The sequence below is a fragment of the Gordonia gummivorans genome (genome assembly GCF_022513585.1).
Lineage (GTDB): Bacteria > Actinomycetota > Actinomycetes > Mycobacteriales > Mycobacteriaceae > Gordonia.
On sequence record NZ_JAKWBF010000008.1, the window covers coordinates 1 to 55,357 of the forward strand.

General features: G+C 64.7%; 60 protein-coding genes and 3 pseudogenes (1 of these 63 cut by a window edge). 38 read left to right on the forward strand and 25 right to left on the reverse strand.

Going from position 1 to position 55,357, the window contains the following annotated elements; all coding sequences use genetic code 11:
• The 3 genes from MKW15_RS07865 to MKW15_RS07875 form a co-directional block, all read left to right on the forward strand.
• On the forward strand, nt 1-213 hold a 213-nt coding region (locus tag MKW15_RS07865), incomplete at its 5' end, for a hypothetical protein (RefSeq protein WP_240857046.1).
• A 102-nt stretch (nt 214-315) separates the two neighbouring features.
• Entirely contained in the window at nt 316-1,467 is a 1,152-nt protein-coding gene (locus MKW15_RS07870; protein WP_308221026.1) for an MFS transporter, read from the forward strand.
• Nucleotides 1,468-1,611: 144 nt separating this feature from the next.
• On the forward strand, nt 1,612-2,691 hold the full coding sequence (locus MKW15_RS07875) for an amidohydrolase family protein (protein WP_240857048.1): 1,080 nt from the start codon (nt 1,612-1,614) through the stop codon (nt 2,689-2,691).
• A 303-nt stretch (nt 2,692-2,994) separates the two neighbouring features.
• Here MKW15_RS07875 and MKW15_RS07880 read toward each other — a convergent pair whose 3' ends face one another.
• The gene (locus MKW15_RS07880) at nt 2,995-3,438 is read right to left on the reverse strand and encodes a MarR family winged helix-turn-helix transcriptional regulator (RefSeq protein ID WP_240857049.1); all 444 of its coding nucleotides are present in this window, start codon (nt 3,436-3,438) and stop codon (nt 2,995-2,997) included.
• 44 nt (nt 3,439-3,482) lie between these two features.
• On the opposite strand from MKW15_RS07880, the gene MKW15_RS07885 reads away from it, so the two are divergent.
• The 4 genes from MKW15_RS07885 to MKW15_RS07900 all read left to right on the forward strand — a co-directional run bounded on the left by MKW15_RS07885 (nt 3,483) and on the right by MKW15_RS07900 (nt 5,940).
• Entirely contained in the window at nt 3,483-4,589 is a 1,107-nt protein-coding gene (locus MKW15_RS07885; RefSeq protein ID WP_240857050.1) for a phosphotransferase, read from the forward strand.
• Nucleotides 4,590-4,612: 23 nt separating this feature from the next.
• Nucleotides 4,613-5,158 carry a YceI family protein gene (locus MKW15_RS07890; protein WP_240857051.1) on the forward strand — a complete coding sequence of 182 codons (546 nt, stop codon included), beginning with the start codon at nt 4,613-4,615 and terminating at the stop codon, nt 5,156-5,158.
• A 165-nt stretch (nt 5,159-5,323) separates the two neighbouring features.
• The gene (locus MKW15_RS07895) at nt 5,324-5,536 is read left to right on the forward strand and encodes a ribbon-helix-helix domain-containing protein (RefSeq protein ID WP_240857052.1); all 213 of its coding nucleotides are present in this window, start codon (nt 5,324-5,326) and stop codon (nt 5,534-5,536) included.
• On the forward strand, nt 5,533-5,940 hold the full coding sequence (locus MKW15_RS07900) for a PIN domain-containing protein (RefSeq protein ID WP_240857053.1): 408 nt from the start codon (nt 5,533-5,535) through the stop codon (nt 5,938-5,940). The genes MKW15_RS07895 and MKW15_RS07900 overlap by 4 nt, the downstream gene beginning before the upstream one ends.
• Nucleotides 5,941-6,103: 163 nt before the next feature.
• Here MKW15_RS07900 and MKW15_RS07905 read toward each other — a convergent pair whose 3' ends face one another.
• Nucleotides 6,104-7,099: an LLM class flavin-dependent oxidoreductase gene (locus MKW15_RS07905; RefSeq protein ID WP_240857054.1), complete on the reverse strand. Its 996-nt coding sequence runs from the start codon at nt 7,097-7,099 to the stop codon at nt 6,104-6,106.
• 29 nt (nt 7,100-7,128) lie between these two features.
• Nucleotides 7,129-7,574, reverse strand: a pseudogene (locus tag MKW15_RS07910) (AMP-binding enzyme); the annotation flags it as partial.
• Nucleotides 7,575-7,697: 123 nt separating this feature from the next.
• Here MKW15_RS07910 and MKW15_RS07915 point away from each other — a divergent pair.
• Nucleotides 7,698-8,747: a serine hydrolase domain-containing protein gene (locus MKW15_RS07915; RefSeq protein WP_240857055.1), complete on the forward strand. Its 1,050-nt coding sequence runs from the start codon at nt 7,698-7,700 to the stop codon at nt 8,745-8,747.
• A 22-nt stretch (nt 8,748-8,769) separates the two neighbouring features.
• Here MKW15_RS07915 and MKW15_RS07920 read toward each other — a convergent pair whose 3' ends face one another.
• A complete protein-coding gene (locus MKW15_RS07920; protein ID WP_240857056.1) occupies nt 8,770-8,931 on the reverse strand; it encodes a hypothetical protein in 162 nt (53 codons plus the stop codon).
• 59 nt (nt 8,932-8,990) lie between these two features.
• Between MKW15_RS07920 and ilvD the strand changes: the two genes are divergently transcribed.
• Together ilvD and MKW15_RS07930 are read left to right on the forward strand one after the other, a co-directional pair.
• The gene (gene ilvD, locus MKW15_RS07925) at nt 8,991-10,733 is read left to right on the forward strand and encodes a dihydroxy-acid dehydratase (RefSeq protein WP_240857057.1); all 1,743 of its coding nucleotides are present in this window, start codon (nt 8,991-8,993) and stop codon (nt 10,731-10,733) included.
• Between the two features lie 42 nt (nt 10,734-10,775).
• Complete coding sequence (locus tag MKW15_RS07930; protein ID WP_240857058.1) at nt 10,776-12,284, forward strand: protein adenylyltransferase SelO; 1,509 nt, start codon at nt 10,776-10,778, stop codon at nt 12,282-12,284.
• 33 nt (nt 12,285-12,317) lie between these two features.
• Here the strand turns inward: MKW15_RS07930 and MKW15_RS07935 are convergent, their stop codons facing one another.
• Complete coding sequence (locus MKW15_RS07935; RefSeq protein WP_240857059.1) at nt 12,318-13,076, reverse strand: SDR family oxidoreductase; 759 nt, start codon at nt 13,074-13,076, stop codon at nt 12,318-12,320.
• A gap of 246 nt (nt 13,077-13,322) precedes the next feature.
• Between MKW15_RS07935 and MKW15_RS07940 the strand changes: the two genes are divergently transcribed.
• Nucleotides 13,323-14,186: an alpha/beta fold hydrolase gene (locus tag MKW15_RS07940; RefSeq protein WP_240857193.1), complete on the forward strand. Its 864-nt coding sequence runs from the start codon at nt 13,323-13,325 to the stop codon at nt 14,184-14,186.
• A 68-nt stretch (nt 14,187-14,254) separates the two neighbouring features.
• On the opposite strand, the gene MKW15_RS07945 is transcribed toward MKW15_RS07940, so the two are convergent.
• Entirely contained in the window at nt 14,255-14,608 is a 354-nt protein-coding gene (locus MKW15_RS07945) for a type II toxin-antitoxin system PemK/MazF family toxin (protein WP_240857060.1), read from the reverse strand.
• Nucleotides 14,598-14,828 (reverse strand): toxin-antitoxin system protein, encoded by a 231-nt coding sequence (locus tag MKW15_RS07950; RefSeq protein ID WP_240857061.1) that lies wholly within the window; start codon nt 14,826-14,828, stop codon nt 14,598-14,600. Before MKW15_RS07950 ends, MKW15_RS07945 begins: the two co-directional genes overlap by 11 nt.
• Nucleotides 14,829-14,985: 157 nt before the next feature.
• Here MKW15_RS07950 and MKW15_RS07955 point away from each other — a divergent pair, with 157 nt between their 5' ends.
• Nucleotides 14,986-15,609, forward strand: coding sequence for a hypothetical protein (locus MKW15_RS07955; protein WP_240857062.1), 624 nt, complete (start codon nt 14,986-14,988; stop codon nt 15,607-15,609).
• A gap of 41 nt (nt 15,610-15,650) precedes the next feature.
• On the opposite strand, the gene MKW15_RS07960 is transcribed toward MKW15_RS07955, so the two are convergent.
• Entirely contained in the window at nt 15,651-16,634 is a 984-nt protein-coding gene (locus MKW15_RS07960) for an NAD(P)H-dependent flavin oxidoreductase (protein ID WP_276614744.1), read from the reverse strand.
• Nucleotides 16,635-16,979: 345 nt separating this feature from the next.
• Between MKW15_RS07960 and MKW15_RS07965 the strand changes: the two genes are divergently transcribed.
• Nucleotides 16,980-17,453: an SRPBCC family protein gene (locus tag MKW15_RS07965; protein WP_240857063.1), complete on the forward strand. Its 474-nt coding sequence runs from the start codon at nt 16,980-16,982 to the stop codon at nt 17,451-17,453.
• A 10-nt stretch (nt 17,454-17,463) separates the two neighbouring features.
• Here the strand turns inward: MKW15_RS07965 and MKW15_RS07970 are convergent, their stop codons facing one another.
• Nucleotides 17,464-18,390, reverse strand: a complete 927-nt coding sequence (locus MKW15_RS07970) for an MBL fold metallo-hydrolase (protein ID WP_240857195.1) — start codon at nt 18,388-18,390, stop codon at nt 17,464-17,466.
• 81 nt (nt 18,391-18,471) lie between these two features.
• On the opposite strand from MKW15_RS07970, the gene MKW15_RS07975 reads away from it, so the two are divergent.
• A complete protein-coding gene (locus MKW15_RS07975; RefSeq protein ID WP_240857064.1) occupies nt 18,472-19,332 on the forward strand; it encodes an alpha/beta fold hydrolase in 861 nt (286 codons plus the stop codon).
• A 31-nt stretch (nt 19,333-19,363) separates the two neighbouring features.
• Here the strand turns inward: MKW15_RS07975 and MKW15_RS07980 are convergent, their stop codons facing one another.
• From MKW15_RS07980 to MKW15_RS07990, 3 genes are all read right to left on the reverse strand, one after another.
• Entirely contained in the window at nt 19,364-19,945 is a 582-nt protein-coding gene (locus tag MKW15_RS07980) for a dihydrofolate reductase family protein (RefSeq protein ID WP_240857065.1), read from the reverse strand.
• 103 nt (nt 19,946-20,048) lie between these two features.
• Nucleotides 20,049-20,711, reverse strand: coding sequence for a response regulator (locus tag MKW15_RS07985; protein WP_240857066.1), 663 nt, complete (start codon nt 20,709-20,711; stop codon nt 20,049-20,051).
• Nucleotides 20,708-21,808, reverse strand: coding sequence for a sensor histidine kinase (locus MKW15_RS07990; RefSeq protein ID WP_240857067.1), 1,101 nt, complete (start codon nt 21,806-21,808; stop codon nt 20,708-20,710). Before MKW15_RS07990 ends, MKW15_RS07985 begins: the two co-directional genes overlap by 4 nt.
• On the opposite strand from MKW15_RS07990, the pseudogene MKW15_RS24650 reads away from it, so the two are divergent.
• Nucleotides 21,786-21,962: pseudogene (locus MKW15_RS24650) on the forward strand (sterol desaturase family protein); the annotation flags it as partial. The gene MKW15_RS07990 and the pseudogene MKW15_RS24650 overlap by 23 nt on opposite strands.
• A gap of 343 nt (nt 21,963-22,305) precedes the next feature.
• Here MKW15_RS24650 and MKW15_RS07995 read toward each other — a convergent pair.
• Nucleotides 22,306-22,962: a hypothetical protein gene (locus MKW15_RS07995; protein WP_240857068.1), complete on the reverse strand. Its 657-nt coding sequence runs from the start codon at nt 22,960-22,962 to the stop codon at nt 22,306-22,308.
• A gap of 204 nt (nt 22,963-23,166) precedes the next feature.
• On the opposite strand from MKW15_RS07995, the gene MKW15_RS08000 reads away from it, so the two are divergent.
• Nucleotides 23,167-24,066, forward strand: a complete 900-nt coding sequence (locus MKW15_RS08000) for an SMP-30/gluconolactonase/LRE family protein (RefSeq protein ID WP_240857069.1) — start codon at nt 23,167-23,169, stop codon at nt 24,064-24,066.
• A gap of 841 nt (nt 24,067-24,907) precedes the next feature.
• Here the strand turns inward: MKW15_RS08000 and MKW15_RS08005 are convergent.
• Nucleotides 24,908-25,930 carry a zinc-dependent alcohol dehydrogenase gene (locus tag MKW15_RS08005; protein ID WP_240857070.1) on the reverse strand — a complete coding sequence of 341 codons (1,023 nt, stop codon included), beginning with the start codon at nt 25,928-25,930 and terminating at the stop codon, nt 24,908-24,910.
• Between the two features lie 92 nt (nt 25,931-26,022).
• On the opposite strand from MKW15_RS08005, the gene MKW15_RS08010 reads away from it, so the two are divergent.
• The 3 genes from MKW15_RS08010 to MKW15_RS08020 all read left to right on the forward strand — a co-directional run bounded on the left by MKW15_RS08010 (nt 26,023) and on the right by MKW15_RS08020 (nt 27,516).
• Nucleotides 26,023-26,595: a TetR/AcrR family transcriptional regulator gene (locus MKW15_RS08010; RefSeq protein WP_240857071.1), complete on the forward strand. Its 573-nt coding sequence runs from the start codon at nt 26,023-26,025 to the stop codon at nt 26,593-26,595.
• Between the two features lie 119 nt (nt 26,596-26,714).
• The gene (locus MKW15_RS08015; RefSeq protein ID WP_240857072.1) at nt 26,715-27,011 is read left to right on the forward strand and encodes a hypothetical protein; all 297 of its coding nucleotides are present in this window, start codon (nt 26,715-26,717) and stop codon (nt 27,009-27,011) included.
• A gap of 67 nt (nt 27,012-27,078) precedes the next feature.
• Complete coding sequence (locus MKW15_RS08020) at nt 27,079-27,516, forward strand: DJ-1/PfpI family protein (protein WP_240857073.1); 438 nt, start codon at nt 27,079-27,081, stop codon at nt 27,514-27,516.
• 237 nt (nt 27,517-27,753) lie between these two features.
• On the opposite strand, the gene MKW15_RS08025 is transcribed toward MKW15_RS08020, so the two are convergent.
• Nucleotides 27,754-29,454, reverse strand: a complete 1,701-nt coding sequence (locus MKW15_RS08025; RefSeq protein ID WP_240857074.1) for an FUSC family protein — start codon at nt 29,452-29,454, stop codon at nt 27,754-27,756.
• Nucleotides 29,455-29,574: 120 nt separating this feature from the next.
• Between MKW15_RS08025 and MKW15_RS24655 the strand changes: the two are divergent.
• Nucleotides 29,575-30,105: pseudogene (locus tag MKW15_RS24655) on the forward strand (cyclase family protein); the annotation flags it as partial.
• A 211-nt stretch (nt 30,106-30,316) separates the two neighbouring features.
• Here the strand turns inward: MKW15_RS24655 and MKW15_RS08035 are convergent.
• Together MKW15_RS08035 and MKW15_RS08040 are read right to left on the reverse strand one after the other, a co-directional pair.
• Entirely contained in the window at nt 30,317-30,739 is a 423-nt protein-coding gene (locus tag MKW15_RS08035) for a hypothetical protein (protein ID WP_240857076.1), read from the reverse strand.
• A 389-nt stretch (nt 30,740-31,128) separates the two neighbouring features.
• Nucleotides 31,129-32,304 carry an aromatic ring-hydroxylating oxygenase subunit alpha gene (locus MKW15_RS08040; protein ID WP_240857077.1) on the reverse strand — a complete coding sequence of 392 codons (1,176 nt, stop codon included), beginning with the start codon at nt 32,302-32,304 and terminating at the stop codon, nt 31,129-31,131.
• An 86-nt stretch (nt 32,305-32,390) separates the two neighbouring features.
• On the opposite strand from MKW15_RS08040, the gene MKW15_RS08045 reads away from it, so the two are divergent.
• Together MKW15_RS08045 and MKW15_RS08050 are read left to right on the forward strand one after the other, a co-directional pair.
• Complete coding sequence (locus MKW15_RS08045) at nt 32,391-32,969, forward strand: TetR/AcrR family transcriptional regulator (RefSeq protein ID WP_240857078.1); 579 nt, start codon at nt 32,391-32,393, stop codon at nt 32,967-32,969.
• Between the two features lie 46 nt (nt 32,970-33,015).
• Nucleotides 33,016-33,471, forward strand: a complete 456-nt coding sequence (locus MKW15_RS08050; protein WP_240857079.1) for a hypothetical protein — start codon at nt 33,016-33,018, stop codon at nt 33,469-33,471.
• A gap of 427 nt (nt 33,472-33,898) precedes the next feature.
• Here MKW15_RS08050 and MKW15_RS08055 read toward each other — a convergent pair whose 3' ends face one another.
• From MKW15_RS08055 to MKW15_RS08065, 3 genes are all read right to left on the reverse strand, one after another.
• A complete protein-coding gene (locus MKW15_RS08055) occupies nt 33,899-34,360 on the reverse strand; it encodes an SRPBCC family protein (RefSeq protein WP_240857080.1) in 462 nt (153 codons plus the stop codon).
• 123 nt (nt 34,361-34,483) lie between these two features.
• Nucleotides 34,484-34,843, reverse strand: coding sequence for a VOC family protein (locus MKW15_RS08060; RefSeq protein ID WP_240857081.1), 360 nt, complete (start codon nt 34,841-34,843; stop codon nt 34,484-34,486).
• A 40-nt stretch (nt 34,844-34,883) separates the two neighbouring features.
• On the reverse strand, nt 34,884-35,402 hold the full coding sequence (locus MKW15_RS08065; protein WP_240857082.1) for a hypothetical protein: 519 nt from the start codon (nt 35,400-35,402) through the stop codon (nt 34,884-34,886).
• 108 nt (nt 35,403-35,510) lie between these two features.
• Here MKW15_RS08065 and MKW15_RS08070 point away from each other — a divergent pair, with 108 nt between their 5' ends.
• The 7 genes from MKW15_RS08070 (at nt 35,511) to MKW15_RS08100 (ending at nt 40,925) form a co-directional block, all read left to right on the forward strand.
• On the forward strand, nt 35,511-35,858 hold the full coding sequence (locus MKW15_RS08070) for an ArsR/SmtB family transcription factor (RefSeq protein WP_240857083.1): 348 nt from the start codon (nt 35,511-35,513) through the stop codon (nt 35,856-35,858).
• Nucleotides 35,855-36,502 carry a dihydrofolate reductase family protein gene (locus MKW15_RS08075; protein ID WP_240857084.1) on the forward strand — a complete coding sequence of 216 codons (648 nt, stop codon included), beginning with the start codon at nt 35,855-35,857 and terminating at the stop codon, nt 36,500-36,502. Before MKW15_RS08070 ends, MKW15_RS08075 begins: the two co-directional genes overlap by 4 nt.
• 9 nt (nt 36,503-36,511) lie before the next feature.
• Entirely contained in the window at nt 36,512-36,979 is a 468-nt protein-coding gene (locus MKW15_RS08080; protein WP_240857085.1) for an SRPBCC domain-containing protein, read from the forward strand.
• 92 nt (nt 36,980-37,071) lie between these two features.
• A complete protein-coding gene (locus MKW15_RS08085) occupies nt 37,072-38,310 on the forward strand; it encodes a M23 family metallopeptidase (RefSeq protein ID WP_240857086.1) in 1,239 nt (412 codons plus the stop codon).
• A 55-nt stretch (nt 38,311-38,365) separates the two neighbouring features.
• Entirely contained in the window at nt 38,366-40,003 is a 1,638-nt protein-coding gene (locus MKW15_RS08090) for a hypothetical protein (protein ID WP_240857087.1), read from the forward strand.
• A gap of 56 nt (nt 40,004-40,059) precedes the next feature.
• On the forward strand, nt 40,060-40,416 hold the full coding sequence (locus tag MKW15_RS08095; RefSeq protein ID WP_240857088.1) for an SGNH/GDSL hydrolase family protein: 357 nt from the start codon (nt 40,060-40,062) through the stop codon (nt 40,414-40,416).
• Nucleotides 40,392-40,925: a GDSL-type esterase/lipase family protein gene (locus MKW15_RS08100; RefSeq protein WP_240857196.1), complete on the forward strand. Its 534-nt coding sequence runs from the start codon at nt 40,392-40,394 to the stop codon at nt 40,923-40,925. Before MKW15_RS08095 ends, MKW15_RS08100 begins: the two co-directional genes overlap by 25 nt.
• On the opposite strand, the gene MKW15_RS08105 is transcribed toward MKW15_RS08100, so the two are convergent.
• Nucleotides 40,900-42,231 carry a glycosyltransferase 87 family protein gene (locus MKW15_RS08105; protein ID WP_240857089.1) on the reverse strand — a complete coding sequence of 444 codons (1,332 nt, stop codon included), beginning with the start codon at nt 42,229-42,231 and terminating at the stop codon, nt 40,900-40,902. The genes MKW15_RS08100 and MKW15_RS08105 overlap by 26 nt on opposite strands.
• 49 nt (nt 42,232-42,280) lie before the next feature.
• On the reverse strand, nt 42,281-43,165 hold the full coding sequence (locus MKW15_RS24525; protein WP_240857090.1) for a DUF3616 domain-containing protein: 885 nt from the start codon (nt 43,163-43,165) through the stop codon (nt 42,281-42,283).
• Nucleotides 43,166-43,201: 36 nt separating this feature from the next.
• On the opposite strand from MKW15_RS24525, the gene MKW15_RS08115 reads away from it, so the two are divergent.
• Both MKW15_RS08115 and MKW15_RS08120 read left to right on the forward strand, forming a co-directional pair.
• Complete coding sequence (locus tag MKW15_RS08115; protein ID WP_240857091.1) at nt 43,202-44,080, forward strand: DAPG hydrolase family protein; 879 nt, start codon at nt 43,202-43,204, stop codon at nt 44,078-44,080.
• A gap of 64 nt (nt 44,081-44,144) precedes the next feature.
• A complete protein-coding gene (locus tag MKW15_RS08120) occupies nt 44,145-44,726 on the forward strand; it encodes a dihydrofolate reductase family protein (RefSeq protein ID WP_240857092.1) in 582 nt (193 codons plus the stop codon).
• On the opposite strand, the gene MKW15_RS08125 is transcribed toward MKW15_RS08120, so the two are convergent.
• Nucleotides 44,715-45,185 carry a VOC family protein gene (locus tag MKW15_RS08125; RefSeq protein WP_240857093.1) on the reverse strand — a complete coding sequence of 157 codons (471 nt, stop codon included), beginning with the start codon at nt 45,183-45,185 and terminating at the stop codon, nt 44,715-44,717. The genes MKW15_RS08120 and MKW15_RS08125 overlap by 12 nt on opposite strands.
• A 228-nt stretch (nt 45,186-45,413) precedes the next feature.
• On the opposite strand from MKW15_RS08125, the gene MKW15_RS08130 reads away from it, so the two are divergent.
• The 7 genes from MKW15_RS08130 to MKW15_RS08160 all read left to right on the forward strand — a co-directional run bounded on the left by MKW15_RS08130 (nt 45,414) and on the right by MKW15_RS08160 (nt 53,374).
• Nucleotides 45,414-46,655 carry an NAD(P)/FAD-dependent oxidoreductase gene (locus MKW15_RS08130; RefSeq protein ID WP_240857094.1) on the forward strand — a complete coding sequence of 414 codons (1,242 nt, stop codon included), beginning with the start codon at nt 45,414-45,416 and terminating at the stop codon, nt 46,653-46,655.
• 31 nt (nt 46,656-46,686) lie between these two features.
• A complete protein-coding gene (locus tag MKW15_RS08135) occupies nt 46,687-48,045 on the forward strand; it encodes a flavin monoamine oxidase family protein (protein ID WP_308221024.1) in 1,359 nt (452 codons plus the stop codon).
• Nucleotides 48,046-48,111: 66 nt separating this feature from the next.
• On the forward strand, nt 48,112-49,239 hold the full coding sequence (locus tag MKW15_RS08140; protein WP_240857095.1) for a polyprenyl synthetase family protein: 1,128 nt from the start codon (nt 48,112-48,114) through the stop codon (nt 49,237-49,239).
• Complete coding sequence (locus MKW15_RS08145) at nt 49,236-49,934, forward strand: monooxygenase (protein WP_374246707.1); 699 nt, start codon at nt 49,236-49,238, stop codon at nt 49,932-49,934. Before MKW15_RS08140 ends, MKW15_RS08145 begins: the two co-directional genes overlap by 4 nt.
• Nucleotides 49,935-49,954: 20 nt before the next feature.
• On the forward strand, nt 49,955-50,752 hold the full coding sequence (locus tag MKW15_RS08150) for a carotenoid biosynthesis protein (RefSeq protein ID WP_240857096.1): 798 nt from the start codon (nt 49,955-49,957) through the stop codon (nt 50,750-50,752).
• A complete protein-coding gene (locus MKW15_RS08155) occupies nt 50,739-51,890 on the forward strand; it encodes a glycosyltransferase family 2 protein (RefSeq protein ID WP_240857097.1) in 1,152 nt (383 codons plus the stop codon). The genes MKW15_RS08150 and MKW15_RS08155 overlap by 14 nt, the downstream gene beginning before the upstream one ends.
• Complete coding sequence (locus MKW15_RS08160) at nt 51,887-53,374, forward strand: phytoene desaturase family protein (RefSeq protein ID WP_240857098.1); 1,488 nt, start codon at nt 51,887-51,889, stop codon at nt 53,372-53,374. Before MKW15_RS08155 ends, MKW15_RS08160 begins: the two co-directional genes overlap by 4 nt.
• Nucleotides 53,375-53,514: 140 nt before the next feature.
• Here MKW15_RS08160 and crtI read toward each other — a convergent pair whose 3' ends face one another.
• Together crtI and MKW15_RS08170 are read right to left on the reverse strand one after the other, a co-directional pair.
• Nucleotides 53,515-55,140 carry a phytoene desaturase family protein gene (gene crtI, locus MKW15_RS08165; RefSeq protein WP_240857099.1) on the reverse strand — a complete coding sequence of 542 codons (1,626 nt, stop codon included), beginning with the start codon at nt 55,138-55,140 and terminating at the stop codon, nt 53,515-53,517.
• Nucleotides 55,137-55,357, reverse strand: the 3' portion of a protein-coding gene (locus tag MKW15_RS08170; protein ID WP_240857100.1) for a phytoene/squalene synthase family protein. Its footprint extends 703 nt past the window's final position; the window shows 221 of its 924 coding nt (coding positions 704-924); its start codon lies beyond the right edge, outside the window; the stop codon is at nt 55,137-55,139. Before MKW15_RS08170 ends, crtI begins: the two co-directional genes overlap by 4 nt.

The window sequence follows — 55,357 nt, forward strand, 5'->3', positions numbered from 1 at the left end:
CACGCGCGAAAACTGTTCCTGAACCTGTCCCGGTGGCGCTCGTTTGCGATGCCGAATGTCGCGGCAACCACGATGGGCATCGGCGTCGGCGGCCTGATCATCTCCGGTTGGCTTTGCGCCCCGAGCCGTCGGGTCGACGGCCAGGGGCTCGGTGGCGTCATCGTCCAGTGCGGAAGAGAAGCCTCGCTGCACCACGTCCACGTGACCGGGTAGTCGGTGCCGAACGTCTCGCCAGCGCCGACCGCGCTGACATCATCGCTAGTGTCGCGCCGACAATCCAGCACCACCTGACCGGGCAACTGCCCTCTGTCGACGATCACCTCCACCTTCCCACCCGAAGAGCGCAGCAAGGGTGTGGCGATCTGGTCGGGATTCGCCGCAGCAGGAGCGATCATCGGCATGCTCGTCGCCGGAACGCTGCTTGAACGCTGGGGATGGCAATCGATCTTCGTCACGAGCGCCGCCGTCGGCGTGGTGGCCGCAGTCGCCGCCGCAGCCCTGGCGCCGAACACCCGTGATCACGACCCCCACAAGTTCGATGTAATCGGTGCGCTGGCAACATCTATCGCAATCGGCACCCTGGTCTTCGCGATCATCGAAGGCAACGATCGTGGCTGGACGACTCTCCCGGTCCTCATCTGCGCTGGAGTCTGCGTTCTCGGCTTCGTCGTCTACGCGGTCCAAGGGATGCGCACCCACCACCCGCTACTGGACCCGCAGCTGTTCGGGCTCCCCGGCTTCCGAGCGGGCGCCATCGTGGTGCTGACCCAGTTCATGGCCATCTTCGGGTTCTTCTTCGTAGGGTTGCAGTACCTGCAACTCATCCTCGAATACAGCCCACTACTGGCGGCGATCGCATTGATCCCCGTGGCAGCAGTGGTGATGCCCACGGCCACAGTCACTCCGCGCCTGGTGTCGTGGGCGGGTTTGAAATATGTGATGGCCGCCGGGCTGACGCTCATTGCGGTAGGCCTGCTGTGGATTTCGCGCTTGCACGTGGACTCCGGGTACGGCCCCTTTCTGGGCGGCCTGATCGTCGCCGGTCTCGGCATCGGTTTGGCCGGCTCCACTGGAACCAGCGCAATCGTCGGTTCCCTCTCGCGTAATCATCAAGGCGTCGCCTCGGCCATGAACGACACCACGCGCGAGGTTGGCTCGGCCGTCGGGATCGCGATCATGGGCTCGGTGTTCTCCAGCCAGTACAGCCAGCACCTGCCCGACCTCACCAGGCTCCCCGCCCAAGCTGCCGATGCAGTCCGCGACTCGGCCGCCGGCGGCCTGGCCGCCGCCGACCAGCTCGGCGGTCCACTTGGCGCCCAACTCGGCGCCGCGGTCCGCGGCGCCTTCATCGATGGCATGTCCGCGTCGATGATCTCGGTCGCTGTCGTTCTCCTCGTCGCTGCGATCGGATGCGCTCTCAAAGCTCCTCGACAACAACCCGACAGCGACGCCGCCGACAACCGGTGACTCACCCCGAGCCATCTGATACCCGAATCCAGGAGAGATTGTCGATCTCGACGTCGCCACACAACTCCACCCCCGAAAGGTCCAGGGTCGATGACTACAACCCCGAATCCAGCCTCGCCCAGCAACATTGAGTCTCCGTCCGCCGTGAGCCGTCGATCACTGCTCATCGGTGCCGGCGCGGTGGCTGCGGGGGCCGCAGTTGCGACGAGCGCCGCACCAGCGGGTGCTGCGCCTGCCCCTTCGGGGCGGTACCGGATCGACTTACACGCCCATTTCCTCCCACCGGAGTACCGTGCCGCACTGCTCGAACACGGCCACTTCACCATCGGTGGCTATCCCACCCCGCAGTGGTCGCCGGAATCAGCGATCGACTTCATGGACCGCTGGGGCATTCAATCCCAGGCACTCTCGGTGTCCGACCCGGGCGTGTCCTTCCTGCACGGCAAGGATGCCCGTGACCTCGCCCGCTACTGCAACACCTACGCCGCCCGACTGTTCCGAACACACCGCACCCGCTTCGGCGCGTTCGCCGTGCTCCCCATGCCCGACGTCGCAGCCTCGATCGCCGAACTCGAGTACGCACTCGACACCCTCCACCTCGACGGCGTGGTGCTGTTGTCCGCGTACGACGGCGTCTACCTCGGCGACCCACGATTCGAACCGCTCATGGCAGCGCTCAATCGCCGCAAGGCGTTCGTCTTCGTCCACCCCGCCGCCATCCCGGACAACGCCAAACCCTCACTCCCACTTCCGGACTTCCTCGAAGAATTCACCTTCGACACAACCCGTGCGGCGACCCTGATGCTCGCAGGCGGCACCCTGCGCCGCTACCCCGGCATCCGGTTCCAGCTTTCCCATGCCGGCGGCACCCTGCCATTCCTGTCGTGGCGCATCGGTCTACTTGCCGAAACGCCCGTCGGCAACCATTGGCCTGCCGGCGCTCCCCGACCCTCGGCCCTCGATGTGCAACAACTGATCCGCACGTTCTACTTCGACACCGCCCTGAGCGCGTCCGAAGCCGCCATGCGGTCGGTACTGGCCGTCGCACCGCGCTCGCACATCGTCTTCGGCTCCGACTGGCCCTTCAGCCAGACCGTATTCCTCGAAGGCGGCGGCGACCCCGCCCCCGGACTGAGTGACGTCTTCAACGCCCGCCAACGCTACGAGATCGAACACATCAACCCGTTGCAGCAACTCCCCCGCTTGCGCGCCGCCGTGAGCTGACGGGCTCGATCCGCACCCGGATCAGCCTGGACCAGCGCGGTCGTCGGCGCCCATTTACGCAGCGTCTCCGGCGTGGTGATGCCCAGCAACTCCGCGGCATGCCGGATCGCCCCTACTCCGTGGAATGCTCACCACGAACATTGGCGACCATCGTCACCGCCGGCTCCCGCACATGAGGCTCGTGTTGGCCGGGCGGCTTGCACCACCACGGAGGAAATCGTCGGCCTTCCGGTCACGATGGTGTCCCACAACCCACGACAGCCCTTTTCGTCACCGTGACGAACCCGGTAAGTGGCCGCCGAATCACAATCTTTCAGAGAACTTTCCGATCTCGATCAGTACCCGCCTGAAGGCGGCATAGTCGTCGGAACCCACGAGCCCGGTCCATTCGTCTTCGATGTCGGCAATTCTGCGGAGGCCGCGCATCAGCATGGACGAGCCTTTGCGCGTGAGCCGTAGCTTGCGGTTTCGGCGATCGCCGCTGTCCTCAGAGGCGACCAGGTAGCCGTCGTCGGTCAGCTTTGCGATGTGTTGTCCGGCACCCTGTTTCGTCATCCCCAATACACGGGCGACATCGACGCTGCGCGCAGATCCGCGGTCGATGGCCTCCAGGATCCGGAACTGCGACGGGCGCAGACCCCGCCACACCTCGTCGTCGAAGCTGTCGGCAATTCGTTCGATCGCCCGTCCCATCAGCGTCGCGATGTGTTCGTCGTCCGCTGATACTCTATTGACAAAACTGGACAAGTAACTTACCTTTCTTGGTAAAGCTGATTGTCTAAGGATAGCTCATGACGACCCCGACCTGGCCAGAAGAACTCGCGATCCAACCTCGCGAACTCGCCCAACTGCTGGGCGTCTCCGAGGTATCAGCCATCGAGGTGACCGAGCTCCCGTATGCGTTCCTTGCGCTCACCACCGGATCGCGATGGTGCGTGGACGTGACCACGCCAACGGGTCCACTCGCGCTTGTCGTCAAGGTCGCACGGGATGTCCGGCGCTCCCCCGTCTTCAGCCTGATCCCCGCCGAACTCGCCGAGGCCGCGGCGCGGGGCCTTCCCTGGGAGATCGAGCCCAATGTGTATCGATCAGAGTTGGGAAGTTCTCTGCCGCAAGGTATGTCGCTCCCCTGCTGCTATCACGTCCACCCGATCGACGACGCCTCGTCGGCAATCTGGATGGAGCGAATAGCTCACACCGAGACCTGGACACCACAGATCTACGCCGACGCCGCACTCATGCTCGGCCGCTTCGCGGCATCCTCGGAGGTCGGGCAGGTCGCCGACACGATCGGACACCCCTCGGGCCCACAGCAAGCTCGGGTCTACTACGAAGGCCGCCTGCGTCCCCAGTTCGTCGACGCGTTCACGGCAGGCGAGATCTGGGCGCATCCCGTCGTGTCACGCCACGTCGACTCGGCGCTGCGGGCGCGCCTGTTCGCACTCGTCGACCTCATGCCGACACTGATCGACGAGATCGAGGCGCTGCCGCTACTGAGCGCCCACGGCGACGCCTGTCCGAGCAATCTCCTCAGCACAGGCGAGGGAACGTTCACGGTGATCGACTGGGCATTCTTCGGTCGCGCGCGAATCGGCTTCGACCTCACCCAATTGGTCATCAGTGCCATCGACCTCGGCCAGATGTCCGCCGACCGGCTCCCCCAGTTGCAAGACGTGTGCGTGAGCCGGTATCGCAGCGGCTTGGCCGGCAACGGTTTTCACATCGATCGTGACAGTCTGGCGCGCGCCCACCGGATCCAGCTCGCCGCGTTCAGCGCGCTGTCGGCGATTCCACTGGAACAGCTTCCGCCGGGCGACTCTGCAGATCCGAGCCTTCATTCCTTGGTACACGAGCGAATGCGCGCGCTGGACCACATCCTGCGCGGCATAGGCATCTGACAAACACAAGACAGGAGACCACCATGACCTCGCCTACCCTCACCACCCGCATCGAAGCCGGCACGTGGATGATCGACCCCACCGACTGGCGCATCGGTTTCTCGGTGAGAGAACTCGGACTCGTCACCGTCAACGGAGAATTCACCAACTTTCGCGGGACTTTCACCCTCGACGACGATGGAAACCCTGCGATTCGCGTCGAGATCGACATCGACTCGATCGCCACTGGGAACGACCGACGCGATCGAGACCTGCGGTCGGGGACCTTCTTCGACACCGGCACCTACCCCACCGCCACATTTGTCAGCACTCAAGCAGCGGCGTGGGATGGGGACGACGACCTCGGGCAGACGCTCACTGGTGACCTGACGATCAAGGGCATCACTCGACCGGTGATGCTCACCGTCGCACCGATCTCCGACCTCCGACTCGGCCGCGACCTCGGCGACGTCGACCTTCGGGCGCGAACCACTTTGCGCCGCAGAGAGTTCAGGGTGGGACCTCGCAGTACCCTGATCATCGGCGACACAGTCACCGTCGCCCTTTCGGTTCGGCTGCAGCGAACCTGAGCGGAGGACCGCTCATTCGTGACCGAGCTGCACCTCTGCCGCGCTCATACAGGCGCTGGAGTGGATTCTTGCCTCGGGCGGCGGCGGTATCGTCAGAGGTCACGACCGTACGCGGGCGGCTGATGAACAAACCAGCGTGATACCACCGGTGGTACCATGTATGGCATGGCCAAGACCACGCTCTACCTCCCCGACGACTTGAAGCGGGCCATCGAACTCGAAGCGCGCCGACGCTCACTTCCCGAGGCCGAGATCGTGCGGCAAGCATTGCGAAAGGCTCTGAGCGACAACACACCTCGACCTCGCGGTGCATTGTTTTCAGGCAACGAACCCATTGCCGAGCGGGTCGACGAACTGCTCGAGGGCTTCGGCGAGTGATCGTCGACACCAGCGCACTTCTGGCCTACTTCGACGCAGCTGAGCCGCAGCATGAAGCCGTCGCGGAAGTGATCGATGCATCCAGTGAACCCTTGGTCGTATCGCCCTACATCGTCGCTGAACTCGACTACCTCGTTCTGAGTCGCCATGGCTCTCACATCGAGCGCATCGTGCTCGACGAATTGAGTTCGGGTGCATGGGAACTCGCTGCCATGTCGCGCGAGCGGCTATCAGCCGCTTCGGTGATCGTTCGACAGTATTCCGATGTGCCGGTCGGTGTCGCCGACGCGTCGAACATCGTCTTGGCCGATGCATATCGGACCAGAACGATCGCCACTCTCGATCACCGACACTTCTCTGTCCTCCGGCTCGGCGACGGTTCTGCACCGTCCATCGTCCCGTGAACCGGGCTGCCGAACGTCCACCATCGTCACGGGCAGCCTGGCCCGTCAGCTCCTCATCGACCGCCGTGCGACATCTGGCCGACGTCGTGCATTGCCTCCAAAGCACCCAGCATCCCGAATCTCATCCGAGATGGCGCGTCCGAGGTCAGCGTGCGTGGTCGCCTCAGATCGCGTCGACCTGAGGCATGATGTCGTTCTTCAGCCGCTTCATGTCGTCCATCGTCTTCGGGGTGGGCACATCCGCGAACGGTGGCCAGACCAGTAGCTTTGTCAGCCCCGCCTCGCGGTAGCGCTTGAGCATGTCCGTCACCTGACGTTCCGAGCCGACGAGCAGGTTTGAGGCCTTGCCGGCCGGCGTCTGGTCCATGGCGACGTCGGTGATCACGGTCCAGATCATGGTCGCGATGTCGAGGTCGTCGATCGTGCGAGCGGTGTCGAGCTCGGCGAGTTCGGTGGCGATCTCCGCGCGCCAGGTGGCGATCTCCTCGGGCGAATCCTGAATGCCGATCCACCCGTCAAGGCCGTACTTCGCAACGCGTTTCGCTGCTCGCTTCGCGTCTTTCAGGCCACTGAAGTAGATGGGAGGTCGCGGCTGCTGCAGGGGCTTCATCCCGAACCCGCTCGGCCCGAAATCAGCGAACTCCCCGTGGTATTCAAAAGTGTCGTTCGCCCAGATACCTTGCATGATCTCGATGGATTCGCGCAGGTGCTGGTGACGCCGAGGGAAGATCTGGCTCGCGCTCGCAGCCGCGAACTCCTCGGGCATCCATCCCGATCCGACGGCGACGTTGAGCCGACCACCGCTGAGATGGTCGATGGTGGCGAGTTCGGCGGCGAGAACCCCCGGTGAGCGGTACGGCGTGTCGATGATGCTCATCCCGATCCGTACCTTCGAGGTCTTCGCGGCCAGCCATGGGAGCAGCGGAAAGCCCTGCAGGAAATCACCTTTCGACGAAACCGGCAGCTGCTTCGGGAGCTCGTGCATCATGCCGAACGCGTATTCCATCTCGGCACGGTCAGACGCCTCGGGGACGATGATGCGGTCGAGCGTCCAGACCGATTCGTAGTCCAGCTCCTCTGCGAGCTGTGTGAGGTCCTCGAGTTCGGCGACCGTGATCTTCTCGCGGAAGTTGGGGAGATACAGGGCGAGTTCGAGCATGGGTTCCTCCTCGGTGGGTTGGCAATGATTCAGTTGTCGGTGAGCGTCGCGCGGATGTCGGTCTTCAGGATCTTTCCGACGGTCGATCGCGGGAGGTCGTCCCAGGTCTCGATCTGTTTGGGGGCCTTGACGCTTCCGATCTTCTGCTTCACGAAGCGGATGAGGTCGTCGGGGTCGACGGACGTTTCGTCATGCAGCAGGACGACGGCGGTGACACGCTCGCCCCACTTGTCGTCGGGCAATCCGACGACGCACAGTCGCGCACGGCCTCGTGCGCGATGAGCGCCTGCTCGACCTCAGCGGAGTAAACGTTGAATCCGCCGGTGATGATCATGTCCTTGGCTCGGTCGACGATGTACAGGAACCCGTCCTCGTCGAGGTAGCCGACGTCGCCGGTGTGATGCCACCCGTGTGCCGACGCCTCGGCGGTGGCTTCGGGGTTCCGGTAGTAGCCCGCCATGACGAGCGGCCCTCGGCCGTTGTATCGAGACGATGTCGGGCAATAGGTGTCGTCGTAAGTGCGGTGGCCATCGCAATCGCAGGCTGTTCGTCGTCATCGAGCTCACCTACGACCCCCTCGTCGGCGGTGTCCACCGCGATGGACGCGGCCACCACCGCAGCGCTGCAGAAGGTGCTCGACGACACCCGGGTCCGAACGGGGGCGCCCGGGGCGCTGGCCCGCATCATCTCGACGAACGGCACCTGGACCGGCGCATCGGGGACCACCGCGGCGAGCGGCACATCGAAGCCCGGTGCGACCGATCACACCCGCGTCCGGTCGCTGACCAAGACAATGACGGTGACGGTGCTGCTGCAGTTGGCGCAGGAAAGCAAGGTCTCCCTGGCCGACCCAATCGGCAAATATGTGCCGGGCGCCCCGAACCCGTCGGCGACACTGCAGCAAGTCGCCGACATGAGCAGTGGCATCCCGTCCTACACCGCATCGAACGCGTTCACCGATACCTACTTCGCGCACCCCGAGAGACCTTGGCAGCCTCAACAACTCGTCGACATCGCCAAGTCCATGCCCGCGGTGTTCGCGCCCGGGCAGGGGTGGCAGTACTCCAACACCAATTACGGGCTGTTGGGCATGGTGATCGAGAAGGTGCTCGGCCAGCCGATCGGCGAGGTCTTCGGCAAACGGCTGTTCGGTCCATTGGGCATGGACAACACCAGCTTTCCCGGTGATTCGACCGCCATCCCGGCGCCATATCTATCTGGCCTGACCAACCAGGGCCAGCCGGCGGGGAGCAACGTCGACTCCACGCATTGGAATCCGTCGATGGCGTTCACCGCGGGCGCGGTGATCTCCACCCTCGACGACCCGCAGAAGTGGGGTGCCGCCCTGTTCACCGGCGCGGGCATCCTCGACGCGAGAACCCAACAGCTGCGCCGGGATTCGATCCTGCACTCGCCGCCACCGAACAGCCCGACGGCGGGTTACGGAATCGGCCTCGGCGACCGCGACGGGTGGTGGGGCCACGACGGCGACCTCCCCGGCTACAACAGTGTGCTGTTCCACAACTACACAACCAACACCACCGTCATCGTGCTGACCAACACCTACAACAGCACCACGATCGACGGCCGGCCGACACCGGCCGCGCAGGCAATCTTCGCGGGACTGGCAGCGGCGTTGCCGCAGTAGGCACTGACCTGACTTCAGCGAATCACTCGCTGTCAGTCGCGGGCCCCTCGTCGGTTGCACCGCCCTCGCCTGTCCAGTCGCCGGACTCGTCACCTGCGGCCGGGTCGGACTGAACGTCCGAGGCTGCGTCGTCTGGGCCGACGTCCGTCTCTTCGGTGTGCGGTTCGGACTCCCTTGACGTCATAAATCCTTGATACCAGGCGCGCAGCACACAGTTGCGGTTCCGGCAATTATGGTGGCGCTATGAGCAAGGCAACGCAGCTGAACAGCCCATCAGATCTGACCGTCGCCGACAGTGGCGTCGACATGAAGCCCCGCAGTCGGGACGTGACCGACGGCCTGGAGAAGACGGCGGCCCGAGGGATGCTTCGCGCCGTCGGAATGGGCGACGACGACTGGGCGAAACCGCAGATCGGCGTCGGATCGTCGTGGAACGAGATCACTCCCTGCAACCTGTCGCTGGACCGTCTCGCCAAGGCGGTCAAGGAAGGGGTGCACGCCGCCGGCGGCTACCCCCTCGAGTTCGGCACCATCTCAGTGTCCGACGGGATCTCCATGGGTCACGAAGGCATGCACTTTTCGCTGGTCTCCCGGGAGGTCATCGCCGACAGTGTCGAGACGGTGATGAGTGCCGAGCGACTCGACGGATCGGTGCTGCTCGCCGGCTGCGACAAGTCCCTGCCGGGCATGTTGATGGCCGCTGCGCGCCTAGACCTGTCCAACGTCTTTCTCTATGCCGGTTCGACGCTGCCCGGGTATGCGACCTTGTCGGACGGGCAAGAGCGCCAAGTGACGATCATCGATGCGTTCGAAGCCGTCGGCGCGTGTTCGCGTGGCTTGATGAGTCGCGAGGACGTCGACACGATTGAACGTGCCATCTGTCCCGGCGAAGGTGCGTGCGGCGGGATGTACACGGCCAACACGATGGCCAGCGCGGCCGAGGCGATCGGGATGTCGTTGCCCGGTAGCGCGGCGCCGCCGGCGCCGGATCGTCGCCGGGACCGGTACGCCCACCAGAGCGGCGAAGCCGTCGTCGAACTCCTCCGACGTGGAATCACGGCACGCGACATCATGACCAAAGAGGCCTTCGAGAACGCGATCGCCGTGGTCATGGCGTTCGGCGGCTCCACCAACGCCGTACTGCATCTGCTCGCGATCGCGCACGAGGCCGAGGTGGAACTGTCCCTCGACGACTTCTCACGAGTCGGCGCTCGTGTTCCGCACCTGGCCGACGTCAAACCATTCGGCAGTCACGTGATGACCGACGTCGACCAGATCGGTGGGGTCCCGGTTGTGATGAAGGCATTGCTCGACGCCGGGTTGCTCCACGGCGACTGCCTGACCGTCACCGGGCGCACGGTCGCCGAGAACCTGTCCACCATCGCGCCGCCGGATCCCGACGGCAAGGTGCTGCGGGCAATCTCCGAACCGATCCATCCGACCGGGGGGATCACGATCCTCAAGGGCTCACTCGCGCCGGAAGGTGCGGTGGTGAAGTCTGCCGGATTCGACTCGGATGTGTTCGACGGTGTGGCAAGGGTTTTCGATCGAGAACGCGCTGCCATGGATGCGCTGGCCGATGGCACGATCACCGCCGGAGACGTGGTCGTGATCCGCTACGAGGGACCCAAGGGCGGGCCGGGGATGCGCGAGATGCTCGCGATCACCGGCGCCATCAAGGGTGCCGGTCTGGGCAAAGATGTCCTGCTGATGACCGATGGCAGATTCTCCGGCGGCACCACCGGACTCTGCGTCGGACACATCGCGCCCGAAGCGGTGGACGGCGGGCCGATCGCCCACGTCCGCGATGGTGATCGGATACGGCTCGACGTTGGTCGGGGCAGGCTCGACCTGTTGGTCGACGACGCCGAACTCGCCTCGCGCGCAGAGGGTTTTGTTCCGCTCCCCCCGCGCTACACCCGCGGGGTACTGGCCAAGTACTCCAAACTGGTCACCTCGGCGTCTCGTGGCGCCGTGTGCGGCTGACAGACGACATCCGCGATCGAGTCGCGCGGCTACGCTGGACGCGTGCCAGCAGTACCTGACTCCCCCACTCGTGCCAGTTCGGCGATTTCCGGCTTCGAACGAACGTTTGCCGACGCATTGGCACCGCTGACCGTTCCATGGCGCGGGGCGGATGCGCCCGAACCCACGCTCCTGGCGGTCAATCCGCAGCTCGCCGAGTCATTGGGTCTGGATATGGACACGCTCCGGTCCGACGACGGCCTCGCACTGTTGTCCGGTGCCGCAACACCCGTCGACACCACACCCGTTGCGACGGCCTACTCCGGACATCAGTTCGGTGGCTACGCACCTCTCCTCGGCGACGGACGGGCATTATTGCTGGGCGAGCTCCTCGACGCCGCAGGACATCGAGTTGACTTGCAGCTCAAAGGGTCCGGCCCGACCCCGTTCTCCCGCGGAGGCGATGGTTTCGCGGTGGTCGGCCCGATGCTTCGCGAGTACCTGGTGAGTGAGGCCATGTTCGCGCTGGGTATCCCGACGACGCGTTCGCTGTCTGTCGTCGCCACCGGGCGCGGTGTGCACCGCACCGAGGTCGAACGCGGCGCAGTGCTGGCCCGAGTCGCGGCGAGCCACCTTCGTGTCGGGACTTTTGAACTCGCCGCCCGCAATCCGGAATTGCTGCAGCCGCTCGCCGACTACGCGATCGCCCGCCATTTTCCCGAGCTCGTCGAACTCCCGGAGAACGGAAACGACAACAGGTACATAGGTTTCTTCGAGGCAGTGCTCGATCGGCAGGCCGCCCTGGTCGCCAAGTGGATGCTTGTCGGATTCGTCCACGGCGTCATGAACACCGACAACACCACGATCTCCGGCGAGACCATCGACTACGGCCCCTGTGCCTTCATCGACGCCTTTGATCCCTCGGCGGTGTTCAGTTCCATCGATCACGGCGGACGTTATGCATTCGGCAACCAGCCGACCGTCCTGAAATGGAATCTCGCACGCTTCGCCGAGACGCAATTGACTCTCGTGAGCGATCAACCGCGGGCGGCGATCGACGCGGTGACCGAGGTACTCACCACCTTCGACGCTCGATACAACCGGTACTTCGACGAAGGGTTTCGGGCCAAGGTCGGGCTCCTGGGTGCCAGCGACGAGCACGAGTTGATCGACGATCTGCTGACCCTGATGAACGCCCACCGGTCCGATTGGACCGGGACCTTCCGCGCTCTGGCGGCTGAGTTGCGCGGTGAGAGCACACCGTTGGCGACGCTGATCCCCGCCGACGACAGGAACTCGTGGCTGAAGCGGTGGCGTGGCGCACTCGACCGTCTCGGCCACGACCATCAGCGGACCGCGGACCGGATGGACCGCATCAACCCGCTCTATATCCCACGCAACCACCACCTCGACGCCGCGTTGGCGGCAGCGGCCGACGCGGATCTGGCGCCCTTCGAGCAACTCCTGGCAGCGGTGACACAGCCGTTCGACCAGCTCGACGAGCGGGATCACTACGCCATGCCCGCCCCCGAATCATTCACAGCCTCATTCCAGACCTTCTGCGGCACATGAGCCTGATCAGAACGCGACTGTGTTCTCATCGGGTCACCGCGTGGTGGACATGCCCCCATCGACAGGGATCACGGCTCCGGTGAGGTAGCTACCCGCCCGACTGCTGAGGAAAACCACTGTGCCGACCACATCGTCGGCACGTCCGATCCGCCCCAACGGCGAACTCGCCTCGATCTCGTCGCGGAACTCATTGAGCATGTGTGCCATCATCTTTGATTCGAACGGACCCGGCGCAATCGCGTTGACCGTGACGTGACGTGGGCCGAGATCGCGAGCGAGGTGTCGGGTCATCTGATGAACGGCCGCCTTACTCGCCGAATAGGAGTACGACGCAGTACTCGGCACCCGAATTCCGTCGATGCTGCCGATCATGATCACGCGCGACGGATCGTCCTCGGTGGCCTTGGCCAACAACTGTGGGAGCAACGCCTGTGTCAGGGTGAACGGCGCCTGCACGTTGAGATCGAGAACTCGATCCCACGCGGAGTCGGGAAACTCCTCCAAGGGCGCGCCCCAGGTGGCCCCGGCGTTGTTGACCAGAATGTCGAGGTGATCGAACTCCTCGGCGACCTGCGCCGCCAATGCTCGGCATGCATCAGGCGTCGACAAATTCGCTTGTAGCGCAACGAGACCCGCGTTACAGGCCTCCTCCAGCGCCTTCTCGTTTCGGCCTGTGATCACGACGTGGGCCCCGCGATCGGCGAGACCCCGCGCCAGCATCGCGCCGATCCCGCTTGTCCCACCGGTCACCAACGCGGTCTTGCCCTCCACGTCGAACAAGTTGGTTGTCATTGCCCTTGCCCCTCCGCCCGTCTGAACGAAGTGCACTCTACCGGCGCGGGACCGCCACGATCCCGAAATCCGACCGGCCGCCCGTCAGGTGATCCGCCCATCGCATAATGTGAGGCGAGCTGCGAAATTGACCTCTGTGACCCGGTGTGGTCACAATCGGCAGACAATCGTCCCCGACGCCTACTTGCGGAACCGGCCAACCCGGCACTGCGGGACGTACGCCCTACCTTCGCGGGAGTGACGATTGTGAGCAGCGAATACAAGTTTCTCGATCTGCATGGGGATCAGGTCGCGTATCGAGACGCCGGCAGCGGCGACACGCTGCTTCTCATTCATGGGATGGCAGGCAGTGCGCTCACCTGGGACGCAGTCTTTCCGGCGCTCTCCCGCACGCACAGGGTCATCGCGCCCGACCTCCCGGGTCACGGCGCGTCGGACAAGCCGCGCGGGGACTATTCGCTCGGCGCGTTCGCCGCCTTCCTGCGCGATCTTCTCGACGAACTGGGAATCGACAAGGTGACCGTGGTGGGTCAGTCACTCGGTGGCGGTATCGCGATGCAGTTCACCTACCAACATCCCGACCGCTGCGAACGGCTCGTACTGATGAGCAGCGGCGGTCTGGGCCCCGACGTCAGCTGGATCCTTCGACTGCTGGCCGCTCCCGGCGCCGAGTTCGTGTTGCCGCTGATCGCGCCGAATCCGATTCTGCGGGCCGGTGAGAAAGTGCGGTCCTGGGCGTCGTCGGCGGGCATTCATTCTCCGCGTGCCGATCAGACATGGCGTGCGTATTCGTCGCTCGCCGAGGCCGATACGCGCCGCGCATTCTTGCGGACGCTGCGCTCAGTGGTGGATCACCGTGGGCAGGCGGTCAGCGCACTCAACCGCTTGTACCTCAATGAAGAGTTGCCGACGCTACTGATCTGGGGCGACAAAGACGACATCATCCCGGTTGCGCACGGCATCGCCGCGCACGAGGCGATGCCCGGGAGCCGCCTCGAAATACTGCCCGGTGTGGGCCACTACCCGCACGCCGAGTCGCCGGAGGCTGTTGTCGGGATCCTTGACGAATTCCTCAGCACCGAACCAGCGCTCGCCCGCAAATCGGGGTGACCATCGGACGACGGCGCAGATTTGCCCTGACCACCAACTCTCGACGACGCATGTAACTCGGTCGAGATCTACTGTGACGGAAGGGAAAGGAAGTCCCTCAGCCACTGGTCGACTTCATCCATGGTCTCCCGGTCGACGGCGCCGATGACGTCGTGCAGTCGTTGGCGTGTGACTGTTCGTGGTTGCTCGGTCATTGCGAATGTGGGTCGCGTCGGTGTGAAGGCAGGCCCGCGAAGGCGTACATGGTTTGGCCATCCCCGCTCAATTGTCGTAGCGGGCAGGATGATTGCGAGTGTATCGGCTTGCTCTAGATACAGGTCGCTGGCAATGATGAGCGCGGGACGCCGGCCTGCCTGCTCGCGGCCACGAGTGGGATCCAACTCGGCCCATACGACCGTCCCCCGCCGCAGATCAGGCGGCATCGTCGCCGGGACTCAGGGTGGTGTCCCAGTCCCGGAACTCGTCCCAGTAGTCCGCGTCGGCCGCCCGCAATGCGTTGCCGAATGCTTCCATGCGTTGTCGGCGCTCGTATCCATCGAGCAGCTTCTCGATGAGTCCCGCTGCAGTGACGCCATGTGCTTCGGCATCGCGGTTGATGCGATCCCGAAGTTCGACGGACACCTTGATTGTCGTCGTCCCCATGGGTCGAGGCTACCTTAGGGTATACTGAACCGTCTACACGACTGGTGAGAATTCGGAGAGCCAGTTTCGACTCCCAGAGGGTGAGAGGAGCGACGTCGAGTTTGACGGGCCAACCCCAATCCACCGCGAAAAGCGCTGTGGCGTAGTCTGATCGCCCGTGCCTTCATCGACTGCCGACGCCCCTGTAACTGACGTCACTCTCCGTGAATGTGTGTGGTGCTCGTCGACCGACGACCTCGCGTATTTCCGCAATGAACCGCGCTGTGTGCGTTGCCGGACCGCGGAACAGACCATCGCTGAGGCTCGCGAGTTCGTTGACTTCTATGGGCTGCGGCCCTTGGGTGGGTCGTTGGAGTCCGACGACGAAGAGGAACGCGAGCACCGTGTTGCGGCTCGCGCGGCGCGGGCGGAGCTGAACCGTACCCGCACCGAGCCGTCGCAGCGTGAGAAATCCCGATCCGGGAAGCGTGGCGTCGTCGCGACCGCCCAGGCGGGTCGTACGCAGGCGGAGCGAGCAACGCCCACAGGCCAGTCGCGGACCGGCAGGTCGGCGATGACTCGGCCGTCAGATGTTTCCCAGCCGGACCATGCAGAACTCGCGCACCGGGCCGAGCAATTGCTGGCGCAACTTGCTGAGCTCGACGAGCGCCTCGCTGTCGCGCAGGACGACTCGGGTCTCAGCGGCAAGGCCAAGGTGTCGGACTTGAGTGCCAAACGTGAGTCTGTCCTGCGAACTCTGGCTGCGTTGGCGAAGGCCGCCCGGTCCTTGGAACCTGCCTGACGCCGTTCCTCCGCGGTCACGAACAGAATCGGCGGGTTGCTTCAGACGGAGACACGGTCGAGCATGCCGCCGAGACGATCGGTGATCAGATTCTCGGCCTCGGTGATGATACGTTCCACCAGTTCGCCGGCGGTGGGGATGTCGTGGATGAGGCCCTGGCAGGTGCCGGCACTCCAGATTCCCGCCTCAGGGTCGCCGAGTTCGAACACCTTCCGGCCTCTGGCACCGGCCACCAGTTCACGCACATCCTCGAACTGTCCGCCGTTATTGAGGATGTCGACCACTTCCCTGCTGACGGTGTTACTTGCAACCCGTGCGGTGTTCCGCAGGGGCCGGAAGATGAGTTCGGTCTGGGTTTCGTCGGCAGCGACGATCTCTTCCTTGATCCGCTGGTGAATCGGCGACTCGACCGTGCACATGAATCGGGTGCCCATGTTGATGCCGTCGGCGCCGAGTGCGAGCGCTGCGAGGAGCCCGCGGGCGTCGGCGAAACCGCCGGAGGCGATCATCGGGATCGTGACCTTGTCGGCAGCGGCCGGTATCAGCACCAGTCCTGGGATGTCGTCCTCTCCGGGATGTCCGGCGCATTCGAATCCGTCGATGCTGATCCCGTCGACGCCGAGCTTCTGCGCTTTCACCGCATGCCGCACGCTGGTGCATTTGTGTAGGACTTTCACACCGGCATCGTGGAACATCGGCAGGTGTGGACCGGGGTTGGAGCCGGCCGTCTCCACGATCTTGACCCCTGATTCGACGATCACCTGTCGATACTCGTCATAGGGCGGCGGTGTGATGGACGGAAGGATCGTGAGGTTCACGCCAAACGGCTGGTCGGTCAGCTCTCGGCACCTGGCGATCTCGCGATCGAGATCCTCCGGCGTGGGCTGCGTCAGGGCGGTGATGAAACCCAGAGCACCAGCGTTGGCGACCGCGGCGACGAGCTCGGCCCGCCCGACCCACTGCATACCTCCCTGCACGATGGGGTGGCGAACTCCGAAGGTCTCGGTGAACCGGGTGGAAATCATGCGGATGCACTCCTCTGCTCGGTGACCATGCGCGGACGCCGACGACCCGTCTCGACCAACCGCGACGCAGTGCGCATAGTGTTGCGCGGCATCGAGTTCCGGCCACAACTCCATCGGTCGCGCGATCACCGTCATACGGACGATCGTCCGCAGCCCCGTGCAGCGCACCTTGTCGAAGGGTGTCGACGCCCCCATATTTCATATATGTGAAGGCGATCGCGGCAAAGCTTGCCATGGAGGGCTGAGGCCCACGGCGGTTTTCGCCGTTTTCGCAGGCCGAGTTCGTTGCGGCTACTCATCTGCGCGGCGGGGCGCTCATCATGGCCAACCGGGCAGAATGGGGACATGACGACAGACGCATTCGATCGCGACTTCGACGCCGAGGTCACCATCAACGCAACCCCGGACCGGGTGTGGCAGTTGCTGAGCGATCCGCGCACCATGCCAGAGGCCAGCCCTGAGTTGTTCGCGCTGACCCGTCGCCGCAAGGGTCCGTTCGAGGCAGGTGAAACCTACATCGGATGGAACCGGCGCGGTTTCATCATCTGGCCGACCATCAACAACGTCGTCTCGGTTGTGCCAGGGCGAGAACTGTCCTGGCACACCAAGACCAGCGGTGCGATCTGGACGTACAGCGTGACGTCGGACGGCAGGTCGACGGTGTTGCGCGAACAACGTCACATGCCCGATGGGATGCCCCGGATCGCCCGCATGTTCGGCGGCCTACTCGGCGGCCCCGCGGCGCATGCCGACGAGCTCGAGTCGCATGTCTCCGACACCCTGCAGCACCTCAAGAATCGAGCCGAATCTGAGCGCTGAGGCCCGACCGTCAGACCAGAGCCCATAGATCCTCTCGCTCCCATACGCGTGGAAAGTGAAGCGGCACAGCACTATCGGCAGATAGTTCGCTGAGAACGCGCATCGTCGCGTTGAGGTCGTCCCCGGCGTATGCGGTAGCTCGTAGTGGTCGATCCAGTGAGCGGAAGAAGTCGTCCCAGTGAGTCAGCACGACGTGCCCGGCTCCGACGGCACGAACTGTGTGCGTCCAATAGTCGGCGATGTATTCGTGTGGGCGATGACCGAGCATCCCGACGCCCAGGTATGCGCAGGCAGCCGACCACCCGTCGAGTGCGCCGGGCACGAATCCAGCGCTCCCCTGCACCAGTGCCGACCGGCCGCCCACATGCTCGACCAGCACCGACCACGCTTCGCCACAGCGGTACGCCGACGCCCTGGCCGGCGGCACCAACGGCTCGGTGATCGCCCCGGGAAACCGATCGGGCGGACAGTGTTCGGACTCGGCGAACCGGAGCGTCCAGTTGCCGAAACTGACGGTATCGGCGTGGCCAACCACCTGAATCCGCTCCTCGGAAAGCCCGGCGCCGCGTCCGATGTTGGCGACGGACTCACCGCCGACCAACGTCGCGCCGGTACGTTCGGCTATGTGTGCCGAGTCGAGAGCATGGTCGAAGTGAGTGTGCACCGGCACCACCGCCGCAGGCCCCCGCCCGCCGAGCCCTAATCGATCCAACGCGATCGAAATACGTTGACGGTTCGGGGCAATCTTGCCGAGCGCGACCGCAGCCAGCGAGGGCCTCGAGAAGAAGCCGTCGAAGAGTACTGCCGACTCACCGTCGTCGAAGAGCAGCGTCGAAACCCCTGCGAACGTGACGCTGCAGCGTCCGTCGGCGGCCCGTGGCAGGTGGAACTTGTGCCGATACGGCTCCAACGATGGACGACCGAGCTTGAGGTGCACGGCCACAGGAGGCCAACTGATAAACATGGTTGATTGTCGCAAGCCCGATGAGTTCTCCGCACTCGGCGAGTCCGTATCACCATGACCGCGCACATCCTCGAACTTCCCGACGTGGACCTCGCTTACGACGTCCACGGTCCACTCCCGACCGCCGACGGTCGTCCGCCGCTCCTCATGGTCGCCCAGCCCATGGATGCCAGCGGCTTCAGTGCGTTGGTGCCGTTGTTCGGCGACCGCACCGTCGTCACCTACGACCCACGTGGGTTCGCCCGCAGTACCCGCAAGGACGGACGCGTCCAGAACGAACCCGAGGTTCAGGCGGCTGACCTCCACGCCTTGATCGAGACGCTCGGCGTCGGACCTGTGGAGATGTTCGCGAGCAGCGGCGGCGCGGTGACTGCACTCGCCATGGTGGCGACATATCCGGCCGACCTGCTCACGCTTGTCGCCCACGAGCCGCCGCTCCTCAATGTTCTGCCCGACGCCGACGCCGCCGAACGTGCCACCAATGCATTCAAGGCTGTCTACACCGAGAAGGGTTGGGGCGCAGGCATGGCGGCGTTTCTCGCGATGACCTCGTGGCAGGGCGAGTTCACCGACGCCTACTTCGCCCAGCCCGCACCCGCCCCTGCTGCGTTCGGCATGCCGGCCGACGACGACGGATCGAGAGACGACCCTCTGCTCTCCGACCGATCCGTTGCCTTCCTCGACTACCTGCCGGACGTCGACGCGGTGACCGCCGCGCCGACCCGCGTGGTGATCGCCGTCGGCGAAGAGTCCCGCGACACATTCACCGGCCGGACCGCAGTAGCCACCGCCGCGCTGCTCGGCCAAGAGGCAGCAGTGTTCCCGAGTCACCACGGAGGTTTCATGGGCGGCGAATTCGGCTATGCCGGCCAGCCCGAGGCGTTCGCCCGGCGGTTGCACGAGATCCTCGATTAGCCGACCGCCACATACTCAACCGCGGCGGCAGCTATCGGCGCACCCGGAAGCGTAGGTGGAGTACGCGATCACCCTGGATCACCACGTCGGGATCGTCCAACATGTGCTGCGCGTCGAGCGACCCGAAGAACCGCTTACCGGCTCCCATCACGACGGGCACAACGTCCATGCGCACTTCGTCGATCATGCCCGCGGCGAGCACCTGGCCACCGACGTCTCCCGCAGCGACCTCCACGATGCGGTCACCGGCCAGTTCCTGCGCTGCCGCGAGGGCCGCCTCGATGTCGTCGACGAAAAGAAACGGCGCCTCGGGGTCCCAGCCCTCGGGCGCCGGCCGGTGCGACACGACCACCACATGGTCGATCCCGCTGGGAGGCTGTCCATCCCAGCCGTCGGTCATGTCGAACACGTGGCGGCCGACGATGGTCGTCCCGATCTGATCCCAGTACGGCCGGACGTAGTCGAACGACTCCTGCGACACCTTCAGCACACCACTCTCGTCGAGCGGGACGCTGCCGGTGGTCAACCAGTCGAATAGTGGTCCGGGATGGTCGTTTTCGTCCGCGATGAAGCCATCGACGGACACCGAGGCGTACATGACTACTTTTCCCACGAGATACCCCTCGAGTGTGATGGGCCGCCAACGGCATTCGCGCGCATGCCGTCAACGTAGCATCGAACGCCAAAGACCCCCGCCAAATCTGTGGACAGGACCACTACGATCGCGTGATCTCGGACAGCCTGTGTCGGTGGGCGTAGACCACGGCCTGGATTCGGTCGCGCACACCGAGTTTCGCCAGGATGTGTGACACATGCGTTTTGACGGTCTGCTCCCCGACGTACAACTTGCCTGCGATCTCGGCGTTGCTGAGTGCATCAGCCATCAGCAACATCACCTCGTACTCGCGCGTCGTCAGAGTCGCCACCTCCGGCGGCACCGGCACCTCTGCCAGGGTGTCGGCGACCCTTGCGGCGAGGCGCCGGGTCATGGCGGGATCGATCACCGAATCTCCGCGCGCGACCACGCGGATCGCAGCCACGAGTTCCTCCGGTGGCGACGATTTCAACAGAAACCCGCCTGCCCCGGCACGTAGTGCTTCCGCAAGCACTGTTTCGTTGTCGTAGGTCGTCAGCATCAGTATCCGAGCATTCGTTGAGCCGACGATCGGCCCGATGGCGCCGACACCGTCGAGTCTGGGCATCCGCACGTCGAGCACCACCACGTCGGGCCGGACCCGTTGCGCCTCTTCGATGGCGGAACGTCCGTCGGCGGCCTCCGCGACACAGACGGTGTCCGGGCTCGCGTCGATGATGGCCTTGAGCCCCGCACGGAACACCGCATGATCGTCGGCGACGAGCACGGTGATGGGTTGAGTCATGATGCTCCGATCGGGATCGCCACGCTGGTTTGCCAGCGGCCGGACGCGTCTGCACCACACTCGACATCTCCGTCGAACAGCTCTGCGCGCCTTCGCATGCCGTCGAGGCCGCGGTGCAGCGAACCGCCAGGGTAGGTCTCGGCGGCGATGGCGTTGGACTCTTCGATGACGATTCGCGAATGATTCACGCGCACATTGAGGCGGGCGCTTCCGTCGCCGTGGCGCAGCGCGTTTGTCAGCATCTCTTGAACGATTCGGTAGACGGTGACGTCAAGTGATGCAGGCAGTTCGACGGTGGCGCCGGTCATATCGAGCTCGACGTCGAGTCCCGCTGCACCGACGGAGTCGACCAGTTCGGAGTTGTTGGCGAGTCCGGGCTGACGGTCGCCGGCGGCGTCGCGCCCGTGCAGGAGATCGAGCTGGCGCCGCAGGTCCATCATTGCCGCGCGGCTGGACGACTCCACAGCTTCCAAGGACCGCGTCGAGGCCTCGACGTCCGATCCCATTGCCATCCGGGCGGCGCCCGCGTGGATTCCGATGGCGCTGACGTGGTGGGAGATGACGTCGTGGAGGTCACGTGCGATGGCCTCACGCTCGTCGGCGAGCGCCTTGTCCATCACCGCGCGGTCGTTCTCCCGCTGCATCTCCAACTTGGTCACGTACGCGCCACCGGCAGCGGTGTATCTGCCTACGAGCCACGGAATCAACGCATTCGACACGCCGATCGCGGGGATCATCCACCACTCATCAGCCGTGCCGTTGATCAGTGCCGCGACGGCGACACCCACCATCAGAACCGGGAGGACGGTCGCCGAGGCCCGCGTGGGCAGCCAGGCTCCAGCTCGGTAGCCCGCAACCAGTACACCGACGTCCCCGATCCCGGAAGCCAGTCCGTAGTGGCCGAGAAGAAGGCACGCACAGATTCGAGTGACCACCTGGATGTAGGCCACCACTGCGGCGGTGCCGGGGCGAAGGGCCAGAGCAAGGTCGGCCGCGACCAGCATCATGGTCATCGTGAGCGCAGGCAGTAGTGCGGTCCCGAAGATCCCGGACGACGCGAAAATGGCCGCGTCGATGATCGCGGCAAGAATTGCCACCAACAACCGTCGAGGGTCACATCGACCGGCTTGTTGGGCAGCGCCCTGGGCGCACCGCGCCGATCATCGGATCCGGCTGCTGTGGGCAGCGCACAGCGTGCACCACTCCAGCAACTTCTTCAACATGTCGACCAATCTGCGGCTCCCCTGGTTCCAACCGGTGTCCTACAAACTGCGCAGTCTCGCCTGGCTTCCTGCAGCGCTGTTGGGATTCCCCCGTCCGCTACGGCCTGATCCACGACGTCGAAACCCAGAATCCGATCAAGTACAACTACATCGAGACCGTGGCCATGCTCCGCGACACGGCGAAGGCTCGCACTTGGCGCGGTCGCCTCGGCTACATCTTCGGCCCGCCCGGATACAGCGAGAGCAAGAAGGCCGAGGACCAACTCGTCTCTGCCTGAGCAGGAAAGAGGTGCCGCCTCCCACACCGGGAGGCGGCACCGTTGCGTTGCGTCGACGTCCGTCAGGTCCGACGGCGACGAGTGCGGTCCGTGTCAGAGATGTATCGATCCCCAGTCGAGTGAACCGTTGCTACTGCGACAACCGCCCACGGTGATCGACCGAGGCGTCCAGTACCCATACGCCTGCGTCTGGGGGCCGAGATAGACGCGATAGCGGATGGTGTATCTGCCGTTGACCGCGGCAGGCGGCGCCGGTGTCACCTTTCGCAGATCGAAAGTCACTGTCGTCTTGAACGGCTTCGTGAGCGCAGTCGGATTGAAGTTCGTGTAGATCCCGTTGTAGCCGTATCTATCCGCCTGCGGAAAACTCGCGGGCAGTGCGCCGCGAAGTGATCCGGTCGAGTCCGACGGGCTTGCAGGCGTATATCGAGCGACTGGTCGCTTCGCGCCGGAGACGATCCGCCAAGGTGTCGGCAGATTGTTGGGATCCCAGCCGCTCGAGTGCATCTCGGCATCCGGTGGCGCCCATGGCTGATCCTCCTGGGCGAACCAGTAGTCCATGGTGAACCAGTTGTGGGCATTCGTGTAGTTCAGCATGGTGAAGGTCACGGTGCAGCGCGCGTTGTTCGCCTTTGCGCTGAGGTGAAGGCCCGCATTGGCCGGCGGTGTTGCTGTTGCGGCACCGCCACCGCCGAGTGTCAGTGCGACGGCCGCGATCGCCACGACGAGTGTTCTCACATGTGTGTGCATGAGCGTCCTCTCCATCTGTTCGGGACGCTACGCCCAACATCGGGGCTTGGGGGCCGAATGCCGAGACCGACCCGTTCGGGTCAGCCGACGGCAGAGTCGGCGGCCCAGCTGTCACGTTGGTCAAACACGTTGTGTACAAGCAGTATTCCTACACTCTTGGCGAAACGTGACCACGTCGGCGGAGTCACTACCTATAGTCGCAACATGAGCAGCCCGCAGATCCGAACCGTCGTCTCCGGCATGTCGTTCACCGAATGTCCCCGGTGGCACGACGGGCGTCTGTGGTTCGTCGACTTCTACACTCACACCGTGAACTCGGTGAACGCCGACGGCTCCGATCTGCGCGCCGAACTCGAGGTTCCGGCACAGCCGTCGGGGCTCGGGTGGCTTCCCGATGGTCGGCTGCTCGTCGTCTCGATGCGGGACCGCACGATTCTGCGGGTGGAAGCCGACGGGACCACTGCCGTCCATGCGGACGTCAGTGAGTATGTCGGCGGCCACCCCAACGACATGGTCGTCGACGATCAAGGGCGCGCGTGGCTCGGCAACTTCGGCTTCGACCTGATGGCCGGCGCCGACCTCGACACCGCGGATCTGTTGCGCATCGATCCGGACGGAACCGTCACGGTGGTCGCCACCGGCCTCTGGTTTCCCAACGGCAGTGTCGTGACGCCCGACGGAGCCACTCTGCTGGTCGACGAGACCTTCGGCGATCGGATCAGCGCGTTCTCCATCGCGCCCGACGGGTCGCTGAGCGACCGACGCGATTGGGCCAAGTTCGCCGAACCGCCAACGACCAGGGTGCTGGGTGAGGCGCTCGCCGGCGCGTCGGTCGGACCCGACGGGTGTGGCCTCGACGCCGACGGCTGCCTGTGGGTCGCCGACGCCCTGGGGAACCGAGTCATCCGAGTTCGTGAGGGCGGCGAGATCGTCGACGAGATCGCGGTCGGCACCGGCGTGTACGCCTGCATGCTCGGCGGCACCGACGGCAGGACCCTATTCATCTGCTGCGCACCGGATTTCAACGAGCATGCGCGGTCGGCCGCGCGGGAAGCGACGATCCGTGCCGTCGAGGTGACGGTCGGGCACGCCGGGAGACCCTGAGCGCCGACGATGGCGTCTTCGCGAGACGTCAGTCCGACTCAAACGCGCGCTGCATGGAAATCCCGCTGACTCGTCGGGCCATGCGCAGGAATCTGCGTTCGATGATGCTTTCCAGTCGCGCCATGAAGTGCTAGTCGCCGCTTCCGTACACCATGCGGGCGAGCATGTCGTCACTCGGCACATTGGTCATTTCTTACCCCCTGCATCCCCCGACTGTCGCTCCCCCGCCGTGAACACGGCTCCCTGCGACAGTGCACCCCGACGCCGGCGCGGCGTCGGTCATGGCGGGGATGGTACACGTGACCTGGTCATCTGCCAGTCGACGACCGTCCGACACACGCGCGTCGTACGCCTGTGACCCGGCCCTCGGCAGCAATCAATGACCCACCCGCCGCCTGCGGCGGCGATCGTGCAGGCGGGACGAGCGGAGCCGTCTGAAACGGTCCTCCTCAGTTGCCTCCGAGGGCATATTCGGGCTCGGTGACACGTCACGGCGACCGTTTCAGTGACCGTCGCCGTGGAACTCCTCGACCGAACACGATCGCGATCCGTGTGAAGTTGAGCCCGGAATCCGGGCTCAACTTCACACGATCAATGGCCAGTCGACTTCGTCCACGCGATGGGCGCACCGCGGCGGGATCTCATGTCCGTGGACTGGATGCGCCGCCGCACAAAAGTAGGGGGAAGAAACTTCTTCCCCGACCCTTGGAGTCCTCCCCCAGAAGATTCTCGCGGACGACTACGAACCCCGGGGAAGAAACTTCTTCCCCTAGATTTCGCGGGCACGGCACTAACGTATTTGCCCAGTTCAACGCTGTGGTCACCGAACTCTTCGAGTCAGTCAGGCTGGATCCAGGACGAAGATCGGTTTGTGGCCGGCGTTCGGACCGGCGAGCACATCAGGGATCTGGTCCCACGCGTAGACGCCGCTGGTGACCAGTTCTGGGTGGAGGGTCCCGTCGGCGACGGCTTGCAGTGTCGGGGTCATGTTGGGTCGGGCCATCCCCTTACCGTTGTGGAAGCTGACGCCACGCTGGTACATCGCGAGCAGGGGCAACGACACGTCCTCGAAATAGATGCCGACACTGTTGATCGTGCCCTCCGGCACCACCGACAGCAACGCTTTGCGCAGTTTCGCAGGATCAGCGGACGCATCGACCGCAACGTGAAAGTCCCTGTCGCGCTTGCCCGCGATGTCATGAACCTCGGCGCCGAGTCTCGCCGCGACTTCCATGCGGACCGGGTCGTCGTCGTAGTAGACGGTGTGGGCGTTGGCGCAGTGCACGGCGACATCGACGGCGTACAGCCCGATAGAACCGGTGCCGCCGAAGACAGCAACCTTGGGATCGGTGATGCCCTCGACCGCCGGCATCACCGTCTCCCACCCCAGGGCGAAATTGTCGCCGATGGAGGCGAGGTGGATCGGATCGACGCCGTCGGGCAGCTGTGCCAGGTTGTAGTCCGCGAACGGGACACGGACCAGTTCGTCGAACGTGCCTCCCCACAACCCGTTGACGGGCAGACCGTATTGCGCGTCCCCATGCAGCAGGCAGCGGGCCGGATGCCCGAGCGCGCATTGAGCACAGGTTCCGCAGGCGATATGCCATGCCACACCAACCACATCGCCGACGGCGAACTCCGTGCACTCCTCACCCACCGCAACCACCCGACCGACACATTCGTGGCCCAGCGCGAAGGGTCCGAACAGCGAGAATGGCGTTCTGTCGGCGATCACGTGGTGGTCGAGGTCGCACGTCGTCGAGGCGATCGGCCGCACCAGCGCGTCGGTGGGATCAAGGATCGTCGGATCGTCCACCTCATCGAATCGCAACTCTCCCGGTTTGACGAACATCAAGCTCTTCACGTGTCAGATCCCCATCTGTCGATTTATAACGGTCGTCATACGATGGCACGGACGCTACGCTAGAACGACCGTCATAGGCAAGAGAGGAATCGATGGCAAAGCGAACTGCCCGCGAACAGCTCGTCGTGGGTGCCGCCGACATGCTCGGGCGGCGTGGCCTGCGTGCCACCAGCGTCCGGGAATTGGCCAAGCACTCAGGTGCACCACTGGGGTCGACGTACCACTACTTTCCCGGCGGCAAGACACAGGTCGCCGTCGAAGCGGTCGAGTTCGCAGATGCGCTGACCATGCGCGTCCTCGGCGACGCCCTCTCCGCCGACGGACCTGTCGGCGGACTGGGGCGGTTCGTGAACATGTGGCGAGATGTGGTGGTCAACAGCGACTTTCGTGCCGGGTGTCCGGTGCTCGCGGTGTCGGTCGAAGAACCCGATGACGACGATGCTCCACTGCAGGCGGCCGCACGGGCCTTTGAGCGCTGGACCGACCTGCTCGCCGAATCGCTGAGAATGCACGGCGCCGAAGATGACACGGCTCAGCGAACCGCCATCCTCATCGTCGCGTCGATCGAGGGAACGGTGGCCATGTGCCGGGCGCAGCGGAGCACGGCACCCCTGGACCGCACCGCCGACGCACTGGAGCATCTCGTCCGGTCGATCATCGACTGAAGCGCGTCATCGAGCCACGCAAAGGTCCTACGCCAGCGGGTCAAAAGTCCCTCGTGCTCATCGGACCGTAGGCGAATGCTGGAGGGGTCAGGAATACCGTCGCCACAAGGAGACTCACGATGGCCACCGTTGCAGCCCCCGCACTCGCATCCGACCACGAGAATCGGCACCCGATGAGCTGGGTTGCATACACCCTCGTCGTCCTCATCATCCCGGCACTCGGCCTGATGGTGACCTTCTCGGCACAGCACCAGACCGGTGCCGCCGTTGCGTCCGCGGTTGCCCTGCTCGCCATCATCGCCGGCGCCGCAACGGTTTACACCAAGATGTCGCGGCAACTGCACCACACTCCGCTCCTGCCCGAGGACACCGTAGCGGAGAAGGATCGCTACCTGGCGAAGTACCGACGCGCATAGTTCGCCGCGCGGCCCTCGCCACCCAATCCCGCGCACCGGTAGATTGGGAGCGTCGACAGGAGCCCCCATGACCGAACCCGATGTGCCCGGCTCTCGCAAGGTTTCGGTCGTGCTGTTCTTGGGTTTCGAACTCCTCGACGTGTTGTTCTTGGGTTTCGAACTCCTCGACGTGTTCGGACCGGTGGAAATCCTCAGCGTTCTCCCCGACCAGTTCCGCATTTCGATGGTCGCCCGCGAGGCCGGTCTGGTGGCGAGCTCCCAGGGCACCAGGGTGGAAGCAACCGAAGGCCTCTCCGACACCGCCGACGTGGACATCGTCCTGGTTCCCGGTGGTCTCGGATGGCTAAAGCTGTTGGACGACAAGGACTTCCTGAACCAACTACGTTCTTACGTCGCGGACGCAACCCTCGTCACTTCCGTGTGCACCGGCTCGGCCATCCTTGCCGCCGCCGGACTCTTGGACGGCTACCGCGCGACATCCAACAAGCGCTCTTTGATCGGGTGATCCGCCACGGCGACACGGTGCAATGGGAACGCCGAGCCCGATGGGTGCACGACCGTGATCGGTGGACATCATCGGGGGTTGCCGCGGGTATCGACATGACCGCAGCGCTCATCGCCGACCTGTTCGGGCCGACGGCCGCCCGCCACGCCGGCGACGTCATCGAATACGACCCCCAGACCGATCCTGACCACGACATCTTCGCCGATCGATAGGCGCGGGTCGAGCGACCCTGGGGTATCACCGAACAGCTGTCGCCGCGGTGGCCCGTAGACGAACCAGTCGTCGTCGTGTGCGGTCGATCGCCACCGGGTCTGGCGGTTCCGCGTCGTCGGCCGCCGGCAGGATCGAGGTGATCTCGTCGACGATCTCCTCCAACTCCATTGCAAACGGCAGCATCTCGCGAGCCTGCGCGGGAACCGGGGGCGGTTCGGCATAGGCGGCCAGGCACGCCGAGCGCGCCCCGTGCGCACGCCGGTAGGCTTCATCGCGGCAACGCACGAACCTCCTGCGATCGCGATCTGTGACGCCTACCTCGGCCAGGTAGTCCTCGGCCGCACTCAGCCCGTCATCGATCCGTGCTTGCTGTGGAAGACGTCGAGCGCCCGGCCAGCAGACGTAGCCAAGCAGGACTGCAATCACGGCTCCAAGCACGGTGTCCTGCATCCGGATCAGCGGTGCCACGGTATCCGGACCGCCGACCGAGGCGGCCAAGATCGCCGACAGCGTCACACCGACGACGCTCAGCCCGTACAGCTTGGGCGCAGTGAGCGCAGCGAATGCCAGACCAACCGACGCCGCAACCGCAACCGCGGATCCGCTGTCCCAGCATGCGAGCACGGCGGCCGCGATCAGTGCACCGACAAGGGTGCCGGCGACCCGATTCATCGTTCGCACGAAGATCGAGGCGTACTCCGGGCGGACTATCACCGCGACGGTCAGCGGCAGCCAGAACGAATGCTGCGGGTCGTGCAAGGCGACGGTGATCGCGGTGGCCACGCCCATGCACAGCGCCATGCGCACTGCGTTGTGCGCCGACTCTCGAGTCGCCAACGGATGCAGCACAGTTCGCCCGCCACGACGCTCGGGACCCGTCGGCGTGCGTCCGTCACCGGCCACGGCGCGCGACATCGCGCGCAATCCGGGTGTCGTCAGCGGCCAGTCGCCGGCAAGTTCTACCGTTCTTCCGGCGCGAATCAGCGTTCCGGCGGTGCGCAGGGTGGTCACGATCGACGCCGGGACAGGTTGCTTCTCGGCATAGAGCGCGGCGGTCGCGTGCGCGACACGCTCTGTCGTCAAGTCCCATCCGGCGTCACGCGCCTGAGCCGATGCGGCGGCCATTCGCGTTCGTGCCGCACGGGCATCCCCCCGCCCGATCAACTCGCACAGGTCGGCGGCCGCGTCACACACGGTCGCCGCGTACCGCCGTTGGGCAGAGCCATGCCGGAACGGCCAGTCGGCCACGTGCACAACACCGATGGCGAGCGCCCCGATCACGTACCACACTGCCTGTTCAGCGGGGTCGAGCGTGGATCCCCCGAACTGCCCAAAGGCCACGCCGATGCTGAGCATCATCCCGAAGGCAGGCCCGGAAAGGGCGGCTGCGCCAACGAAGCCGGACGCCGAACCCGCCACTGCAGCAACCACAATCATGGCCAGAGGCGAACCTGCCGTCGATCCTCCGACCACAAGGCCGATGACCGCTCCGCATGCCTGCACCGCCAGCGCTGTCAGGCGGCTGCGATACGAATCCCCGATGACGAAGGCAACAGAACAGGCCGCGCCCAGGTAGGCGACCCCGAGCTTGTCCCAGTCGCCGAGCCACAAACCGAGGAGCAGAAGCGCGCCGCCGGCCACCAGCGCGCGCACAGCGGACGACACGGCGAGCGGAGCGGTGGAAGGCCGGAAGGCCGCAGCCAGCGCACTTGCGGTCTCCGACATACCGCCAGCGTAACGCTCGACAATCCACCTTGACGTCACCTCGCACCAGGACCCGATATCGTTACCGTGGCGGTCGGATGGAGATTTGCAGTGCGACAGGAGTTGTCGATGGACAGCAAAATGCCCTCCGAGCGGCTTCGTAGGCTCGAATCCAACTGCGACAACGCCGGGCGCTGGGGTCCCGACGACGATCTCGGGACTCTGAACCTGATCACTCCCGCAGTGCGAATCCGAGCCGCCAGTCTGGTGTCCGAGGGAGTTACGGTTTCGCTCGCATCCGACCTGCAACTCCCGGCGACACAGCACAGCGACCTCCTCGTGTCGCATTCCATCGATTCAGAACCCGCCGTGCCGGATGCGATCGTCGACGAGGTCACGCTGAACGTCCACGGGTGGGGAACCCACATCGACGCGCTCGGGCATTTCCACCTCAACGGTACGACCTACAACAATCGCACCGTCGACGACATACTCGGACCCGAGGGCCTGAGGCGAAATGCGGTGACCGCCATGCGAGACGGCATCTTCACCAGAGGCGCGTTGCTCGATGTCGCGCGCACGCGCGGTGTTCCCTGGCTGGCTTCCGATGAATTTGTGACCGCCGCCGATCTCGACCGTGCGGAGGCAGCCACCGGGCTGACTGTCGAATCTGGTGATGCCGTCATCGTTCACGTGGGACTCGACGCCCGCCTGGCGGCGGCTCCCGATGCAGACCCTGACGTTCCTGGAGTGGCTGCGACTCGACGACCTGCTGCGGACTGTCGAGAGATTCGACCGCAGCACGTTCCTACTGACCGCCGCCCCTCTCGCAATCACCTGCGGAACAGGCTCACCCCTCAATCCGATCGCCACCTTTTGAGGTTCAGACGTGTACCGACAACAGTACGATCGCGGCATGCTCACGAATCGCCGACCATCGTGAGGACAACGCAGTCATCGCAATCGGCACATCGGTCGCATCGATCGGGCACATGCGCTCAGGAGAGAATGTACTCCTAAGTGCGACATCGATATTCGGCCACACGCTCAACGCGTTCTCGAGTGGTGCATAGTCGAGCCCACACCATCGTCGCGATCCCGCATAGTGATCGGTGAGCACGTCGAGGATCGTGGCCTCGACGCCTTCGTCGGGTGCGCAATCGGAGAGGATTGCGACGACGGTGGTGAGGTGGCCCCGATGCCCCAATTGTTTGGCAGTGGCGGCAGTATCGCCGTTTGGGCGCGATCGTAGGGCAGCGATCAGATCGCTGGTTGCCGCGCCCCAATCGGGAAGCGGCCGTCGCATCGGGATTCACATCATCGATGAAGAGACAACGAACACTGTTGTCCGGCATGGTGTTCTGTAATCGACCCTCGGCTTCGCAACATGCTGCGCGGACTGATCGTTCATACCCGTCGAAAACGTCGATCCAGGTCGAGCCACCGAGTCCGCCCGCCGCGGTGATCCGGGACGCGACGTGATCGCCGACTCGCGGTGTCTCGACCTCCCAATGCCGGTCACCTGTGACGATCACGGTGACCGTCGGCCAGAGCACCAGCATGTCGCGGGAATGCAGACCCCCGACCTCTACACGATCGATCGTCGTACCCGGACTACAGCGTTGGATCTTCTCCACCGCCGCGACCACCTGATCGGCCAGGAGACTCTGAACGCCGTGCCAATCGACCGACACGTCAGGCCAACGAGATGCCGAGCGCATCCGCGAGCACCCGCACCATGTGTTGCACACCAATCTCATTGCGCCCCAGCACCATGTGGTCGTGTTGACCCCGTCGGGCTCCTTGACTGCACTGCGGGAGCATCGCAAAGTCTTCGTCACGAACTGCCGCATGGACCTGCGCGAAGATGCCGTCGTACATTTCCCGCTGTTCGTCGGTGGTCGCCGGGTAGCGCGCCATCCAACTGTGCCGGACGGTGCATTTTCCGGCGGCTCCGTCGGGCAGGATGTCGATCACCTCGACCCCGACCGGACTGTTCGCGAGGATCAGATTGGGATAGATCCAGTAGATGAGGCCCATCTGTGCCGACGGCTCCCACATATCTCCGCCGGCCTCGGTGCCATCGAGGTCGGTGATCCACTTGAACGGGAACCCGATTCGGTGGTGGCGGCCGAACTCGTCGTAGACATGTGTGTTGGCAATGGTGTTCTGTCCAATCACGCTCTTGCCGTGCACGAACGGAAAGTGATATCCCTCGGCGAAAGCCTCAAGGGCACCCTTCCAGTTCACCTCCGAATTGAGCATCTTCTCGTCGTGGTACTGGAAGGCCCCGTAATTCCATTGCGCCAGTTCCATGTTCATGGGACCGAGATGAGCGTCGAGGTCCATCTGTGCGCCTGTGGTGAGGACCGCCCAGATCCATCCGTGGCGCTCTTCGGTCGGCAACTCGACCAACCCGTAGGAATCCAAATCGACGTCGTCGAACCCCGCCTTGCCCGGCACGCCCTTGAGTTTGCCGGTGTTGTCGTACACCCACGCGTGATACGGACAGGTGAACCGACGGGCATTGCCCGCACCGCACGCAGGCATGGCTCCGCGGTGTCTGCAGTAGTTGAGGAACACATGTGCCCGGCCGTCACGATCGCGGGTTATCAGCAGCGAGTCCTCCATCACCTGGCGCACGACATAGTCGTGCACATTCGAGATCTGCACCGACGCGAGCACCGCGATCGGCGTGCGCCGGAGGATCGTCGACTGCTCGATGTCGGTGAGTTTGTCGTCGGAGTAGTAGCTCAGCGGAACGCGCATTGTCGACGGTGCGACGTCTGTCGTCCCGGCGAGCGCCAGATCCAATCCACGACGAGTCAGTTCAGGTCCGAGGGGCGTGCAGTGGTCGAGTTGGGCTGTCATACCCTGCGACCATACACTCTTTGAGTTGACCGTCTAGTCGCATTCGCCTGGTCGATTGCGTCGACCAGTCCTGGTTGACTGGAGCGATGCGTACTCACGGTTGGGGCGGAAACACCCCTGCGTCCGACTCCGAAGCCATCGAGCGGATACTTCGTGCGACCTGTGAGCTCATGGACGAGGGCTCGCCCAATCCGTCAATTCTTCAGGTGGCAAAGCGAATCGGGGTCACTCGGCAGACGATCTACCGCTACTTCGCCAACAGCGATGAACTGGTTCGCGCCGCCGCGGAGCATTCGAGTGTCGAGTTTCTCGACGACCTCGCGTCGGCCTTGGCCGGTATCGGCAATGTCTCGGAGGCTGTCGTCGAGAGCATCGCGGTCACCCTCGAGATGCTTCGCTCGAGCAAACGCTTTGAACTTCTCTTCACCGCAGGCACCGATAACGTTGTCATCGCCGCAGTCACCTCGCCCGAGGCCGTCGCCCTGGGCCGGTCGATAGTCGACGGCTTCGATGTGGACTGGAGCGGATGGACCGAAGACGATCGAAACGAACTCGTCGAACACATGCTGCGTACGCTGCAGTCGTTCATCGTCGACCCGGGGCACCCACCGCGTGAGGGCACAGAACTCCGTTGCTACCTGCGTCGGTGGGTGGCACCCCGTTAGGTGACCGAGCCGCATTCACCGTCATCGGCGAAGATACTGTGAATGGATGCATTCCGAACGACGTCAAGAGGTGCACCTCGTGAAAGCCATGCCGCGCAGAGTTCTTGGACCGTTGATCGCGGCTGCGCTCGTCACTCTCGGCAGCCTCGCACCTGCCGCCGGTTTCGGTGTTGCACAGGCTATTTCGCCTGACGAATCCCAGGGTCGGATCACCGATGCCAGTAGCGACGCCGAGGTTGCCGCTTATGGATACCGCGATCTCACGATGAACCGGATGACCCACGCTGCCGCGCGTGACTACTCGGCCGGCAGAAAGACCGCCGTGGCCGCCACGAAGGCGATCAGCAGCCATATCTCGGGAGGGCGATACTGTGCGGCAGCACAGATGGTCAGCCGGGCGTTGACGGAACAGGGTGCCACCAGCGGAGCAGTACAGACCTTCTACTTCCGAACTGGCTGCATCAGCGCGCCGGCTGTCACCCACGAGGGTCCGAGATCCTGACTCAGATCGCCGGATCCGGCGCACTGAGGTCGGAGACGAGCTGGCGTGCCTGCGAGTCAGCGACCCACCTGCCGACGTCGTCGGCGATCGTGGAGGTGGGAAGAGCGCGGCCGCGCTCAGGAAACCGCGTTTGTGGTAAGAAAACGCACATGCGGCCAGAAACCGCTGGCGCGCATCGGGTTTCTGACCCGACACGCAGTTTCTGGGTTCACGACACGCCGACGAGCACTCGGGCGAGGGTGGTCGTCCGGCCTTGGGCCGCACAAGAAGTAGGGGAAGAAGTTTCCTCCCCTACCCTTGGAGTCCTCCGCGCGAAATTTCGCGGGGAGGACTGGGAACTTAGGGGAGGAAGTTCTTCCCCTAGATTTTTCGGCACGACGCATGCGTATTTGCACAGGTCAGAGGCCCGGCTACCGAACTCTGCTGATCAGCCAGCAGCAGCCGCCAGTCGATTCAGGGTGTCCTCCAGTTGATCCTTCGAGACCAACGGGAAGCCAACCTGCTGCAGGAGATCCTTGTCGGTGACCTTCGACCAGTCGTAGGTGTGGCGGACGAGGGTGGCATCGGGTCCCTGCGATTCAAGCTCCCACAACCATTCCCACCCGGGTGGCTCGGTTCCCGCCGGCGCGGTCTTCCATGCCACGAGTTTGTCCTTCGCGTACCCCGTGACGTGGTTGTCGGTTTTGTACTCGCCGCCCATGTGTGGCCCGTCCATGTTGACGGTGAACACCTCCCCGACCTCCTGTATCCGGTCGGCATGCTCAATGCTTCGCATGAAACCCGAACCGTCGATCTCGAGGTGTCGGCGCGGATTGCTGATGACATCGAAGATCCGGTCGACGGGTGCGTCGATGACTCGTTCCACGGTGATACTCGTTGATTCGCTCATTCCTCCACCGTGCCCAAACATCGACGAATGGGCAACGATGCAGGTTGTGGGGGTCGAGCGGGCAAGCTCCACCCCGAAGCCCGACACCAAGACCGTCCGATCATCTGCCGCGAGCACGAGGCCCTACTCGGCCGGTTCCCAGAGTTCGATCGGTAGACCTTCGGGATCGTGAATCCGGGCGAACCGCCCGATCTCGCTGTCCCAGTCGGCATTTCGTTCCACTGCGATTCCCGCCGACTCGAGACGGTCAACCAGATCGTCGAGATCGGTGACCCGAAGGTTCAGCATGAAGGGCTGTTCGACCGCGAAGTAGGTGCTGTCAGCAGGGAATGGAGCAAAGACCGTCATCCCCGACTCCTGTTGCCACACCGTCCCTTGGCCATCCTCGCCCGCGCCGATGCCGAGATGCTCGGAGTACCACGCGGCTCGAGCCTGCGGATCACGACTACGGAAGAACAGCCCGCCTATTCCAGTGACAGCCATGTCTCCGAGACTATCTCCACAGCACGCAGAGAGACCACGATCAGGTGACCGATGGGCCTGCGTCACGAACCTCGTCGACCTTGCTCATGGCCTCGCGCAGCTCGCCGAGCCAGGAATCCGTATGTTGCCCAACGAGCTTCACGCACCACGACAACGCGTCCGCGCGGCTACGGGCGACTCCCGCGGCGACCAATGTGTCCAAGACCTGGCGTTGTGGCTGCCGTAGTCGGGTCATCACCGGAACCGCGAGGTGAGTGAACAGTTCGGCGGAGTCGCCGCAGCGCACGCCCCAAGCCACCTTGCGGCCGAATCGGCGCCCAGCCTCCTGAGCAACCTCGATGCGCTTGTCCCGGGTCGATTCCCGGAACCGTGCAATCCGGCCGGCCTCCGCTTGTCGCTGATCGACAGGTTCGGCGCCGGACTCGACATCTGGCGGATCGATGGTTCCGATGATGGTGATCTCCTCGCGGTCCACCCGGACCTCGGGGGCGCCGGTGAACAGGTCGTCCGGCAAGCGTCCCGTAAGCCATCCGGATACCGCTGATTCACTGTCACTCATGGCGACCTCCTTGATTACTTGTAATCAGTGATACCACGTAATCCACCAGCGAGCGACTCGGACATGCCCTTCTTGACGCGCCGGGGCCATAGAGCAATACTTAGGTATATGCCTAAGTATGACGAAGACGTCGACGCATTGCTCCGCGCTCTCGCGGACCCGACGCGACGCGCCGTCGTCGAACGATTGGCCAAGGCCCCGGCCGTGGTGTCCGAGCTCGCGGCACCCTTCCCCATGGCCTTGCCGTCGTTCATGCAGCATCTGGGCATCCTCGAAAAGGCGGGAATCGTGCTGTCCCACAAGCAAGGTCGCGTTCGCACCGTCAGTCTGAGACCGGGCGCCCTTGACGCGTTGCATCTATGGCTCGGCGAACAGCGGACACCCGCAGAAGACCAGGCCGACCGACTCGGCATCCACCTGACCCGCACCGCCGGAAAAGAAGGAGATCTGACATGACAGTCGTTCGCGTCGATATGTTCACCTCGCTGGATGGCCGGACCGCCACGGCCGGCCTGTCCCCGGACAATCCGATGGGTGAGGACTGGGGGCGCCTCACCGCCGCCTGGGCTGCCACGCGCACGTTTCACGAGCGCGTTTTCGGTGACACCAGCGGTACCGGAACCACCGGAGTCGATGACTCCTACGCCCAAGCTCATTTCGAAGGGATCGGCGCCGAGATCATGGGTGCGGCCATGTTCGGCCTGCACACGTTCCCCGACGACCCGGACTGGAAAGGTTGGTGGGGCGACGAACCACCGTTCGGCACACCGGTCTACATCCTGACCCACACCGCACCCCGGCCGTCGATAACCATGCAGGGCGGAACCACCTTCCACTTCCGCAACGGCCCACTTGATGATGTCCTTGCCGAGGCATCTTCCGCTGCAGGAGGTTTGGATGTTCGCGTCGGCGGTGGCGTCGGCGTCATCCGCGATTTCGTGACGGCCGGACTCGTCGATCAGTTGCACCTCATGGTCGCACCGATCATCCTCGGTCGCGGAACTCACCTGTGGGATGACCTGCCGGGCCTCGACACCACCCACAAGGTGACAACGGAAGTGGCCGAGAGTGGCACGATCCACGTCACTTTCGCGCGGTAGGAGACGATCATGACCAGTGAACGTCGTCTGGCCCGTGCCGAGTTCACCCTGACGCGCGACTACCCTGCCCCCGTCGAGCGCGTGTGGAACGCGTTTGCCGTCGAGCAGGAGAAGCTCGCATGGTGGGGCGCCGGCGATGCCATCGAGCACGGCGAATGGATCTTCGATTTCCGTGTCGGCGGACGCGACGTCGCCGAAGGCAAATTCCACGATGGCCCGGTATCCCGATACGAGGCGACCTACACCGACATCGTCGAGCATAACCGCATCGTGACCACCTACGACATGTGGATCGACGGGGTTCACATGTCGACGTCGGTGGCGTCGTTGGAGTTCGACCCGATTGGGGACCTCACCACGTTCACCCATGCCGAGCACGGCGTGTTCTTCGACCAGTTCTGGGCTGACGGACCCAACCGCGAAGTGGGCACCCGCGGACTGCTCGATGCCCTTGGCCACTATCTCGGCGGACGGTGAGTTCGTCCGATCCACTTATCTCTCACACGTGAGGTGGAAGAATCAGTGTCCGGGCCGGGCTCGAACAACTGGGAGCACAGATGAGAGCGATCATGCCCAGAAGGTCACGCACCCGCTGCATTGCCGCCATCGCATTCGGGAGTGCAGTGCTCCTGACCATCGCCGGGTGTTCGTCGGAATCGTCTGAGTCCACGCCGTCGTCGGTCACCGGCAGCACGACGGCCGACACCGCGGCGGACGTCCTCACCCCCGTGACCGCGAACGCGATCGACGATCCAATTCCGGTCGTCGGCTCCGATGGCAAGACCCACCTCGCCTACGAGTTGCTCCTGACCAACGTGATGTCGGACCCGGTCGCTGTTCGCTCGCTCGAGGTCAGCGCGTCCGGGCAGAAGCTGCTCGACCTTCAGGGCACCGCATTGACCGGAATCATGCGTAGGGGCAGTGGACAACCCGGCCTCGAGCTCGCCGGCGGCGAATACGCCCGACTCACCCTCGACGTTGCGCTCCCAGACGGTACGGCCGCGCCGAGTTCGCTGTCCAACATTCTGACCGCGGCACCCACCAAGCCGCAGCCGCCGCTGGTGCCCGCGGTGATCGCCGAACCGATCACCGTGACCGTCGCGCAGCAGAAGGCCGTATTACTGGACCCGCCCCTTCACGGAGCCGGATGGCTCAACGGCGACGGCTGCTGCATACCCAGCGCACACCGGACGGCCGCCAACCCGATCAACGGAAGGCTCTGGCTTGCAGAACGTTTCGCGATCGACTGGGTACAACTCGACGCCGCGGGCAAGCTGTTCGTCGGCGACCGGTCAAATCTCGCGTCATATCCGTACTACGGTGCCGAGACCCATTCGGTGGCTCAGAGCACGGTGGTCGGCGTGGTCGACGACCTCCCCGACCAAACACCCGGCGTCGATCCGACCGGTCTGCAACTCGATCAGTACGGGGGCAACCACGTCGTCGCCATGATCTCCGAGGGCGTCTACGCCTTCTACGCACATTTGAAGCCGGGAAGTGTGCGGGTCAAGGTCGGCGACAAACTGAGCGCCGGGCAAGTCATCGGCCTGCTCGGCAACAGCGGCAATTCGGACGCACCTCACCTGCACTTCCACACGATGAACGGACCAGATCCGTTGCGGTCCTCCGGCATTCCCTACGAGTTCAAGGAGTTCACGGTCGCTCATCGCCTGCAGTCCGACGAACAGCTGGAGGCGCTGGCGACGACCGGTGGGCCCGTCCCCTACGCGGCCGAACCGGTCAACAAGTCGGTCACCAATGCCATGCCCATCGATCTGGACGTCGTGAACTTCCCGGGGTCGTCCTGAAGTCAGAGTCCACAAACGGAGCTCTGTGCTCCTTGATCGGTGGCATAGTCCTGTTATGGCCGATCACCGGTCTCGTCGTCGCACGTTGCGTGCCACCGCCCTTGCCGCAGCGCTGACGATCGGTGTCACAACCGTCGGGATCGCCACCACACCGGCCGCCGCCGCCCCGGCCGGCTGCGTACCGTTTGGAACCGCACAACTTCCTCCCGGGCCTGCCTCGACCGGCGGCCGCACGGGTTTGGCGGCCTTCCCGACTTATCGCGGGACCCACGCGCCGGTGCGGATCGACCTGCGCTCCAACCACACCCAGTTCAATCGGTACTGGGAGTTCGCGCTCGTCGATGCGCAGCTGCTGACCAGGCCGCGCAGCGCGACGAGCGGTTGGCGAGTCGTCCCGCTCCCCGGATGCCTGCGCGGAAACATCGTGGCCATCTCGGTCGACGACGACGAACTCGTCGGCATCGGCCGCAGCGGATGGATCTACACGATGGACAACGTCACCAACGCGCCGGTGCTGTGGAATTGGACGTCGGCCTGGGGTTCGCCGCTGTGGTTGGGATCGGGTCGGACGCTGCCCGACGGCCGTGTCGGAGGTTGGGCACTGAGCGTCACGTCGCCGACGAACAACCGCGTGTACGCCGACATCGCCGGACGCGTGCATCCATCCGGTTCGGCAAAGATGACGATGATCCCGGCTCTCACCGGCGATGGCAGCCGTATCACCTACGCCGACCCGTGGTTGCCCAACGACGACAGCTACGAGATCGGCAGTCCGCTCGGTGGCCGGTTCCGGTCGGTGGCGCTCTCGGCCGCCGCGTCAACCACCTTCGTGATGAATCGCTACGGCGACATGTACACGCGGACTTTCGATTTCGACTCCTCAGGTTCGGATTCCGTATTCTTCCGGTACAGCTGGGAGCCTCAGACGGGCAAACCAAGCGCCGCGACACTCACGCAGGAGTATGTGGACCGGTCCACGGCCGCCGTCCAGCTACCCGCGCCGGGCTGGACCCGTCAACCCAAGATCACCGGCGAGATCACCTCAGCGATCACCGTCTTCTCCCTCGGGCCTGGCGTCGAAAATCGTGAACTTCGCGTCGAAGGTCGGCGCAATGGGCGAAACGGATACTGGCGCAAGCACATCCACTCAACGTCCTGGGTCTTCGTCGAGACGGACGCGCCCTTGCTGGGACGGCCCATCGCGAATTCGGCCGGCGACCGATCGGCGTTCACCCTCGCACCACCGAAGCCGTGGAACCTGACCGCATCACTCCCCTCGCGACGTACCCTCGTCGACGGTCAACTCCTCATCGACATCGGTCTGCCGTACAGCGTTGTCGACCCGCGATCGCTCGACCAACTCGGCATGCACGCGGCACCGTCGGAGTACCGCTTGGCGGTCACCCACTTCGACCCTGCCGTCACCACGCGTGACGCCGTTGTCATCGCACCAGGCGGCAGGCGTATCCCCGTGCTGTTGCACACGGCCGACGGCATGCGGATGACGCCGAGTCTGCCCGGGCTGACGTCGACGCCCCGTCACCTCGTCGGCGCCATCGAGATACCGAAGCAGGCCTTTGCCCATCGGGCCGGGGATCCCGCTCTGAGGCGGTTTGTCGCCACCTGGATGCGCGGCAAGCCGATCGCGCCGATCACACTCAGTGCAACCACACATGATCTGGTGGTGCGCTGATGCTCGGACCCACGCGCGCGAGAACACTCGCTTCCCTCGTGGCGATCATCGCAGCGATGTCCGCGCAAATCATGATCGCAGGACCGTCGGCCGGCGCGGCCAGAACCTACAACTATGTGGCACTGGGTGATTCCTACACCGCGGCCACCGGATACGACCGTGGAAGCGACACGACATTCGCCCCGCTCGGATGCTTCCAATCGAGAACCAACTACCCACGCCAACTCGTCGGCTTCCTGCGACGTCAACACCAGTTGGGCACCTTCGTCGACGCGTCATGCGGCGGAGCGACGACGGCCCATGCCACCAAGGCGCAGCGCACCCCGATAGGAATCAACCGGCCTCAGCTCAGCCGGATCACCAAAGAGATCAACTGGTCACGATCGGCATCGGCGGCAACGACGCGGGGCTGATACCGCTCGCGCAGCAATGCGTCGAGTACGGATTGACCAACAGGTCCTGCAAAGCCGCACACGTCAGGGGCGGGGCCGACGACATCACCGCCGCCTTCGCTGTCGCCGAACCCAAGATCGAGGCAGTGATCACGGCGGTGCGCGCACGAGCCGCCCGTGACGTCCGCATTCTGATCGTCAACTACCTGGAGGCGGTCCCCGACAACGGCCGAGGCTGCTTCCCGACAGTCCCGGTCTTGCCGATGGACTCGGCCTGGTTCACTCAGAAGTTCCGACAACTCAACGCGATGCTGGCGACCGCGGCACGACACCAGAACGCGCAACTCGTCGACACCTACACGCCCAGCATCGGACACAACGTGTGTACTCCGGCACCGACCCGCTACGTGGAGTTCGTGGGGGTTGTGTCGTCGAATCCGGCGTTCTCGCTCGCGGCGCCGCTGCACCCAAACATCGGTGGTGCGCACGCCCAGGCGAGGGCCGTCATCGCGGCAGTTGCCCGCCGGTGACAGCGCCGCGTCGACTGCGCCCGATCGCCAGCACAGTCGCAACGAACAGCCACAGGTAGCTGCCGCAAACGACGACGAACGCGATCGTCTGCCACCACGTCGGGTCCTCGGGTCGCGGCATCATGAACAGCCCGATGTCGTAGCCCCGCCCGCCGGACAGCGGGAACGGCCACGCTAAGGTGACCGCCAGCAGTCCCGCCAGCGCGAGCCAGACCCATGTGGGGCGGGTGCCGGTGGTCCACAGATGGTCCATCGTCACGAGCAGGAGCGGCACGATCCACACCCAGTGATGCCCCCAGGAGAACGGGGAGATTGCGCAACCCGTCATCCCGACCATCGACAGCGCAAGCAGTTCACGGCCTTGATCGTGCGCGACGCGTGCGGCATAGATGCCGGCCCCGCCGACCACTGCCGCGATCGGCAACCACATCCACCCCGGTGCGACGAAGGCTCCGCCGGCGTCGCGGTAGCTCTCGGCGTCGGCGAGCCGCAACATCTGGGACACGAAACCGTTCACCGACTGGTTGGCCATTCCGTCGATCACGCCGATCCGCTCGGAATGCATGACCTTGCCCGTCCAGTAGTGCCACGCGTCGACGGGCATCGCCGCGAATCCCACCACGACGGTGACGGCGAAAGTCGCGAGCGCGGTGGCGGCAGTGCGCCACTGCCGGGTCGCCAGCAGATAGACGACAAAGATCAACGGCGTGAGTTTGATGCCTGCGGCAAGCCCCACTCCGACACCTCGCAGTCGTCCGCTGCGTCGTCCGATATCGGAGATGATCAACGCCACGAGAAGGAGATTGATCTGACCGGCGGCGAAGGAGGTACGCACCGGTTCCAGCGACAGAAGTGCCACGCTTCCGGCAGCCATCAAGCATCCGCAGGAGGCGGACATCCGGTAGCCCAGCAGCCGCATCGAGAGTCCGATCACCGCGGCGATGAGGATCGCGTTGCCCAGGTAGGCAACCCAATCCAGGCCAAGGCTGCCCAGGGCGGCGAGCGGCAGAAACACCACCGCCGCGAAGGGTGTGTAGGTGAACAGCAATTCCAGGGGCCCGACGGTGACGAGTGGTCCGTCGTAGACAGCGTCACCGGACCAGAGTTGTTGCGCCCCGGCCCGGTAGACCTCGATGTCGGTCGCAGAACCGAAGAGTCCACTCGGTCCGCTCACGGTTCCGAGAACGAGGTTGTAGACGATTGTGACGACCGCACCGATGGCGGCTGCGATGACCATCGACCACGGCACGCTCTTGGTGTCACGATCCGGGTCGGATGTGACGGCCGTGCGGTCGACGACGCTCATGACCAGGACTTTAGTCTGTATGACGCGCACCTACGCGACACCCGACGCGTCAGGGTAGCTCGATGGTGGCGTACCCGCCTGCGTCGTCGACGATGAGGGCGCGGCGATGCTCGCCGGCCACAAATGCCGTGATGCCTTCGGGTTTCATCGACGGGTCGAAGTCGACGCCGAAGTCGATCAACGATTCCGAGATTCCGTCCCAGCGGCACAGCCTGAAGCGGCTGTCCTTGCGACGCACTGGTCCTCCGAGCAGAACCAGAAACTCGGAACGCGACGCATCGAAAGAAATATCCCGGACACCCTGTGCACCTTCGGCTTTCGATGTTTGCAGCCAGATGTCACCCCCAGCAGTCAGTGACGACGTGCTCCAGGATGAGGTCGGATCGAGCCCAACGCGCAACAGCCTGACCCGGTCGCGGTCGGCTGGTGATCGCAAGCCGAAGATGAGCGACTGCTCCTTCGAGTCCCACGCCAGCCCCTCAATGTTGAGACCACCATCGTCCAGTCTCGTTTCGGCGGCGTCGACCAGATCGGGATACGCGTCGAGCAGCCATTCACGAAAACCAGGCATCGCCTCCGATCGCAAGCCGCCATCCTCGGCGTAGTACACCCGGATCAGCCCGTCGTGTACGGACTTCTTGGTGCGTGCCAGCGACGATGCCACGATCACCTGCAGTTCGCCGTCGACGTCGATGCGGGCGAGACCCTCGGGATCGGAGAGGTCGTGGGCGGCCGATCCAGCAAGTGCACGCTCTTGGACTGGTCTGCTCATGCGGCCCGATGCGTCGAGGGTGATCTCGAACAGCGCCACCGGATCATGGTTGTCGACGAAGAGGAACCGTCCTGGTCCCACTTCGACGACCCCCGACGCGTTGAACACCGAACCATCGGGCCGCGGATCCAAGGGAACTGAGGTGATGCGGGAATGGGGCACGGCATCATTCTCCTCGGATCGATCGGAGGAGCCACCATGATTCCCGTGACGTATTACCCACCGGCCACGCAGCGCCAGGTGACGGTGAACCGACGACTGGTCGCGGACAAACCATATGCCCACTTCTTTCGCGACGAACTCTTTCTACCGGACCGGGCATTGCCCGCATTGAAGTTTCCAATGAACCCCGCGTACGCATTGTCAGTCGGCGACGACCTCAATCGGTTGCTCGAACCGGGCTACCTCGATGGGGAAACGGGATACTGCGCGTTTCCCGACGGTACCGGGTACACCGCGAGCCTCACCCACTTCCCGGGCGCCACCGCGCAGATGTTCCGGTGGTGGTTCTGGTGGCACTCGGTGGAACCTGCCCGCTACACCCTCTGGTACCCGTGGAACCACATCAGTGCGCTCGCGCAGAACCGCGACGTGCTGACCGCACCGGATCTCGGCGACGAGCAACGTTACGTCGGCAACACCCACCACGTCGACGAGTACATCGGTGCGGACCTGCAGAAGCTCGCGATCTCCTTCGTCGAACCGTCGGCGTTCGGAATCGACGTGAATGCCCTGCCCAGAGCCAACATTCATGCCCATGCGTGCGCGAACGTCTACCTGCGCACCCCGCGATTGCGAACCGCGTCGATGGTTCACCTCGCACGCGACACCGACGACGGATTCGAACTGCGGTCGCGCTACTGGATTGCCGATCACCTGGTCCTGGGCACCGGCAAGCGAACTGTCAGCATCGACCGGCTCGCCACCGCGACGGGCCTCAAGGCACGCCTCGCCGGAGAAAGTCTGGCATATGAACAATTGCTCCACGACCAGATCGAATTCACCCATCTGGCAAGCATCTTGCCCGATTTGTACCGGGAGTTCGGGCCTGGAGCGGAAGAGACCCACCCGCGATGAGTTTCGGCTCGTTGGCCAGTCGGACCCTGTAGCGCATCAGCCAAACGACACCAAAGGTGACAACATGCCTGCCACATACACATTCGACATCTTCGCCAGCCTCGACGGCTTCGGGTCGTTCAACGAGCACGGCGACTGGGGTGGCTATTGGGGCAAGGGCGGTCCCGAGTTCATCGAGCATCGTCGGGCGATGTACGGAGCGCCACAACGAATGGTGTTCGGCGCGAACACGTATCGTGATTTCGCCGAGATGCTCGCGTCCGGCTTCGCCACTCTGCAGGACGACGACTGGTTTGCGCGAATGCGACGGTCTCCGACCACCGTGGTGTCGTCGACACTCAACGAGCCCCTCGACTGGCCGGACGCCACCCTCAAGAGCGGCGATGCCACCGACGTTGTCGCTCGGTTGAAGGCGGAGTCGCCGGTTCCGCTTCGATCGCACGGCAGCCTGTCAATGAATCGCTCACTGATGGCCGCCGGCCTCGTCGACCGCATCCAGTTGACGATCTTCCCGGCCATCACCGGTCAGACTGGAACGGAGCCGATCTTTGCCGGTGCGGCCGACTTCGACTTGGAGCTTCTCGAGAATCGGATCTTCGACGGTCGGACCTTGGAGCTGACCTACCGGCCGCGCCTACACGGTTGACGCCACCATGCCTTCTGGTGTCGCCTCCACAGTCGTAAAGCCCGTAGTCGGAGCGGTGAAGTGATAGAACCGCAGCACGGTTCCGTCGGGATCCGGTATGTCCAGCCTCGAGCCTTCGGGCCCGTCGGCAATCCCGCTGTGCGTCACGCCGAGACGGCTGCACCGCCCGGCCAGGACGTCGAGCGCAAACCTCGAGGAAGGAGTGAACGCGACGACGTCGAAACCCGTGAGGACCGGGTGGCCGGCGCAGCGTTGGCGTAGCCGGAGTGCGATGTTGAATGCGCCGCTGCGGTCGATGAGTCCGGCACCACACACCTCGCCCTCCTCGACAAACTCGATCCAGTGCCGCAGATCGAGTACCTCGCAGTACCAGGACACGCTGCGAGGAAGGTCGGTGACCGGCAGTTTGACCTGAGCGATTCCGGTGATCAATGGGTGTGTTTCCGTCTGAGTACTCATGTCAGCGACATTAAGGATTTGCACGCGCAGAATGAATGTGTGAACGTCCGGTATTGCTGTGAGTTCGTCCGGGGTTGATCGAGGCATGGATGCGTTGTCGGCTGTCGTGCGTGAGCGCGTTCAAGCGAGAGACCGGGGAGAGTCCGGGTGCCCTGCGTGACCGCGGCGCCGAGGCGAATCAGGAGTGAGCTCGCCTAGCCTCGAATCGCAGGTTCTAACGTAGAAGCCATGACCACACACACCGACCAGTCCGTCGTCATCATCGGTGCAGGACATGGCGGGGCCGGTCTGGCCGCGCTGCTGCGACAGTCCGGCTTCACCGGACCGATCACCATGATCGGCGACGAGCAGCATCTTCCCTACCATCGGCCCCCGCTGTCGAAGAAGTTCGACGGTCCCTCGGTGCAGCAGCTCCTGCGTCCCGCCGAGTTCTATGCCGAGAACCAGATCGAGATCCGCACCCGATCCCGAGCCACGGCGATCCGGCCCGACGACAAGATCGTCGTCCTCGCCGACGGCACCGAGATCGGCTACGACACCCTGGTGCTCGCGACCGGCTCTCACCCACGCGCACTGCCCGGCACACCCGAGGGCACAACCTCCGTGATGACGCTGCGCACCCTCGACGACGCAGCCACCCTCAACCGGTCGCTGACCCGTGGCGGCGAACTCGCGATCGTGGGTGGCGGCTACGTCGGCATGGAGGTGGCGGCAGTGGCCCGCAGCCGTGACATGCACGTCACCGTCATCGAACGGGAGAATCGCATCCTCGCGCGCGTCGCCAGCGCCGAATTGTCGACGATGCTGACCGACTACCACCGTGAGCGAGGCACCACGATCCTCACCAACCGGTCGGTCTCAGATCTACGGACCGACGGCGCCGAAGTGACCGGCGTGGTTCTCGACGACGGCACCGTGGTCGATTGCGGCACCGTCCTCGTCGGCATCGGTGCGGCACCCGACGAGGAGCTCCCCCGATCGGCGGGCCTCGAGTACGACGACGGTGTGATCACCGATGAATACGGTCGCACCAGCGACCCGCACATCTTCGCGATCGGTGACGTCGCCCGACGTCCGGTCGCCGGACACCACGGCCTGCGCCGCCTCGAATCGATTCCGGCTGCAACCGAACACGCCCGGCACGCCGTGACTGCCATCCTCGGTCACGAACCCGAAGACCACGAGGTGCCATGGTTCTGGTCGGATCAGTTCGATCTCAAACTCAAGATCGCGGGTTTGACGACCCCGGACGTGACCGTCGTGACCCGTCCGACGCCGGGTAAGAACGCGGTGTCGTTCTTCCACATCCAACCGGGGAGCAATGTGGTCGCCGTCGAAGCGATCAATGCGCCGTCCGATTTCAACGCCGGCAAGAAGCTCATCCGCAGCGGCGCTCCGGTGGACCTCGATGCGCTGGCGGATCCTTCGGTCAAGTTGCGCGATCTCGTCGGACGGTCCGAGTCCAACTGACGGGAAGGCGCGACAAACACCCTGCGTCTTGGTGGAGAATCTCCACCGACAGATCGGAGTCATGGTGACACACTTCGACACAGTGGTTGTCGGTGCGGGAATCGCCGGACTGACAGCTGCCCGGCTCCTTGCTTCCGATGGACAGAGCGTCGTGGTTCTCGAGGCCCGCGACCGCGTTGGCGGCCGGGTCTGGACGTCGCGCATGGGCGATGGCCTGGTGGACCACGGCGCGTCGTGGATTCACGGAATCGACGACAATCCGCTCGCCGACCTGGTCAACGCATTAGGGATGCGCACCGTCGAATTCACGGTCGGCAGTTACCAACCCGATGGAAGGCCCATCGCCTACTACTCGGCCCAAGGCACCAGACTGACCGATGACGAAGCCACACGCTTCGCGGGGACGATCCACACCTTCAATGGACATCTCGCCAAGGCCATTGCCACGTCCCCACCGGGTAGCTCCTTTGCACAGGTGGTCGAAACCACTCTGACGCAGCTGGATTGGGATGAGCATCGCTCGATGCGAGTCCGCGAATTCATGCAGCATCGGACCGAAGAGCAGTACGGCGCGTGGTTCGACGACCTCGACGCGCACGGCCTCGACGACGACGCGATCGACGGTGACGAGGTGGTGTTCCCCGACGGCTACGACGTGCTCGCGACGCGGCTCGCCGACGGACTCGACGTCAGGCTCGGCCACGAGGTCACGCGGGTGCTCTGGGCAGACGACGGCGCTTCGGCCGAGACCGCACACGGCACGTTCGCGGCCGACCAGATTGTCGTCACGGTGCCGGTCGGAGTACTGAAATCCAGTGGGTTCACCATCGAGCCCCCACTACCCGACATTGTGTCGGACTCACTGGATCGACTGGAGATGAACGCCTTTGAGAAAGTCTTCCTCCGCTTTCCGCACAAGTTCTGGGACGACGGCGTTTACGCGATCCGCCAGCAGGGTGAGGCAGGCAGATGGTGGCACTCCTGGTACGACCTGAGCGCTGTACACGGAACGCCGACGCTACTGACCTTTGCCGCCGGCCCGTGCGCAAGGGCGGTCCGCGAGTGGTCGGACGCGCAAATCGTGGACTCTGTGCTCGTCGCGTTGCGCCGGCTCTTTGGCGAGCGGGTGGAGCAACCCGATCAGGTGCACGTCACACGTTGGCAGGATGATCCGTGCTCGCGGGGCTCATATGCGTACATGACCGTCGGCTCGGACCGCAACGACCACGATGCGATGGCCACCCCGGTCGGCAACGTTCTCCATCTGGCCGGTGAGGCGACCTGGACCGAGGACCCGGCGACAGTGACGGGAGCTCTGAAATCGGGGCACCGTGCGGCCGAGAACATCGTGGGTCATGAAGTGCCTTATGACCACTTGTGGGTCCGCTGAGCGGTTCGACAGTTCGATCCTGATCGCCGGACCTGGGACGCCCATCCACTTTCCACGCGGCTCCGAATGCAGGATGTGTTGCCTACCGGAAGCCCACCGTCGCCCAGCCGAATCCATGACCGGGCGACGGATGTGTGCGCAGCCGACGACGCTGCGTCCGTCGACGCCGTGCTGCGCACCCACGTAGGGAGTCACACGGACCGACTGGCCGCGATCCACTCCGACGTCAATCCACTCGCGGACTACTTGAACTGCGCATTGACGGGCGGCAAGCGCCTGCGCGCTCTGCTGTGCCTGTGGGGCGCGCGGGGGGCTGCCGGTGGTGACCTGCCGGCCGGAGCGGTGGGGGTGGCGGCGGCGATCGAGCTCTTTCACCTGGCGGCCCTCATCCACGACGACGTCATGGACCACAGCGACCAGCGCCGGGGCATGCCCACGGCACATCGCCACTTTGCCGACCGCCACGTCACCGACCGGCTCGCGGGCGACCCGGAAGCGTTCGGGCAAGCCGTCGCCATACTGGCCGGAGACCTCTGCCTGACCTGGTCCGATGATCTATTCACCGACGCCGTCCGCACACTGTCACCGGCTGTTCGGGACCGTACCCGGGATGTGTGGTCGACCATGCGCGACGAAACGGTCGCCGGACAATATCTCGACGTCCTGGGTCAGACGCTGCCATCGACCTCCATGGCTCGTACCCGCGTCGTCCTGCACTACAAGAGCGCCAAATACACGGTGGCCCAGCCACTTCGCCTCGGTGGAGTGCTCGGCTGCGCGAGCGACGACTTGTTGATCGCGTACGAATCGCTCGGACTCGCAGCCGGTGAGGCATTCCAGCTGCGCGACGACCTTCTTGGCGTCTTCGGCGATGCCGCACAGACCGGTAAACCGGTTGTCGACGATATCCGGGAGGGCAAGCGCACGCTGCTGGTCGCCGTCGCAACCGACCGTGCGAACCGCACGCAACTCGCCGAAATCGAACGGTCCCTGGGCAATCCAGACATCACCGACGAGGACCTGCACGCCGTGTGTGACGTGCTCCGCCAGACGGGCGCGGTCGACCATGTCGAGCGGCGGATCGACGAACTCGCCGCCGACGCGTTGAGCGCAGTCGATGGGCTGCCGATCGACGACACAAGTCGAAGTGCGTTGCAGCAACTGATCTCTCGGTGCGTGTGGCGGACGTCGTGAACCGCCCGAGTCCACAGGTGGTCGAATTCCGCATCTGGCGGGTCAACAGTGCGTTCGCCGCGATGCTGCGGATGGCCGGCAACGGACCGGCAGTGCGCCGACTCCCCGGCCTGCGATTCGGCAAGCTGATGGGAACGGGTAACGCTCGAACGTTCACCCCTCGCGACGCCGACCCGCACCACTGGGCGCTGCTCACCGTATGGGACGACGCCGCGGCAGCAGCTGCCGGCGCCACGTCGCGCCCACTTCGTTCGTGGACTGACAACTGCGCTGAAGAACTCGTTGTTCGACTGCGACCCCTGTCGAGCCGAGGACGGTGGGCCCGGCGCGAACCGTTCGAGGTGGGTCGCCGTCCGGTGATCGACTGGGCCGGGCCCGTTGCAGCGATCACCCGCGCCCGGCTACGACCGACGCGGGCGATGTCGTTCTGGCGGGCCGTGCCACCGGTGGTCGCCGAACTCGCAGACGCCCGCGGTCTGCGGATGGCACTTGGTATCGGGGAGGCGCCGATCGGCCTGCAGGGAACATTCTCCATCTGGGAGTCGTCGCACGCGCTCAGTGAATTCGCCTATCGCACACCGGCACACGTATCTGCGATCCGGCGCACGACTCCGCAGCGCTGGTATGCGGAGGAACTCTTCGCGCGGTTCGCGGTCGTCGACATCGGTGGCACCTACCGGGGATACACCCCATGACCCGGTACATGTCATCACGCGTGGGAACGACAGGCGATACCCGCGGATCCGCCAGTGGCACCGGACGCGTCGTGTCGGTCGCCTGGTTGCTCTTCGCCGCGACCGTCGTCGTGCAAACCGTGTTCCCGTTCACCGATGGCGGGACACTGACACTGACGATGATGAGCGTCGCACTCCTCAGCGCAGCGGCACTGGTCCACGTGGCGTCGACTGTGAGCCCGTCGTCAGCGGTTGCGTTGGCGGCCGTCGCCGGCGCAGGCGGTCTGGCGGCCGAATCGGTCGGCGTCCACACGGGATTTCCGTTCGGCGGTTACGAGTACACGGGGACGCTGGGGCCCGAGCTGCTCGGTGTACCGGTGATCGTGCCGATGGCCTGGATCATGATGGCCTGGCCGGCTCTGGTGGTGGCTCGCCGCCTCACCTCGCGGCACCGGTGGGCGACTCCGATCGTCGGGGCGCTCGCACTCACCGCATGGGACGTGTTCCTCGACCCGCAGATGGTGGACCAGGGCTACTGGCGTTGGGAAAACACCGAACCGTCGATCCCGGGCGTCGACGGCATCCCGTTGACCAACTTTGCCGGTTGGATCCTCGTGTCGCTGGTGATCATGACACTTCTGGATCGACTGATCGGTCCGTCGAGCCTCGACGCGCTTCCCATCACGGCCTACCTGTGGACCTATTTCTCGTCGGTTGTCGCCCATGCCGTGTTCTTCGGTCGCCCGCCCGTAGCACTCGTCGGCGGAGTGCTGATGGGCGCAGTCGCCGTACCGTTGATCGTCACCCTGATCCGAGGGAACAACCGTGCGCGCAAGTGACTTATGGCACGGAGCCGTTACCATCGGCAGCGCTGCAGCTGTCGGATCGCTGGTGCTGACGGCATATAACGCCGTGACCGTTCGTCGGCCCAACCCGCACTCGGACCCGGCCCCCGAGCCGATCACTGTACTGCTCCCGGTCCGCGACGAAGTCGACCATGTCGCAGGATGCGTTGCGTCGATCTGCGCCGCGTTGGATCGGTGGCCCGGTCGCGGTCGCCTGATCGTGCTAGACGACGAATCCACGGACGGCACCGGCGAATTGGTTGCTGACGCTGCCGCGAACGACCCTCGCATCGAGGCAGTGAACGGCTCCGCCACGCCGCCCAACTGGCTTGGCAAACCGTGGGCGTGTGCACAGTTGGCGGCCCACGCCGTGGATTCGGACTCATATGCGCGCGACGGTGTTCTCGTCTTCGTCGACGCCGACGTCCGCGTCGAACCGGCCGCTTTCGTCGCCTCGATCGCGTTGATGCGCGATACCGGCCTCGACCTGATCAGTCCCTATCCCCGACAGCAAGCCGACACCGTGGCCGAGCGACTCGTGCAGCCGTTGCTGCAGTGGTCGTGGATGAGCACTTTGCCGCTTCGACTCGCCGAGAGAACTCCGCGCCCATCCCTGTCCGCGGCCAACGGACAGTTCTTGATCGTCGACGCCAACGCGTACCGACGCGCGGGTGGTCACCACGCGGTTCGTGGCGAGGTACTCGAAGACATAGCACTACTCCGCGCGATCAAGCGGTCCGGTGGGCGCGGGGTCGTCGTCGAGGGCAGTCGCGTCGCGACGTGCCGGATGTACGACGGTGGTCGAGAGCTGCGGCACGGTTACCGCAAGTCGTTGTGGTCGGCGTTCGGTTCGCCCGCCGGCGGTGTAGCCGTGACCTGTCTACTCGGGATGACCTACGTGCTGCCGGCGATCGCGATGATGTGCGGCTCACGCACCGGACTCGTCGGCTACCTTGCCGGAGTGGCGTCGAGGTCGATCGTCGCGACCACGACGCGCGGACGATGGTGGCCTGATGCTGCGGTGCATCCGATGTCCGTAGTCGTCCTTGCGGCGCTCACCGCCGATTCCCTTGTGGCGCAGCGACGAGGAGTGCTGCGCTGGAAGGGCCGAGCGGTGACGGCGAACAGATGACGGACGTCATCGTCGTCGGCGCCGGTGTCGGCGGTCTTGCGGCAGCGCTGCGCCTGCAAGCACTGGGTCATCGCGTCACGGTCCTCGAGCAGTCCGATCGGATCGGCGGCAAGCTCGGCGTGGAGGAACGAGACGGATTCGTCTTCGATACCGGACCGTCGCTGGTCACGATGCCACAGATCCTCCGAGATCTGTTCGCGGCCGGCGGCGCAGCCCTCGACGAGGTGCTGCCCCTGGCGCGCCTCGACATCGCAGCTCGATACCGATTTCCCGACGGAACGCAGCTCGATCTCCCTGGCGAGCTGTCGGCGATTCCCGACGCCCTCGACACCGCACTCGGACCGGGGCGTGGGGCCCAATGGATCGCATTTCTCCAACGTGCGCAATCGATCTGGGACCTCACCCACCACACCTTCCTCGAATCCCCGATCGGGGCGAGCACCATGCTGCGTGCGGCGAGACCTGCAGACGTCGCCACCATCGCACCGTGGCAGACGCTTCGCGGGCTGGGCCGGCAGTATCTCCACGACCCGCGTCTGCGAATGCTGTTGGACAGGTATGCGACGTACACCGGGTCGGATCCGCGGCGCGCACCTGCTGCGCTGGCGGCGGTGCCGTGGGCCGAGCAGGCCTGGGGATCATGGTATGTGCCAGGTGGATTGGGCCGAATCGCGACCGCCATCCGCGATCGGTTCGAACGACTCGGCGGGACTGTTGAGACAGGATGTGCCGTCACCGAGATCACGGTCGGTGATCGCGGCCACGTGAACGGGGTGATCCTGGCCGACGGCACGCACCGCCGTGCCGCTCTGGTGGTCGCCAACACCGATGCCGAGCAGATGTACGGGACACTACTTCGCACACGTTCGGCCTCGAAGATGCTGCGCCGCATACGTCGCGCGGCTCCGTCGCTGTCCGGTTTCGTCCTGATGCTCGCCGTCGACCACCCACCGGCCGACCAGCCCCACCACCATGTTCTCTTCGCCGAAGACTATGACGCCGAGTTCGATTCAGTGTTCGGACGCAACGGACCACCGCGGCTCGTCGAGCGACCAACGGTCTACCTGTCCGCTCCCGACGATCCGTCGACAGTTCCGGGCCCCGGAACCGGCGCATGGTTCGTCCTGGTCAACGCGGCGCGCCACGATCCGGGTGCCGGGATGGACTGGGATGCCGGCGGCGTCGCCCCCGAGTACGCCGAACACATCCTCACCCTCATGGCCGAGCGCGGGCTCGACATCCGGTCCGGGATAAGGCATTACGATGTTCTGACACCTGCGGACCTCGAACGCCGGACGTTGACCCCAGGCGGATCCATCTACGGCACGTCGTCCAACGGTCCCCGCGCAGCCTTTCTACGCCCACGCAACGCTTCGCCGGTTCCGGGTTTGTTCCTCGTCGGCGGCTCGGCCCACCCGGGAGGAGGGCTGCCGCTGGTGATGATGTCGGCGCGAATCGTCGCAGAGTTGATCGGTCCGGCGTGATCCACCACCCGCTCCCTGAGGTGCGAGCCGAGCCTTCCCCGCTCCCTGAGGTGCTCGAGGCGCTAGCCGAGAGCCTCGAAGGGCTGGTGGGACAGGGCAATTGGGCGGCCAGGTAGCGACGGTCACCAGGCCTTCGAGGCTCAGCCGGCAGATGGGTGGTGAACGCGCTGATCGACCGGCGACGGCCCGACGGAGGTGTCCCCGCGCAGACGTTTGCGAACGAGTTCGGCACTGATGAGGCACATCGGCAGACCGATTCCCGGGGTGGTGCTGTGCCCGGCGTAGAAGAGTCCGTCAACCCTCCGGGACCGATTGCCGGCGCGGAAGAATGCACTCTGCCGCAAGGTATGCGCCGGCCCGAGCGCGCCACCCGACCATGCATTCACCTCGGTGGCGAAGTCGGCCGGGCCGACGGTGCGGCGCACGACAACCCGATCGGCCAGGTCGGGAATCCCCGCCCACGAAGCGATCATGTCAATCGCTCTCTCCGCGATCCGCTCGATCGTCGGATCTCCGCGGCCATCCACGCCGCCCGCCCCGAGACCCGGATCGGCGGGGACCGGTACGAGGACGAAGATGTTCTCGTGGCCGGGGGGTGCCACGGTGGAGTCGGTCGCCGACGGCCGGCAGACGTAGAGAGACGCGGGGTCCGGGACTTGGGTCGGGGTCTCGAAGATGGCGTCGAAGTTGGTGGTCCAGTCCTCGGTGAAGAACAACGAGTGGTGTTCGAGTTCCGGCAGTTCGCCCTTTACGCCCAGGTAGACGAGCACCGCCCCGGGTCCGGAAACTGCGCGATCCCAACGTTTCTGCGGAAACGTCTGCAGTCGGCGCGGCAGAAGCTGCGTCTCCACATGGTGAAGATCTGCGGCGCCCACGACGACATCGGCATCGATGACGTGCTCGGCACCCTCCGCGTCCGAGACCCGAATACCGGTCACCTCGGCGCGTCGTCGTCTGCGGCGAGACCAAATGTCTGAGCGCACAGGCGGTCTGGTGTCGATGGCCAGTGCCGTGGTCGAGGTGTGGATCTGCACGCCGTGTTCGGTGGCAACGTCGGCGAGTGCATCCACCAGCGTCGTGAAGCCACCGGCCGGGTAGCGAACACCGTCGGCGAGGTCGAGCCAGCTCATCAGGTGATACATCGCGGGCGTTCGATCGGGCGACGACCCGAGGAAGACCGCCGGATATCCGAGAATCTGCCGGAGGCGACGGTCGGTGAATCTGTCGGCAACGTATCGGTCCAGGCTGCCCAGGAGCAGGCCGGTGAGTTCACGCACATTGCGTAGCACGTCGCGGCCCAGGAAGGCGGTGGGGGTATCGAAGTTGGTGTACAAGAAGTTCTGCACCGCAAGGTCATACGCGCGTCGTGCCGACTCCAGGTAATCCCCGAGTGCGACCCCCGCCCCCGGCTCTACCGCGTCGAAGATCTCACGGTTTCGGCTTTCGTCTCCCGTGATGTCGATCGGTGTGGAGTGATTCTCGAAGAACACACGGTATGCGGGGTCGAGGCGCCGAAGATCGAGGCGTTCGGAGGTGGACGTGCCGACCAGCGCGAAGAAGTGGTCGAACACGTCGGGCATCAGCCACCAGGATGGTCCGGTGTCGAAGCGAAACCCATCGCGCTCCCACGACCCAGCTCGACCACCCAAGCTGGGATTCTTCTCGACGACGTCGACGTGATGTCCGTCGGCGGCGAGTAACGCAGCGGTCGACAACCCCGCCACGCCACCGCCGATCACGACGACCCTTTTGCCCCCTCCGCTCACGAGACCGACTTCGCGGTGGCGGTGCGTGGTTGGCCACGACGTAATGCGGCGCCGGCGGCAATTCGCGCCTTGTCTGGTCCGGGTACGCGAATCCGTGTGCGACAGGCAATTTCCGGCGGCGTCGACCTCAGCCGTCTGGAGAGGTCCGCGAAGATGTCGTGCGCGGTACACACCGCCACTCGGGTTCCGTTGGGCAACAGCGGAATCGCCTTGGCCG

Excerpts from the sequence above, each read along its gene's own strand:
- MKW15_RS07885 (WP_240857050.1), top strand. The coding sequence starts at position 3,483 with ATGACGACCCCGACCTGGCCAGAAGAACTCGCGATCCAACCTCGCGAA.
- MKW15_RS07890 (WP_240857051.1), top strand. The coding sequence starts at position 4,613 with ATGACCTCGCCTACCCTCACCACCCGCATCGAAGCCGGCACGTGGATG.
- MKW15_RS07895 (WP_240857052.1), top strand. The coding sequence starts at position 5,324 with ATGGCCAAGACCACGCTCTACCTCCCCGACGACTTGAAGCGGGCCATC.
- MKW15_RS07905 (WP_240857054.1), bottom strand. The coding sequence starts at position 7,099 with ATGCTCGAACTCGCCCTGTATCTCCCCAACTTCCGCGAGAAGATCACG.
- MKW15_RS07915 (WP_240857055.1), top strand. The coding sequence starts at position 7,698 with ATGGACGCGGCCACCACCGCAGCGCTGCAGAAGGTGCTCGACGACACC.
- MKW15_RS07920 (WP_240857056.1), bottom strand. The coding sequence starts at position 8,931 with ATGACGTCAAGGGAGTCCGAACCGCACACCGAAGAGACGGACGTCGGC.
- ilvD (WP_240857057.1), top strand. The coding sequence starts at position 8,991 with ATGAGCAAGGCAACGCAGCTGAACAGCCCATCAGATCTGACCGTCGCC.
- MKW15_RS07935 (WP_240857059.1), bottom strand. The coding sequence starts at position 13,076 with ATGACAACCAACTTGTTCGACGTGGAGGGCAAGACCGCGTTGGTGACC.
- MKW15_RS07945 (WP_240857060.1), bottom strand. The coding sequence starts at position 14,608 with ATGCCGCCTGATCTGCGGCGGGGGACGGTCGTATGGGCCGAGTTGGAT.
- MKW15_RS07950 (WP_240857061.1), bottom strand. The coding sequence starts at position 14,828 with ATGGGGACGACGACAATCAAGGTGTCCGTCGAACTTCGGGATCGCATC.
- MKW15_RS07960 (WP_276614744.1), bottom strand. The coding sequence starts at position 16,634 with ATGATTTCCACCCGGTTCACCGAGACCTTCGGAGTTCGCCACCCCATC.
- MKW15_RS07965 (WP_240857063.1), top strand. The coding sequence starts at position 16,980 with ATGACGACAGACGCATTCGATCGCGACTTCGACGCCGAGGTCACCATC.
- MKW15_RS07975 (WP_240857064.1), top strand. The coding sequence starts at position 18,472 with ATGACCGCGCACATCCTCGAACTTCCCGACGTGGACCTCGCTTACGAC.
- MKW15_RS07985 (WP_240857066.1), bottom strand. The coding sequence starts at position 20,711 with ATGACTCAACCCATCACCGTGCTCGTCGCCGACGATCATGCGGTGTTC.
- MKW15_RS07995 (WP_240857068.1), bottom strand. The coding sequence starts at position 22,962 with ATGCACACACATGTGAGAACACTCGTCGTGGCGATCGCGGCCGTCGCA.
- MKW15_RS08000 (WP_240857069.1), top strand. The coding sequence starts at position 23,167 with ATGAGCAGCCCGCAGATCCGAACCGTCGTCTCCGGCATGTCGTTCACC.
- MKW15_RS08010 (WP_240857071.1), top strand. The coding sequence starts at position 26,023 with ATGGCAAAGCGAACTGCCCGCGAACAGCTCGTCGTGGGTGCCGCCGAC.
- MKW15_RS08015 (WP_240857072.1), top strand. The coding sequence starts at position 26,715 with ATGGCCACCGTTGCAGCCCCCGCACTCGCATCCGACCACGAGAATCGG.
- MKW15_RS08020 (WP_240857073.1), top strand. The coding sequence starts at position 27,079 with ATGACCGAACCCGATGTGCCCGGCTCTCGCAAGGTTTCGGTCGTGCTG.
- MKW15_RS08025 (WP_240857074.1), bottom strand. The coding sequence starts at position 29,454 with ATGTCGGAGACCGCAAGTGCGCTGGCTGCGGCCTTCCGGCCTTCCACC.
- MKW15_RS08035 (WP_240857076.1), bottom strand. The coding sequence starts at position 30,739 with ATGCGACGGCCGCTTCCCGATTGGGGCGCGGCAACCAGCGATCTGATC.
- MKW15_RS08040 (WP_240857077.1), bottom strand. The coding sequence starts at position 32,304 with ATGACAGCCCAACTCGACCACTGCACGCCCCTCGGACCTGAACTGACT.
- MKW15_RS08045 (WP_240857078.1), top strand. The coding sequence starts at position 32,391 with ATGCGTACTCACGGTTGGGGCGGAAACACCCCTGCGTCCGACTCCGAA.
- MKW15_RS08050 (WP_240857079.1), top strand. The coding sequence starts at position 33,016 with ATGCATTCCGAACGACGTCAAGAGGTGCACCTCGTGAAAGCCATGCCG.
- MKW15_RS08055 (WP_240857080.1), bottom strand. The coding sequence starts at position 34,360 with ATGAGCGAATCAACGAGTATCACCGTGGAACGAGTCATCGACGCACCC.
- MKW15_RS08060 (WP_240857081.1), bottom strand. The coding sequence starts at position 34,843 with ATGGCTGTCACTGGAATAGGCGGGCTGTTCTTCCGTAGTCGTGATCCG.
- MKW15_RS08065 (WP_240857082.1), bottom strand. The coding sequence starts at position 35,402 with ATGAGTGACAGTGAATCAGCGGTATCCGGATGGCTTACGGGACGCTTG.
- MKW15_RS08070 (WP_240857083.1), top strand. The coding sequence starts at position 35,511 with ATGCCTAAGTATGACGAAGACGTCGACGCATTGCTCCGCGCTCTCGCG.
- MKW15_RS08075 (WP_240857084.1), top strand. The coding sequence starts at position 35,855 with ATGACAGTCGTTCGCGTCGATATGTTCACCTCGCTGGATGGCCGGACC.
- MKW15_RS08080 (WP_240857085.1), top strand. The coding sequence starts at position 36,512 with ATGACCAGTGAACGTCGTCTGGCCCGTGCCGAGTTCACCCTGACGCGC.
- MKW15_RS08085 (WP_240857086.1), top strand. The coding sequence starts at position 37,072 with ATGCCCAGAAGGTCACGCACCCGCTGCATTGCCGCCATCGCATTCGGG.
- MKW15_RS08090 (WP_240857087.1), top strand. The coding sequence starts at position 38,366 with ATGGCCGATCACCGGTCTCGTCGTCGCACGTTGCGTGCCACCGCCCTT.
- MKW15_RS08095 (WP_240857088.1), top strand. The coding sequence starts at position 40,060 with ATGTCCGCGCAAATCATGATCGCAGGACCGTCGGCCGGCGCGGCCAGA.
- MKW15_RS08105 (WP_240857089.1), bottom strand. The coding sequence starts at position 42,231 with ATGAGCGTCGTCGACCGCACGGCCGTCACATCCGACCCGGATCGTGAC.
- MKW15_RS08115 (WP_240857091.1), top strand. The coding sequence starts at position 43,202 with ATGATTCCCGTGACGTATTACCCACCGGCCACGCAGCGCCAGGTGACG.
- MKW15_RS08120 (WP_240857092.1), top strand. The coding sequence starts at position 44,145 with ATGCCTGCCACATACACATTCGACATCTTCGCCAGCCTCGACGGCTTC.
- MKW15_RS08125 (WP_240857093.1), bottom strand. The coding sequence starts at position 45,185 with ATGAGTACTCAGACGGAAACACACCCATTGATCACCGGAATCGCTCAG.
- MKW15_RS08130 (WP_240857094.1), top strand. The coding sequence starts at position 45,414 with ATGACCACACACACCGACCAGTCCGTCGTCATCATCGGTGCAGGACAT.
- MKW15_RS08140 (WP_240857095.1), top strand. The coding sequence starts at position 48,112 with ATGCAGGATGTGTTGCCTACCGGAAGCCCACCGTCGCCCAGCCGAATC.
- MKW15_RS08160 (WP_240857098.1), top strand. The coding sequence starts at position 51,887 with ATGACGGACGTCATCGTCGTCGGCGCCGGTGTCGGCGGTCTTGCGGCA.